Origin of the sequence: Streptomyces sp. PKU-EA00015 (assembly GCF_013387495.1) — a bacterium.
Classification (GTDB): Bacteria; Actinomycetota; Actinomycetes; order Streptomycetales; family Streptomycetaceae; genus Streptomyces.
In genome coordinates, this window is record NZ_JABZEE010000049.1 from 56,796 (window position 1) to 112,902 (window position 56,107).

Genomic DNA, 56,107 nt, shown 5'->3' on the forward strand with positions numbered 1-56,107 from the left:
GAGCTCGTTGAGGAGCCGGTAGTACTCCGCGCTGGATTCCCAGCTCATGCCGCCGATCAGTCCGATGGTTCGCATCGGGCCACTGTCGCATGTCGCTGCCCGGGCGGGTGCGTCCGCCCGTGACACTGGTCCGCACAGCCCGGCCGTACGAGAGGACACCCGTCATGCCCCCTGTCATCGCCGTCACCGGAGCGAGCGGACGCGTCGGCGGCCGGGTGGCGGCCAGGCTCTCGGCGGCGGGCGTCGCGACCCGGCTGGTGGGCCGCGATCCGGCCCGGCTGCCCGAGCTGTCCGGCGCGGTCGCCGCGCCCCCCGCCTCCTACGGCGACGGCGAGGCGATGCGGCGGGCCCTGGACGGCGCGGACACGCTGTTCCTCGTCTCGGCGCACGAGGCGCCCGGCCGGGTCCAGGAGCACCACACGGCCGTGGACGCGGCACTCGCCGCGGGCGTCGGGCGGATCGTGTACATGTCGTTCGTGGGCGCCGCGCCGGACGCGACGTTCACCTTCGCCCGCGACCACTTCCACACGGAGGAGTACATCCGGGCCCGCCGGATCCACCACACCTTCCTGCGGGACAACTTCTACCTCGCCGCGTTCCCGGCGATGACCGGCGCCGACGGGGTGCTGCGCGGCCCGGCCGGACAGGGCCGGGTGGCCGCCGTCGCACACGACGACATCGCCGACGCGGCGGCGGCCGTGCTCCTCGACGGGCCCGGTCCGCACGACCGCGCGGTGTACGACCTGACCGGTCCCACCGCGTTCTCCCTCGCGGAGGCCGCGGCCGAACTGACCCGCGCCACCGGCCGCACCGTGCGCTACGTCCCCGAGTCCGAGGACGAGGCCTACGCCTCCCGTGCCGGCTTCGGCGCCGAGGAGTGGGAGGTGACGGGCTGGGTCACGTCGTACGAGGCGATGGGCGCCGGCGAGATGGCCGCGGTCTCGGACGCGGTGCCGCGGCTGACGGGACACCCGGCGCAGTCGCTGCGCGAGTACCTGGCCGCGCACCCGCGCAGCTACGCGCACCTGCTGCCGTAGCCCTGCCCCGAGCGGATCGGCTAGACCCGCTTACCGGCTCGCCAGACCTCGCGCACCAGCGGCACGCCCGGCCGGTAGGCGAGGTGGACATGGCTCGGGGCGTCCAGCAGGGCGAGGTCCGCGCGGGACCCGGGCGTGAGGCGGCCGACGTCCGTACGGCGCAGGGCCGCGGCGCCGCCCGCCGTGGCGGACCACAGCGCCTCGTCGGGTGTCATCCCCATGTCGCGCACGGCGAGCGCGATGCAGAACGGCATCGAGGACGTGAACGACGAGCCCGGGTTGCAGTCCGTCGACAGCGCGACGGTGGCGCCCGCGTCGATCAGACGGCGCGCGTCCGGCCACTCGGCGCGGGTGGAGAACTCCGCGCCCGGCAGCAGGGTCGCGACGGTCGCGCTGCCTGCGAGGGCGTCGACGTCCGCGTCCGTGAGGTGGGTGCAGTGGTCGGCGGACGCGGCGTCCAGCTCGACGGCGAGCTGCACGCCCGGGCCGTAGCCGAGCTGGTTGGCGTGCACGCGCGGCAGGAGGCCCTTCGCCTTGCCCGCGGTCAGCACCGCACGCGCCTGGTCCCCGTCGAACGCTCCCTTCTCGCAGAACACGTCGACCCAGCGGGCGTGCGGCGCGCACGCGTCCAGCATCTCGCCGGTGACGAGGGCGACATAGGCCGCCGGGTCGTCGGCGTAGTCCGGGGAGACGACGTGCGCGCCGAGGTACGTCACCTCGTCGGTGTGCCGGGCGGCGATCCGCAGCGCCCTGGCCTCGTCCTCGACGGTCAGCCCGTACCCGGACTTGGTCTCGAACGTGGTCGTGCCCTGGCGCAGGGCCTCGTCGAGATACCGCGTGAGGTTGGCCTCGAGCTCGTCGTCGCTCGCGGCACGGGTGGCGGCGACGGTGGTGCGGATGCCGCCGGCGGAGTAGGCCCGGCCGGACATACGGGCGTTGAACTCCTGGGTGCGGTCGCCCGCGAAGACGAGGTGCGAGTGGGAGTCCACGAAGCCGGGGATGCAGGCGCGGCCCCGGGCGTCGTGCCGCAGGTCGGCGTCGGGCGCGTCCTTGGCGGCGCCGGCCCAGGCGACGCGGTCGCCGTCGATGACGAGCGCGCCGTTCTCGACGAGCCCGAGGGGCCCGTCGCCGAGGGCGGGGTCGTTGGTGACGAGGGTGGCGATGTTGGTGACGAGAGTGGTGGTCATGGGGTCCTTTCGGGGGGTTCCTTTTCCCCACCCCCTTCCCGAACCGGGCTCCGCCCGGGACCCGGTACCGCGCTTCGCGCGGTGTCCTCAAGCGCCGGACGGGCTGATTTCGCTCCGCGAAATCCAGCCCCGCTGGGGGCACCTCCCACGGCCGCCAGGCCGTAGGGGGAGGGCGGGTGGGGCAATGTCATCGGCGCAGCGCGGCCACCGCCTCCGTGAGCGCCGAGCCCACGTCCGGGACCAGAACGTGCGAGCCGTCGCGCACGACGCGGCGGCCCCCCACCACCACGTCCCGCACGTCCGCCGCGCCCGCGGCGAAGACCGCCGTCTCCGCGCCCAGCCTCGGCACCGGTCCGGCCGTGCGCACCGAGTCCAGCGTGACGGTGGTGAAGTCCGCGAGCGCGCCCTGCTCCAGGCGGCCCGCGTCGGGCCAGCCCAGTGCGGCGTGGCCGTCCGCCGTCGCCGCGCGCAGCAGCGCCGCCGCCGTCCAGTGGCCGCGCGTACGCGAACGGAGGCGTTCGTTCAGCTCCATCGCCCGCGCCTCCTCGAACAGGTCGATCACCGCGTGGCTGTCGCTGCCGAGGGACAGCGGCGAGCCGGCGGCCTGGAGCGCGGGGGCGGGTCCGATGCCGTCGGCGAGGTCGCGTTCCGTCGTGGGGCACATGCAGGTGCCCGTCGCCGTGCCGCCCAGCAGCGCGATGTCCTCGTCCGTCAAGTGCGTGTTGTGCACCCCGGTGGTGCGGGGGCCGAGGACGCCGTGGTCGGCGAGCAGCCGGGCCGGTGTCACTCCGTGCGCCGCGAGGCAGGCGTCGTTCTCCGCGGTCTGCTCGGAGAGGTGGACATGGAGGGGCGCGTTGCGTGCGGACGCCCAGGAGGCGACCGTCGACAACTGCTGTGCCGGGACCGCCCGTACGGAGTGGATCGCCGCTCCGATGCGTACGTGCTCGCCGTCCTTCAGGGCGTCCGCCCGCTCGGCCCAGGCGTCCGCCGTGCCGTCGGAGAAGCGCAGCTGGTGCCGGTTCGGCGGCTCGCCGAAGCCTGAGGACAGGTACGCCGTGTCGAGCAGTGTGATGCGGATGCCCGCCTCGGCCGCGGCCGCGATCAGGGCCTCGCCCATGGCGTTCCGATCGGCGTAGGGCGTGCCGCCGGGCGCGTGGTGGACATAGTGGAACTCGCCGACGGCCGTGATCCCGGCGAGCGCCATCTCCGCGTACACCGCGCGGGCCAGCGTGAAGTACGTCTGAGGGGTCAGCCCGGACGCGACCTGGTACATGACCTCGCGCCAGGTCCAGAACGTGCCGCTGCCGAGCTGGACCGTGCCGCGCAGGGCGCGGTGGAAGGCGTGCGAGTGGGCGTTCGCCAGGCCCGGGACGGTGAGCCCGCGCAGGACCACCGCTCCCGGCGGCGGGGCGTCCACGCCCGTGCGGACGGCCGCGATGCTGCCGTCGCGCACGTCCAGTGCCACACCCGGCTCGACGTGGGCGCCGAGCCAGGCGTGTTCCAGCCAGTAGGTCACCTGCACGCCAGGCCCTCCAGTACGTCGGCGAGTGCGATCACCCCGGCCACGCAGTCGTCCTCGGGCGCGAATTCCGCCGGGGAGTGCGAGACCCCCGTGGGGTTGCGTACGAACAGCATGGCGGTCGGAACGGACGCGGACAGGATTCCGGCGTCGTGTCCGGCGCCCGTGCCGAGGACCGGCACGGCACCGCCGAGGATCCTGTTGAGCTCGTCGCGCAGCGCGTGCTCGAACTCGATCACCGGGGTGAACGACTCCCGTACGACGGCCAGGTCCACTCCGTCGCGGTCCGCGCGCTCCTTCGCGGCGTGCTCGATCGCCGTGACGACGGCGTCGAGCGCCGCCTGGTCGGGGGCGCGCGAGTCGAGCCAGCCGCGGACGAGCGAGGGGATGGCGTTGACTCCGTTCGGCTCGACGGAGATCTTGCCGAACGTGGCGACGGCGCCCGCGAGTTCCGCCTCGCGGCGGGCGGCGAGCACGGTCTCCGCGTACGTCAGCATCGGGTCGCGCCGGTCGACGAGGCGCGTGGTGCCGGCGTGGTTCGCCTCGCCGCGGAAGTCGAAGCGCCAGCGGCCGTGCGGCCAGATCGCGGAGGCGATGCCGACCGCGTGGCCGGTCCCCGCGGCGGAGCCGCTGTCCATGGCAGCGAGGGCGCGGCCCTGCTCGACGTGCAGCTCGACGAACGCGCCGACACGGGCGAGCCGTTCGGGATCGGGCCCGATGGCGGCCGGGTCGTACCCGGCGGCCTCCATCGCCCGGGGCAGGCTGATCCCGTCGCCGTCACGCAGCTCGTACGCGGCCTCCCGCGTCAGCTGCCCGGCGGCGAGCCGGGAGCCGACACAGGCGAGCCCGAACCGGGCGCCCTCCTCGTCACCGAAATTGGTGACGGCGAGCGGCCGGGTGAACTGCGCACCCCTGCGGCGGAGTTCGTCGAGCGCGGCGAAGGAGGACACGACACCGAGCGGCCCGTCGAAGGCTCCGCCGTCGGGGACGGAGTCGAGGTGCGAGCCGGTGACGACGGCGTCACCCGCGGAGGGGTCGCCGAGCCAGGCCCACTGGTTGCCGTTGCGGTCGGTCTCGTAGGCGAGCCCGCGCGCCTCGGCCTGCTCCTGGAACCAGGCGCGGCACTCGCGGTCGGCCTCGGTCCACGCGTACCGGCGGTATCCGCCGGTGTCGGCGTTGCGCCCGATGGGCTTGAGCTCCCGCCACATCTCGTGGAACGACGTGGTCACGCCTGGTCACCTTCGCGCATGGGGATGCGGACGCCCTTGTCGGCGGCGACGGTCTCGGCGATGTCGTAGCCGGCGTCGACGTGGCGGATGACGCCCATGCCCGGGTCGTTGGTCAGCACCCGGCGGACCTTCTCGCCGGCCAGCCTCGTGCCGTCCGCGACCGTCACCTGACCCGCGTGGATCGAACGGCCCATGCCCACACCGCCGCCGTGGTGGATCGACACCCACGAGGCGCCCGAGGCCACGTTCACCATCGCGTTCAGCAACGGCCAGTCCGCGATCGCGTCCGACCCGTCCAGCATCGCCTCCGTCTCCCGGTACGGAGAGGCGACCGAACCGCAGTCCAGATGGTCACGGCCGATGGCCAGCGGCGCGGCCAGCTCGCCCGAGGCGACCATGTCGTTGAACCGCTCTCCGGCCTTTTCCCGCTCGCCGTAGCCCAGCCAGCAGATCCGCGCCGGCAGGCCCTGGAAGTGGACACGCTCGCCCGCCATCTTGATCCAGCGCGCCAGCGACTCGTTCTCCGGGAAGAGCTCGAGCATCGCCTTGTCGGTCTTGTGGATGTCCGAGGCCTCGCCCGAGAGCGCCGCCCAGCGGAACGGGCCCTTGCCCTCGCAGAACAGCGGCCGGATGTAGGCGGGGACGAAGCCGGGGAAGGCGAACGCCCGGTCGTAGCCCGCGAGCTGGGCCTCGCCGCGGATCGAGTTGCCGTAGTCGAAGACCTCGGCGCCCGCGTCCATGAAGCCGACCATGGCCTCCACGTGCCGGGCCATGGACTCACGGGCTCGGGTGGTGAACCCGGCCGGGTCCTTCGCCGCGTACGACTGCATGTCGCCGAAGTCGACACCGACGGGGAGGTACGACAGGGGGTCGTGCGCGCTGGTCTGGTCGGTGACGATGTCGATGGGCGCGCTCTCGGCGAGCATGCGCGGAAGGAGGTCCGCCGCGTTGCCCAGCAGGCCGATGGAGAGCGGGCGGCGCGCATCGCGGGCCCCGACCGCCAGCTGGAGGGCATGCTCCAGGGAGTCCGCCTTCACGTCCAGGTAGCGGTGCTCGATACGGCGCTCGATCGCGCGGGGGTCGCAGTCGATGCAGATCGCCACGCCGTCGTTCATGGTGACGGCGAGCGGCTGGGCGCCGCCCATGCCGCCCAGACCCGCCGTCAGCGTGATCGTCCCCGCCAGCGTCCCGCCGAACTTCTTCGCCGCCACCGCCGCGAACGTCTCGTACGTGCCCTGCAGAATGCCCTGCGTACCGATGTAGATCCACGACCCGGCCGTCATCTGCCCGTACATGGTCAGACCCAGCTGCTCCAGACGCCGGAACTCCTCCCAGTTCGCCCAGTCCCCCACCAGGTTCGAGTTCGCGATCAGCACCCGCGGCGCCCACTCGTGCGTCTGCATGACGCCGACCGGGCGGCCGGACTGGACGAGCATCGTCTCGTCCTGCTTGAGGGTCTTCAGCGTGCGCACCATCGCGTCGAAGGAGCGCCAGTCGCGGGCCGCCTTGCCGGTGCCGCCGTACACGACGAGCTTGTCCGGGTGCTCGGCCACCTCGGGGTCGAGGTTGTTCTGGAGCATCCGGAGTGCGGCTTCCTGCTGCCATCCCAGTGCGCTCAGCTCGCTGCCGCGCGGTGACCGTACGGGGCGGGGTCCTGACATGGCGTTGCCTCCTCGCGAGGGTGTGTCGATTTTCTATTCACATACTTACCTTCTGAATAGATGTAGTCAACCGCTGCGGCGCGACCCGCCGGATGATTGGCTGGCGGACATGACTGTCGACCGCCGGGACCTGGCCGTACGAGCGGCCGTGGAACAGGGACTTCTCACCGAGGACCAGCCCGTCACCGCCCTCCTCGACGTGGCGGGTATCCGCTCCTCGGTGGCGGCGCTGCGGGCCGCCTTCGCCGCCGTCACCGACGCGCCGGTGCTGCACGCCTTCGCCGTCAAGGCCGCCCCGCTGGTGCCGGTCCTCGCCCTCCTGCACGCCGAGGGCATCGGCGCGGAGGTCGCGAGCCCCGGCGAACTGGCGCTCGCGCGGGCCGCCGGCCTGCCCGCCGCTCTGACCGTGCTCGACTCCCCCGCCAAGACCGGCGCCGAGCTGCGCGAGGCCCTCGCCCTGGGGATCGCGGTCAACGCGGACAACTTCCAGGAACTGTGGCGTATCGACGCCCTGATGGCCGAGGGACCGAGCGCCTCGCCGCTGGGCCTGCGCGTCAATCCGCAGGTCGGCGGCGGCTCGATCGGGGCGCTGTCGACGGCCACCCCGACCTCCAAGTTCGGCTTCGCGCTCGCCGACGCGGGGGCCAGGGAAGCGGTCGTGCGCGCCTACGCGGAACGCCCCTGGCTGACCCGTCTGCACACCCACTCCGGTTCCCAGGGAATGCCGCTCGCGCGCATGGCTCAGGGCGTCCTCGCGGTCTACGAGCTCGCCGAGGAGATCAACGCGGCGGCCGGCCGGCGGCAGGTCGACACGATCGACATCGGCGGCGGCCTCCCGGTCAACTTCGCCTCCGACGAGCACACGCCGACCTTCGCCGCGTACGCCCGGCAGCTGAAGGAGCACGTGCCGGGCCTCTTCGACGGGCGCTACGGACTGGTCACCGAGTTCGGCCGCTCCCTCATCGCCAAGCACGGCCTGGTCCTCGCCCGTGTCGAGTACGCGAAGTCCGCCGGCGGCCGTCCCATCGCCGTCACCCACGCCGGCGTCCAGGTCGCCACCCGCACCGTCTACGACCCGGTGTCCTGGCCGCTGAGGATCGCCGCGTACGACGCCAAGGGCCTGCCCAAGCCGGGGCCGGACGTGGCGCAGGACGTCGCGGGACCGGCCTGCTTCGCCGGCGACCTGCTCGCCGAGAAGCGGGCCCTGCCGCTGCTGGAGCAGGGCGACGTGATCGCGGCGCTCGACACGGGCGCGTACTACTTCTCCAGCCACTACGGCTACAACAGCCTGCCGAGGACGCCCGTGCACGGCTTCACCACCGCACCGGACGGCGGGGTGCGGTTCGTCACCGTCCGGGAGGCCCAGAGCATGGAGGCGATCGTCGCGGAGTCCGGAGGAGCTCAGCGGGACGCCCTGCTCGGCTGAGCCCCGCCGCCCGGCCCTGCTCGGCCGACGCGCCCGTGGCGCGAAGGCGAGCGCCGGACACCGGTGGTTCCATGGACCCATGGCTACCAGCACTGTCGTCGTCGAGCGCCTGATCCTCGCGGCGCCCGGAGCCGTGTGGCAGGCCCTGACCGACATCCAGGGCTGGGAGCGCATCCTCGGCGGCGTGGAGCGGATCGAGGTGCTCTCGTCCGGCGGTTTCGGCGTGGGCACCCGGTGGCGCGAGACCCGGCGGATGCTCGGCAAACAGGCCACGGAGGAGATGTACGTGACGGCCTGCGAGCCGCCCGAGCGCTATGTCGTGGAGGCGGACTCGCAAGGCACCCACTACGTCTCGGAGTTCAGGCTGCTGCCGGCGGGCCAGGACGCGACGACGGTCCGCATGACCTTCGGTGCCAAGCCGCCCGGCGGCTTCACAGGCCTGCTCGCGAAGGTCCTCGGCGGGCTCGGTGCCAGAGCGGTGCGCAACGCGGTCACCAGGGACCTGGACGACGTCGCCGCCGCTGTCGAGCGCCGGGGCGACTGACCGGACACCCGCGTCCCCCGGTCCGCCGCACGGGTAGCGGCACGCATCACGCACAGCACGCAGGGGCAGAAACCTTCCCATCCGACTCCGGGAGAGGTGTTCCATGGCCACATCCGCAGCGTCCGAGGCACCAGCGGCACAGGGCGGGCTCAAACGGGTGATCGGGCCCAGGCTGCTGATCCTCTTCGTGATCGGCGACATCCTCGGCACGGGCATCTACGCCACCACCGGCGCAGTGGCGGGCAAGGTCGGCGGGGCACTGTGGCTGCCGTTCGCGATCGGCTTCGTGGTCGCCATCCTGACGGCAGCGTCGTACGTCGAACTGGTCGGCAAGTACCCGAAGGCCGCCGGGGCGGCGCTGTACACCCAGAAGGCCTTCAAGGTCCCCTTCCTGACCTTCATCATCGGGTTCATGGTGATGTGCTCCGGCCTGTCCTCGGCGAGCGCGGCCGCCCGTGCGTTCGGCGGGGACTACTTCCAGGAGTTCACCGACGCCGTCCCGTCGACGCTCATCTCGATCGTCTTCATCCTCGCCCTCGCCGGACTGGCGCTGCGGGGCGTGTCGGAGTCCGTGAAGACCAATATGGTGCTGACCGTCGTCGAACTCACCGGTCTCGTGGTGATCCTGGGCATCGGCGCCTGGGCGGTGGTGACCGGCGACGGGGAGCCGTCCCGGCTGGGTGAGTTCGAGGCGTCCGGCACCGGGTACGCGCTGATCACGAGCGTCCTCGGGGCGACGGCGCTGGGCTTCTTCGCGTTCGTCGGATTCGAGGACTCGGTCAACATGGCCGAGGAGACCCGTGATCCGGTCCGCACGTTCCCCCGCGCGATCTTCACCGGTGTCGCCGTCACCGGCACCATCTACGTGCTCGTCGCGCTGGTGTCCTCGCTGCTCGTCGACTACCGCACGCTGGAGAAGTCGAGCGGCCCGCTGCTGGAGGTGGTCAAGGCGGGAGGCGTCGCCTTCCCGCCGAAACTCTTCGCGCTGATCGCCTTGTTCGCGGTCACCAACTCGGCCCTGATCAACATCATGATGGCCTCCCGGCTCTGCTACGGGCTGGCCAACGAGAAGGTGCTGCCGCGCGGCATGGGAAAGGTCCTCCGCAGGCGCCGCACCCCCGTCACCGGCATCGTGTTCGTGGCGCTGCTGGCCATCGGGCTGGTGTCGACGGGCGAGATCGCCGGGCTCGGCGACACCACCGCGTTCCTGCTGCTGTGCGTCTTCACCGTGGTCAACGTGGCCGTCCTGGTGCTGCGCAAGGACCGCGTGGAGCACCGGCACTTCCGTACGCCGACGATCCTGCCGGTCATCGGCGCCACCACCGCGCTGATCCTCGCCAGCCCGCTGGCCGACCGGGCGGCGGACGTCTACATCAGGGCCGGTGTGCTGGTCGGCATCGGCATCGTGCTGTGGGGCGTCAACAAACTGGTGATGAAGCTGCGCCACGAGGAGGTGGCAGGCACCGGCAACGGATAGGGCTCCCGGCCGGGCGGACTCTACCGGGCGCGCGCATGTTCCGATGGAAAATGCCAGAACTCACCCGAACGGGCGCCACGTTGCGTAACCTCTCCGTCACTGCCGCGCCGGTGCGCGGCACACCGAGGCGGGGAGGGGAGTCCGCGTGCCCGGAATCGACGAGTGTCTGCTGCAAGCCATGGTGGTGCCCGGGGCCCGGGGAGCCTCCATCGTGGACTGGACCAGCGGCCTCGCCCTCGGCACCGTCGGGGAGACCCCAGGCGGCGACCACGAGGCCACCGCGGCCGAGACGGCCGAACTGGCCAGGATGGCCGCCGAGTACCCGTCCTTCGCAACCGACGAGACCCCGGCACCCGACGGCGCCAAGGGGTTACCCGTCGAGGACCTCATCGTCACCACCCGCACCGGATACCACGTGATGCGGTTCGTGGAGACCACGTTCGACAGCAGTGTGTTCCTGCATCTGTGGCTCGACCGGGACACCGGCAATCTGGCGCTCGCCCGGCTGCGCCTCGCGGACCTCGCAGAGCGGCTGGTCCTCGGATGACCGCAGCGGCCACGACCGTCTCCCCCATGCTCGTGCGGCTGGCCGAGGAGCGCGCCACCGGCGTCCTGGTCCGTGACCACGGGGCCCTCTACCTCGCCGACGGCCAGGTGGTGCACGCCGAGAGCCCGGCAGCACCCGGCCTCGACGTGCTGCTGACCGCCGGCGGCCAACTGGCACCCGAAGGCTGGCAGGAGGCGGTGGCCAGGGCCGGCGCACGCCGCGAAGTGGCACGCTTCCTCGTCGACAGCGGCCAGGTCACCGGCGGCGCACTGGAGATCTGCCATCTCGGTGCCCTCCACGACGCCGCCTTCTTCGCCCTGGCCCCCGGCAGCGGACCGACCCGCTTCCGCTACGGCGTCGCGCACTGGATCGGCACCGTGCGCCCCGTGCCCGCTGCGGCCGTCGTCCGGGAGGCGCGCCGGCGGCGCGGGCTGCTCGACTCCGTGTGGCCGCACCCCGAGGTGGACACCGCACCGCTGCGCCGCCGTCCGCCGGGCCACGGCGCCACGGCCACCCGCAGACAGCGGGCGCTGCTGGAGCTCGCCGACGGTGTGCGCACCCCGCCGGCGATCGCCCGGGCCGTCGGCCGTCCCGCATTCAACACCCTGATCGAGGTACGGCGGATGGCCGCCGCGGGGCTCGTCGAGACACCGTCGGAGCCCGCCGCGCCCGCCCCCGCCTCGCTGCCCGACTGGGTCGCCGGATTCCCCGCCGACCCGGACATCGCCCTGTTACGCCGGCTCCGCGACGCTCTGGAGGCAAGCCTGTGACCCACCGCACGACCCACCGGGCCCTGCGCACACCGTCATGAGGCGTGCTTTGAGGCTGCGCGCCGAGAGGAGACAGCTCATGACGGCCGAGACCGAGGTGCTCGGTGAACTCAGAAGACTGCGCGCCCGTGTGCCGCAGCTGACCGGTGTGCTCGCCGCGAGCGTCGACGGCCTGGTGCTGGCGACGGACACCCCGGACGCGGAGGGCGTCGCAGCGCTCACCGCCGCCGCGCTCGGGGTCGCGCTGCGGCTGACCGAGGCGACCGGACAGGGCGGCTTCAAGGAACTGCTCGTACGGGGCGAGGCGGGCTACATCGCCACCTATGCGGCCGGCTCGTCGGCCGTGCTCACCGTACTGGCCGAGCCGCGCATCAACGTGGGCCGGCTCCATCTCGAGGCCCGCCGGGCCTGTGTCCGTGTCGGGGCGCTGGTGGACGCCGCCCTCGAACGACCGCAGGAGGCCTGACACATGCCCGCCGCCCCCGCAGACCCACCCGCACGAAACCGCACCGGAACGACCCGCAACACAACCACCGCAAGAACGACAGCCAACCGACGGAAGGAACGTGCGCCTGCCATGGCCAACACCGAGACCGCGCTCAAGGAAGCCACCACCATCGAAGGTGCCATCGGCGCCGCGCTCGTCGACTACACCAGCGGCATGGCGCTGGGCACCATCGGCGGCGGCAAGGACCTCGACCTCACGGTCGCCGCCGCCGGGAACACCGACGTGGTCCGCGCCAAGGTCCGCACCATGGAGCACCTGGGCCTCAAGGACGAGATCGAGGACATCCTGATCACCCTCGGCTCGCAGTACCACCTGATCCGCCTGATGAAGGGCCGCGGCTCCAACGGCCTGTTCCTGTACCTGGCCTTGGACAAGGAGCGCGCGAACCTGGCGATGGCCCGACACCAGTTGAAGAGGATCGAGGCCGAGCTGGAGGTCTGACCCCGGCCCCGCTCAGCTCCGGCGCCGCGCCCCTCCGGGCGCGGCGTCACCGGCGGCGATCCCGGTCGTACAAAAGCCCTTGACGGGCTTGCCGACCGCTCCCCCGGCCAGCCAGTCCGTACGCATCCACAGCAGCGTCTCCTCCGTGCGCTCGCGCCGGCCCAGCCACACGGCCTTGAGCCACAGGCCCGCTCCCGCGCCGGCGAGCAACGCCCCTCCCGCAGCCGGCAGCACGAGCGAGCTCGCGACGGCGGCGAGGAAGGCGAGCAGCAGCCACCAGCGGCGCGACCGGCGCACCACCTTCATCGTCACCCGGCGGTCCTGGAGCACGTCGTGCCGTCCGGCACGGGTCGCGCAGTCCGCGAGACGCGTGTACCGACGGCGCCGCACGAGAGCGACCGCGGCAGCGGTGACAAGGAACAGTACGGCCCCCGCCGGCACCCCGATGCGACGTCCGGTGAGCCCCGGCAGCAGCAGCCCGGTCCCGGCGGCGAGGACGCCGAGCCACCACAGGGGCGCCGCGCCCGCCCGTACCGTCACCGCCACCCGCGCCAACGACTGCGCTCCGCGCCCCACTGCCCGTTCCCTTCCGCCGAGTTCCGTTGCCGCGGGAGGGTAGCGGCCGTTTCTGAGCGGTGCATGAGAATCGCGAAGGGGCGCCTGCCTAGTCCACGAACAGGCCGCGCTCCGCCGCCTGCGCGTCGAAGTCCTCGAGCCGCGCCTGGGCGTCCGGGAGGTCGTCGCACATGGCCTCCAGCAGCACACGCCCGAGCAGCATCGGGGCGCACGCCGTGTCGAAGGCGAGGCCCGTGCCCACGGCGGCGGGGATCAGCAGATCGCTGTGGGCCGCTACCGGCGCGAACGCCGAGTCCGCGACGGTCACCACCTTCAGTCCGGCCGCGCGCGCGTACTCCAGCGCCGCCACGACCTCCTTGGGGTGGCGCGGCAGCGCGAAGCACAGGAGCGCGCTCGCCCCGGCCCGCCGCGCGGAGTCGATGCGGTCGGCGAGCATCGAGCCGCCCTCGTCGAGGAGGCGGACGTCGGGGTGGACCTTGGCGGCGAAGTACGCGAAGCCGCGGGCCTGCGAGGACGCGGCGCGCAGCCCGAGCACCGGCAGCGGACGGGAGGCGGCGAGCAGCCGCCCGGCGCGCTCCACGAGGGACGGGTCGGCGAGCATCTCGGCCAGCTGCCGCAGATTCTCGATCTCGGCCTGGACCGCCTGCTGGTACTCGTTGTTCGTGTCCTCGTGCGCGACGGCCTCCGGCGGCACGACCTCGCGCAGGTGCCTGCGCAGCGCCGGGTAGCCGTCGAAGCCGAGGGCGACGGCGAAGCGGGTGACCGACGGCTGGCTGACGCCCGCGAGTTCGGCGAGCTCCACGCTGGACAGGAACGGCACGTCCCCGGCCCGGCGGACCATGCTGTGCGCGATGCGCCGCTGGGTCGGGGTGAGGCGGTGCCCCTCGAAGAGCAGCTGCAGCCGCGCCGCAGGGCTGTCGTTCATGCCATCCCCCTCGTCCGGCCCCAACTATTCAGCCACCGACAACTCTGCATGACCATATGCAGCTGCCCGGCGGAGGGGCAAGAGCGGCCCTGACGGGTGAATCCGAGTGGTCGGCCGGGTGCATTGCGTCAAGACTCCGTAACAGAAGGTCGCGGCGCGCTGCCTCTCGACACTGCGCGGCGGGCGGCTGTGGCGTGTCCCGGTCGTCGGGGGCGCCGGGGCTGCCGTCGGAGCAGGTCCCGACCCACCGCAAACGGAAGGCAGCACCATGAACGAAGCCGAGGCACTCACGGAGCAGGCCGAGGAGACCGCCGTGGAGACGACGGACGACTCCGCCTGGGAGACCCCGGGGCACACGGTCGTCGAGACCGCGCGGGAAGTCACCGGCCAGTACAGCGACTCCGTCTAGCCGGCGGGGATGGTGATCGAGTGGTGACCACGCTGCTCACCCCGGTCGGCGACGCCCCCTGGAGCACCGCGGAGTTCGAGTCACGGCTCCGCGCGGTGCCCGAGGAGCGGTACCACGACCGCCACGCCTTCAGCATCCGCATGCACAGCGGCGCTCTCAGCCGGGCCGAGTTGCGCTGCTGGATCGCCAACCGCTTCCACTACCAGCGCCACATCCCCGTCAAGGACGCCCTGATCACCGCCAAGCTTCCCACCTGCGCACTGCGCCGCATGTGGCTGCGCCGCATTCAGGACCACGACGGCCTGGACGACGGCGAGGGCGGCATCGAGCAGTGGCTGCGACTGGGCGAGGCGGCCGGCATCGACCGCGAGACGCTGCTGCGCGGCGACACCGTGCTGCCGGGCGTACGGCTCGCCGTCGACGGCTACGTGAACTTCTGCCGCCTGCGCCCGCCCCTCGAAGCCGTCGCCGCCTCGCTGACCGAACTGGCCGCCCCGGACCTGATGCGCACCCGCATCGACGCCTTCGAACGCCACTACCCGTGGATCGAACCGGACGGCCTCGCCTGCTTCCGCTCCCGCGTCTCCCAGGGCGGGCGGGACAGTGCCGAGGCGCTCGGGCTGGTCCTCTCCTGGGCGTGCACCCGCGACGACCAGGAACGTGCGGTGGCGGCGCTCCGCTTCAAGTGCGACGTCCTGTGGGCGCTCCTCGACGCCGTTGCCCACGCTCACTGCCCGGAGGGGTCGTGAAGGCGTCGCACGCGGACGGCTGGCAGCCGGCCCTGGCCCCGGTCATCGTGCGCCGCCACGACCAGGTCCGGGGCACGGACCTGCTGGTCCTCCCCGAACGTGTCGTCGTCCTCACCGGCAGAGCCGCTGTCGTCGTCGAGCTGTGCGACGGGACCCGCACCGTGCGGGCGATAGTCGAGGAGCTGACCGGACGCTTCCCGGGCGCTCCGGTCGCCACGGACGTCCCGCCGTTCCTCGACCGTCTGCGGCAGGAGGGCTGGCTGCAATGACGTCCGGCGCACCCGGCCGCCCGCTCCGGTGCCCGCGGACTCACGTGGCGGTCGCGTGAGCTGACCACCGATCAGTGGACGGACGGCGTACCAGGAAGGCGAGTTCGGCGGACACCTTCGACGCCGTCGTCGAACGGGCGTCTGCCCCCGCCCCACAGGGGTGCCGGCCCCACTGACGCGGTCGTGGCCCCGGCCTGGTCGTCGCCTGGCTCGGCATCGTCGGCGTGAACGCCGCCCACGCGGCGCACCTGTGGCCCTCCCTGGCAGCGGGCTTCACGGCGCCGCAAGTCCGACTGGGAGGAATAGGCCGGGCCGTTGAAGAATGTCGCGGGGACCGCCGCACCCCCGGCGAGCCGGGGGGCGGGACGACGGCGGTCCCCGCGAAGGACACGGACCGGGTCAGGGCCGGTCTCCGCGTCCGTGGCGTCCAGGGGTCCGGGAGCCGCTCCGGAAGTCCTTGACGCCGCTGGCTGCCGGCCGGGTTACCTGCCCGGTCCCCCTGCCGACATCCACCAATGTGCCGGACGCGTGTTAAGCGGGTGCTGCGCGAACGTGTCGCCCTCGTACCGTTTTCACGAAAGGACTTCCGCCGCCGGTTACTTGGCGTCGTTCGCGAGGAAGGCGAGCAGGTCCTGACGGCTCACCACACCCGTCGGCTTGCCCTCGACCAGCACGATCGCCGCGTCCGCGAAGTCGCCGAGCACCGTCATCAGGTCGGCCACGGGCTCGCCGGAGCCCACCTGGGGCAGCGGGGCGGACATGTGCTTCTCCAGCGGGTCGTGCAGCGAGGCGCGCTGGGTGAACAGGGCGTCGAGCAGCTCGCGCTCGACCACCGAGCCGATGACCTCGGCGGCCATCACGTCCGGGTGGCCGGCGCCGGGCTTGACGATCGGCATCTGCGAGACGCCGTACTCGCGCAGCACCTCGATGGCCTGGCCGACGGTCTCCTCCGGATGCATGTGCACCAGGCTGGGGATGGCGCCGCCCTCCTTGTGGCGCAGCACGTCCCCCACGTTCGCGGAGCCCGTCTCCTCCAGGAAGCCGTAGTCGGCCATCCACTCGTCGTTGAAGATCTTGGAGAGGTAGCCGCGGCCGCTGTCGGGAAGCAGGACGACCACGATGTCGTCCGGGCCGAGCCGCTCGGCGACGCGCAGGGCGGCGACGACCGCCATGCCGCAGGACCCGCCGACGAGCAGGCCCTCCTCCTTGGCGAGGCGGCGGGTCATCTGGAAGGAGTCCTTGTCGGACACGGCGACGATCTCGTCGGTGACGGTCCGGTCGTAGGCGCTCGGCCAGAAGTCCTCGCCGACGCCCTCGACGAGGTAGGGCCGCCCGGAGCCGCCGGAGTACACCGAGCCCTCGGGGTCGGCGCCGATGATCTTCACACGGCCGTCGCTCACCTCCTTGAGGTAACGGCCGGTGCCCGAGATCGTGCCGCCGGTGCCGACGCCCGCGACGAAGTGGGTGATCCTCCCCTCCGTCTGCTCCCACAGCTCCGGACCGGTGGTCTCGTAGTGCGAGCGCGGGTTGTTCGGGTTGGAGTACTGGTCCGGCTTCCAGGCGCCGGGGGTCTCCCGCACAAGGCGGTCGGAGACGTTGTAGTACGAGTCCGGGTGCTCGGGGTCCACCGCGGTGGGGCACACGACGACCTCGGCACCGTACGCGCGCAGCACGTTGATCTTGTCCGTGGACACCTTGTCCGGGCAGACGAAGATGCACTTGTAGCCCTTCTGCTGGGCCACGATCGCGAGTCCGACACCGGTGTTCCCGCTGGTCGGCTCGACGATGGTGCCACCGGGCTTCAGCTCGCCGCTCTGCTCGGCCGCCTCGATCATCCGCAGGGCGATGCGGTCCTTCACCGACCCGCCGGGGTTGAAGTACTCGACCTTGGCGAGGACGGTCGCCGAAATGCCTGCGGTCACGTTGTTCAGCTTCACCAGCGGGGTGTCGCCGACGAGGCTGATCATCGAGTTGTGGATACGCACAGTGTTCTCCGGGGTCTCCGTAATGGTGCGGCCAGCGTATGCCGGATGGGCGCTGGATTGGGCGACACCGGCTACGGGGCAGTTAGCTCTAGTACGGCAAGACGGCGGCCTGCGAGGGCCGCGAGGAGGTGGCTGTGTCGAGGGCGAGGGTGGCCAGGCGCATCGCGGCGGGTGCCGCGTACGGCGGAGGCGGTATCGGCGTGATCGGTGCGGCGGCGGTGGGCGTGCTGCTGGCGGAGGTCCAGCTGGCGAAGCGCTCGGTCGGCGGGGGCACGGCACCCATCCCCCCACGGGGCAACGGCCTGTACGGGATGGCGTTCGGCCGGGACGACCCGCTGTATCTCGCGGTCCTCGGCGACTCCACGGCGGCCGGCCAGGGCGTGCGCAGGGCCGGCCAGACGCCGGGGGCGCTGCTGGCCTCCGGGCTCGCGGCCGTGGCCGAGCGACCGGTCGAGGTCCGCAACATCGCGCTGCCGGGCGCCCAGTCGGACGACCTGGAGCGGCAGGTGACCCAGCTCCTCGCGGACCGCACCCGGACCCCCGACGTGTGCGTGATCATGATCGGCGCGAACGACGTCACGCACCGGATGCCGCCGACGCAGTCGGTGCGCTACCTGGCGTCGGCGGTGCGCCGGCTGCGGACGGCCGGGGCGGAGGTGGTCGTCGGCACGTGCCCGGACCTGGGCACGATCGAGCCGGTGTACCAGCCCCTGCGCTGGCTGGCCCGCCGGGTGTCGCGGCAGCTGGCGGCCGCGCAGACCATCGTGGTGGTGGAGCAGGGCGGGCGCACGGTTTCGCTGGGCGACCTGCTCGGCCCCGAGTTCGCGGCGAACCCGCGCGAGATGTTCGGCGCGGACAACTACCACCCCTCCGCCGAGGGGTACGCCACGGCGGCGATGGCGATGCTGCCGACCCTGTGCGCGGCCCTCGGCCTGTGGCCGGAGACCGACGCGCTGGACGTGGACCGCGACGAGGACATGCTGCCTGTGGCGCGTGCGGCGGCGACCGCCGCCTCGGAGGCGGGCACCGAGGTCACGGGCGCACGGGCGCCCTGGGCGCTGCTCAAGCACCGCAGGCGCCGCCGTCTCCCGGCGGCGGAGGTGCCCCCGACCCCGGAGAGGGAGCCCGCGGAGGCCCGCGTGGAGACGGACTGACGGCCGTACACTTTTCACTGAACAAGCGCTTAGAAAAGAGTCCCTCATCACACGGCCCGTACGGTGACCAGGCCGGTACGTACGGGTAACTTCCCAGTCAGTCAGCCTGACCGTCCTTCTTTTCCCATGGAGCCGTGATGCCCGAAGCCGTGATCGTCTCTGCCGCCCGTTCGCCCATCGGCCGGGCCTTCAAGGGCTCCCTGAAGGAGCTGCGGCCCGACGACCTGACCGCCACGATCATCCAGGCCGCGCTCGCCAAGGTGCCCGAGCTGGACCCCCGCGACATCGACGACCTGATGCTCGGCTGCGGCCTGCCCGGTGGCGAGCAGGGCCACAACCTGGGCCGTATCGTCGCCGTGCGGATGGGCATGGACCACCTCCCCGGCTGCACCGTCACCCGCTACTGCTCCTCGTCGCTGCAGACCTCGCGCATGGCCCTGCACGCCATCAAGGCGGGCGAGGGCGACGTCTTCATCTCGGCGGGCGTCGAGATGGTCTCCCGCTTCGTCAAGGGCAACTCCGACACCCTGCCGGACACGCACAACCCGTTCTTCGCCGAGGCCGAGGCACGCACCGCTGCCGTCGCCGAGACCGAGGGCACCACCTGGCACGACCCGCGCGAGGACGGCCTCGTCCCCGACGCGTACATCGCCATGGGGCAGACCGCCGAGAACCTGGCCCGCTGGAAGGGCGTGACCCGCCAGGAGATGGACGAGTTCGGCGTGCGCTCGCAGAACCTGGCCGAGGAAGCCATCAAGAACGGCTTCTGGGAGCGGGAGATCACCCCGGTGACGACCCCCGACGGCACGGTCGTCAGCACGGACGACGGCCCGCGCGCGGGCGTCACCCTGGAGGGCGTCCAGGGCCTCAAGCCCGTCTTCCGCCCCGACGGCATGGTCACCGCGGCCAACTGCTGCCCGCTCAACGACGGTGCCGCCGCGCTCGTCATCATGAGCGACACCAAGGCCCGCGAGCTCGGCCTGACCCCGCTCGCCCGCATAGTCTCCACCGGCGTCTCGGGCCTCTCGCCCGAGATCATGGGCCTCGGCCCGGTCGAGGCGTCGAAGCAGGCTCTGCAGCGCGCGGGCCTGACCTCCTCCGACATCGACCTGGTCGAGATCAACGAGGCGTTCGCGGCGCAGGTCATCCCGTCCTACCGCGACCTCGGCTTCGACCTGGACAAGGTCAACGTCAACGGCGGCGCGATCGCGGTCGGCCACCCCTTCGGCATGACCGGCGCGCGGATCACCGGCACGCTGATCAACAGCCTCCAGTTCCACGACAAGCAGTTCGGCCTGGAGACGATGTGCGTGGGCGGCGGCCAGGGCATGGCGATGGTCATCGAGCGGCTGAGCTGAGCCGGAGCGGAGGGTAGGGGTCGCCCCGGCGCCCCCACCCGCAGCGGTGCGAAGGACCGGGCGGATCTGCCGCCCTGACGCGGTCCCGCGGGTCTACGCGCTGTGGATCTCAGTTCGTGACGCAATCTCCCCCAGGATGTGACCTATCTCCTGGGGGAGACTCTTTTGCCAGGTCAAAGCCTTTTTCCGGCTAAACACAAGGCACAAAGTCCTGTCCAATTCGTGACGTAATGCACTGACAGGAGGCGCGGGCACATCGCAAGCTGAGGTAGGAAGTCGGGGGTATCGAGTGAAACCGGGAGTACGTCAGTGAGCGCCATGCCTCTTGCCCTGCTGCTGACCGCGGCCGCCGCCACGGCCGTGGGCGCCGCTGCCCTGCACGCCGCCCACGGACTCCGCAAGCAGGTCACCGCCCTGCGCGCCGAGCTCGCCGCGTCGTACGGGCCCGGCCGCACGGCCTCCGTACCCGCGGCCCGCACCAGCGACACCGCCGAGATACGCGCGGCCGTCGCCGAGGCGCTGGCCGAGGAGCGGGAGCGCGAGCTGGCCGAGGCGCGCGCCTTCTGGGCGGCGCAGGAGGCCCGGGACGCCGCGGACGCCTCCGCCCGCTACGCCGGCGACGGCTCCGCGCCGCAGTTCGGCGGCCTTCCCGGCGGGGACGAGATCCCGCCGTTCTTTGTGCCCCGCCAAGCCGACTTCGTGGGTCTGGAGGCCATGGACCTGGACGCCGTTGAGGGACTCGACGACATGGCGGACCTGCCGGAGATGACCGAGTTCGCCGAGGACTCCCCCGAGCTGGCAGCCGCCCGCCGCCGCCACCCCTCGCACCCCGACTTCGTCCCGGTCCAGACGCCGGTGGTCACCGACCACGAGCGCACGGTCGCACGGCTCGAGGAGCTGGCCGAGACCGGTACCGAGCTGGCCGACGTCCGGCCGGGTCCGCTGGGGACGCTCGACGTGTACGTGTTCGCCGACGGGACGACGCTGTGCATGACGCCCGGCCACCGCGAGACCGCCGAACGCCTCGCCGAGGCGCTGCGCGCGGGCCACGCGCCCGTCCTGCTCGGTGGTTCCGGCGTCTCGGGCGCGTACGCCCTGACCTTCACCTGCGGCGAGGAGAGTGTCTACATCCTCGCGGACCGCGTGATCGCCTCCCACTGAGGCTCCCCGGGCCCCCGCCGCCCGCCGAGCACCTAGAGCCCCGCCCGCGCCGCGGCCTCCTGTACGAGGACGACCGCGGCGTCAACCTGTTCGGAACCTGCCGGGCTGAACCGCAGGGCCTCGGCCATGTCACGGACCGCCACCATCAGCTGGTCCGCCACCACGAACACCCCCTCGTCGGGCATGATCATCGGCTCGCCCGACGGGTCCTCCAGACGCTGCGCCCGCACCGACAATTCCCTGGCCAGGGCCAGCCCCTCGGCCGCCGCGCCCCGTTGGAGACGGCTCTGCGGGGCCGCCCGCAACCGGTCCGCGAATCGCTCACCGACGGTGATCAGTTCACTCGTATCAAGCACGCCGCGACCCTACGCGCCCTCGCGGGACTGTTGCCAATACGCGAACCCTCAGGCACGGTTGCGTGAAGAGCACACGCGCAATGCGTCCGGAGGCGCCGATGTCCCAAGTCTTCTCCGAAGAGACCCATCGAAATCTGCTCTCCCGAATCCCCGAGTGCACCGGTCGTGAGATCTCCGACTGGCTGCGCACCGTCGAAGAAGGTCCGTCGCTCTTCCGCTTCGAGGAGAAGGTCAGCTGGCTACGCGGCGAACACAACCTCTCGTACGGCCAGGCCAAAGCGATCATCCATGAGTACGATCTGAGGCGCGCCGCGCGCAAGCTGCTGTAGCGGCTTGGCGGAATCGCGCACGAGCAACGGAAAGGGCCCGCCCGGCAAGTGCCGGGCGGGCCCTTCGTGCGTGTGCCGCACGGGTGACGACCTGGATCAGTCGTCGCCCTGGAGGATCGACAGCAGACGCAGCATCTCCAGGTAGATCCACACCAGGGTCAGGGTGAGGCCGAAGGCCGCCAGCCAGGACTCCTCGCGCGGAGCGCCGTACGCGATGCCGTCCTCGACCTGCTTGAAGTCCAGGGCGAGGAAGCAGGCGCCGAGGATGACGCCGATGACACCGAACAGGATGCCGAGGCCGCCGCTACGGAAGCCGAGGCCGTCACCGCCACCGAAGACGGAGAACAGCAGGTTCACCAGCATCAGCAGGACGAAGCCCATCGCCGCCGCCATCACGAAGCCGTAGAAACGGCGCGTGACACGGATCCAGCGCATCTTGTAGGCGATCAGCACGCCGGCGAAGACCGCCATCGTGCCGAGCACGGCCTGGGCGACCACGCCGTCCGAGATGTACGTGGAGACCGCGCTGGAGATCACGCCGAGGAAAACGCCCTCGAAGGCCGCGTACAGCAGGATCAGCGCGGGCGAGGCCTTGCGCTTGAACGCCTGGACGAGCGCCAGCACCATCGCGACCAGAGCCGCGCCGACGGCGATGCCGTACGACGTGCCGAGGTTGGCCGGGTCGACCGGCAGCAGCACCCAGGACAGGATCGCGGTGAGCACGACCGTGCCGAGGGTCATGGCGGTGCGCGTGACGACGTCGTCGATCGTCATCACGCCCGTGCGGGCGGGAGCCTGCACGGGAGCGCCGGCCTGCGTGCCTGCCGGGGCGTAGGGGTTGGTGGCGTACGGGTTGCCCGCGCCCTGTGCGTAGGGGTTCGTTCCAGCGGCGGGGCCCCCGGCCTGCGTCTGCTGCGCGTTGAAGCCCGCGTAGCCGTTGTCGCGGCTGAACCCCCGTCGCGAGAAGACCGGGTTGCTGCTCCTCATCTCACTCCTCCTTGGCCACCGTGCGCGGCCTAGAAGTCAAGAGTAATGCGGAAGCAAAGAGAACACCCTAGTGCTCGGGGAGGATCTTTCCGAGATCGTGACGTACCGAACGGCCGCCGGGCCGGTGGCCTGGCGGCTGCGGGACGGGTGCCCGAGGCGCAGGTGTGCCCGGAGCCGGACTTGAACCGGCACGCCCCGAGGGGCAGCGAGGTTTAAGCTCGCCGTGTCTGCATTCCACCATCCGGGCGTGTACGCGGCTCCGCGTTGGCACACGAGCCTATCGGTGGAGATCGAACCGGCATCGGCCCCGATGGCCCGATGTTGTCTTATTTTATTGGCACCTGAGGGTCCGTCAGTGCTGGTACATGGGTGTTCGTACCCGCAGCACAGGGGTCCTGCCCGCCCGCGCCCGGCATCGGGAATGACGGAAAACTGCCGGGCGCGTATGTCAGGTCGGCACCGGTCCGCCGTCCCCCGGCCGGGCTCAGGGGCGCTGTCATACCCAAGGATGACGAGCACGCCGCCCGGTCCGACCGGAGAGGGCCCCGGGAACGGGCATCGGGAGTGACGATTCGCCGCCGGGCGGGCGACACGATGGGGTGGTCCCCGCAGCACAAGGCCGACAGGAGCCCTTCTCGTGACCACCACGCCCATCGCTCACCGCGCCACCGCCGTGGCCGCCCGCGCCACGGACCTTTCCAAGGTGTACGGACAGGGCGAGACCCAGGTGGTCGCACTCGACCGGGTGAGCGTCGACTTCCGCCAGGCGGAGTTCACCGCGATCATGGGGCCCTCGGGCTCCGGCAAGTCGACGCTGATGCACTGCGTCGCCGGCCTCGACACCTTCAGCTCCGGCTCCGTGCGCATCGGCGACATCGAGCTCGGCTCCCTGAAGGACAAGCAGCTGACCCAGCTGCGCCGCGACAAGATCGGCTTCATCTTCCAGGCGTTCAACCTGCTGCCGACGCTGACCGCGCAGGAGAACATCACGCTCCCCATGGACATCGCGGGCCGCAGGCCCGACAAGGAGTGGGTGCAGCGCGTCATCGAGATGGTCGGTCTGCGGGACCGGCTCGGCCACCGTCCGGCCCAGCTGTCCGGCGGCCAGCAGCAGCGCGTGGCCGTGGCCCGCGCCCTGGCCTCCCGGCCCGAGATCATCTTCGGTGACGAGCCGACCGGAAACCTGGACTCGCGCTCGGGCGCCGAGGTGCTGGGCTTCCTGCGGAACTCGGTGCGCGAGCTCGGCCAGACCGTCGTCATGGTGACCCACGACCCGGTGGCCGCCTCCTACGCCGACCGCGTGATCTTCCTGGCGGACGGGCGGATCGTCGACGAGATGCTGAGCCCGAGCGCCGACGGGGTCCTCGACCGGATGAAGGCCTTCGACGCCAAGGGCCGCACGAGCTGACGCTCCCCCGCCCGGCGGGCCGTACGACCGGCCCCGCGCCCCGGGTGTGCGGCGACGCACCGCACGCCTGAGGGGCCCCTCCTCTCCTGTTGTCATCGTCCGGCCCGTGGCCGAGCCCGCCGGGCTCCTTCGTCGCGCGCCGGCCCACTCCCAGGACACACCATGTTCCGTACCGCCCTGCGCAATGTGCTCGCGCACAAGGCCAGGCTGCTGATGACCGTGCTCGCCGTGATGCTCGGCGTGGCCTTCGTCTCCGGCACCCTGGTCTTCACCGACACCCTCGGCAACGCCTACCGCAAGCAGTCCGCCAAGAGCTACGACGACGTCGCGGTCGCCGTGACCACCTACGCCGACCCGGACGACAGCCGGAAGAACCCCGGAATCGACGACAGGACCCTCGAGAAGATCCGCGCCCTCGACGGCGTGGCCGGAGCCACCGGACGGGTCTCCGGTTTCGCCGGGGTCGCCGACCAGGACGGCAAGCTCATCGGCAACGGCTGGTCCAACACCGGAGCCAACTTCGCCCCCGGCGAGGACGGCGAGGACCCGGCGTACGACTTCACCGACGGCACGGGCCCGAAGGCGGCCGGCGAGATCGCCCTCGACAAGGACTCCGCGGAGAAGGGCTCGTACAAGGTCGGCGACACCGTACGCGTCGCCACCAACGGTCCGGTGAAGGAGTACACCCTCGCCGGGGTGTTCACCACCGAGGACGGGGCGGTGAACGCGGGCGGCAGCCTGGTCCTGTTCGACACCGCCGTCGCGCAGAAGCTCTACCTCCAGCCCGGCTACTACAAGGACGTCACCGTCACCGCCGCGGCGGGCGCGTCCGACGCGAAGATCCTCGGCGCCGTCGAGCCCCTGCTGCCCGAGGACGCCGAGGCCCAGACCGGCACGCAGCTCGCCGACGACCAGGCCCGGCAGATCGAGAGCGGCCTGTCGAACCTCAACACGATGCTGCTCGCCTTCGCGGCCATCGCCCTGTTCGTCGGCGTCTTCCTGATCGCCAACACCTTCACCATGCTCGTCGCCCAGCGCACCAAGGAGCTGGCGCTGCTGCGCGCCGTCGGCGCCTCGCGCCGCCAGGTCAAGCGCTCGGTGATCCTCGAGGCCATGGTCGTCGGAGCGGTCGCCTCGGTGGTCGGCTTCGTCCTGGGCCTCGGTCTGGCCACCGGGCTGCGGTCCGCGATGAGCGCGTTCGGGGCGAAGGTGCCGGCCGGTCCGCTGGTGGTGTCCCCGACCGCGGTCGCCGCGGCGTTCGCCGTCGGTGTGCTGATCACGATGCTGGCGGCGTGGCTGCCGGCCCGCCGCGCCGCGAAGATCGCGCCGGTCGCGGCGATGGGCAGCGTGCACGCGGTCGCGACGACCAAGTCGCTCGTCCTGCGGAACAGCATCGGCGGCGCCGTCACCCTGCTCGGCGCGGCCGGCATCGTCGGTGGCGCGGCGATCGGCAAGGACGGCCGGATGCTCATCGGCGCCGGCGCCTTCTTCGCCCTGGTCGGCGTCATCGTCCTCATCCCGCTGCTGTCGCGGCCGGTCATCGCCCTGGCCCGCCCGCTCCTGCACAAGGTGTTCGGTGTGTCCGGCAAGCTGGCCGGACAGAACGCGGTCCGCAACCCGCGCCGCACCGGCGCCACCGCCTCCGCGCTGGCGATCGGCCTGACCCTGGTCACCGGCCTGTCGGTACTCGGCGCGACGATGGGCCGGGCCGTCGACAGGATGACGACGGACAACATCCGGGCCGACTACATGGTCTCGATGGCCGGCGGCGGGGCCCTGGACGAGTCGGCGCTGGAGGCGATCCGGAAGGCGAAGGGCATCAGCGCGGTCTCGCCGCAGCAGGCGACGTCGCTGGAGATCAAGGGCACCTGGCACGCTGCGTCGGCGGTCACCCCCGGTGCCGTGGAGAAGGTCTTCGACCTGAAGACGGTGTCCGGATCGCTCGCGACACTCGCCAAGGGCGAGATCGCGGTCGCCGAGGACACGGCGAAGTCCAACGGCTACAAGGTCGGTGACACGCTGCCGGCGGACTTCGGCGACGCGGACGAGCCGGAGAAGAAGAACGTGCGGATCGGCGCCGTCTACCAGGGCAACGAGTTCCTTTCGCCGGTGCTGGTGTCGACCGACCTGGTGGCCCCGTACGAGACCAAGCCGTTCATCCCCGAGATCTGGGTGGCCATGGACGGCGGTGCGAGCGAGGCGAACGAGCAGGCGCTGGTGGACGCGCTCGGCGACAACCCGGCGATGAGCGTCATGGACCAGCAGGACATCCGGAACATGTTCGGCGGCTTCATCAACACGGCGCTGAACATCATGTACGGCCTGCTCGCGATGGCCCTGATCATCGCGGTGCTCGGCGTGATCAACACACTGGCGATGTCGGTGTTCGAGCGCCAGCAGGAGATCGGCATGCTGCGCGCGATCGGTCTCGACCGGCGGAAGGTGAAGCGGATGATCCGCCTGGAGGCCGTGGTCATCTCGGTGTTCGGCGCGGTGATCGGTGTGGGCCTGGGTGCGTTCCTGGCGTGGGCGATCGGCGAGACGATCCGCTCCGAGATCCCGGGCTACGCGCTGATCCTGCCGTGGGACCGGATCGGGATCTTCCTGCTGCTGGCCGGTGTGGTGGGCGTGCTGGCGGCGATGTGGCCGGCACGGAGCGCGGCGCGGCTGAACATGCTGACGGCGATCAAGACGGAGTAGGCCGGGGGGCCTGGGGGCCGGGGGGTCCGCGCGGCGGTGTGGCCGCTGCGCGGAGCCGTTCCCCACCCCGCCCTCCCCCTACGGCCTGGCGGCCGTGGGAGATACCCCCATCCCGTAACCGGGGCAAGCCCCGGACCCCGGACCGCGCTTCGCGCGGTGTCCTCAACCTCCCCCTACGGCCTGGCGGCCGTGGGGAGTGCCCCCAGAGGGGCTGATTTCGCTCCGCCGAATCCAGCCCGCCGGCGCTTGAGGCGCGGGGGGTCCCCGCACGCCCGCAGGGCGTAGGCGGGGGGTCCCGCCCACGCCCGCCAGGCCGTAGGCGGCGGTCCCTCCCACAACCGCCAGGCCGTAGGCGGCGGTCCCTCCCACACCCGCCAGGCCGTAGGCGGCGGTCCCTCCCACACCCGCCAGGCCGTAGGCGGCGGTCCCTCCCACACCCGCCAGGCCGTAGGCGGCGGTCCCTCCCACACCCGCCAGGCCGTAGGCGGCGGTCCCTCCCACACCCGCCAGGCCGTAGGCGGCGGTCCCTCCCACACCCGCCAGGCCGTAGGCGGCGGTCCCTCCCACACCCGCCAGGCCGTAGGCGGCGGTCCCTCCCACACCCGCCAGGCCGTAGGCGGCGGTCCCTCCCACACCCGCCAGGCCGTAGGCGGCGGTCCCTCCCACACCCGCCAGGCCGTAGGCGGCGGTCCCTCCCACACCCGCCAGGCCGTAGGCGGCGGTCCCTCCCACACCCGCCAGGCCGTAGGCGGCGGTCCCTCCCACACCCGCCAGGCCGTAGGCGGCGGTCCCTCCCACACCCGCCAGGCCGTAGGCGGCGGTCCCTCCCACACCCGCCAGGCCGTAGGCGGCGGTCCCTCCCACACCCGCCAGGCCGTAGGCGGCGGTCCCTCCCACACCCGCCAGGCCGTAGGCGGCGGTCCCTCCCACACCCGCCAGGCCGTAGGCGGCGGTCCCTCCCACACCCGCCAGGCCGTAGGGAGAGGGTCCGGGGGCGGAGCCCCCGGTTCGGATGGGGGCACCTCCTCCGGCCGCCAGGCCGACGGGAGGGCGGGGTGGGGAACAGGCTCCGCGCAGCGGTCCTCGCCCCTCAGCCCCGCCACTCCCGTGCGCGCGGGCGAAGGCCGGACTCGCCCGTCGTCGGGGTCCGGACCGCCAGGATCTGGTTGACTCCGATCCGGTTCCGTTCGAACGACACCGCCGACGCCGCCATGTACAGCCGCCATACCCGCGCCCGGCCCGGGGACGTCAGGCGGGACGCGCGGGGCCAGGACGCCTCCAGGTTGGCGACCCAGGCCCGCAGCGTGCGGGCGTAGTGCTCGCGGATCGCCTCCACGTCGCGGACCTCGAAGCCCGCCTCCTCCAGCGTGGCGACCGTACGGCCGAGCGGGGCCAGTTCACCGTCGGGGAAGACGTACCGGTCGATGAACTCGTCCACCTGGTACGCCGCTTCGTTCTTCTCCGGGCGGCGCGCGATCTGGTGGTTGAGCAGCCGGCCGCTCGGCTTCAGCAGCGACAGGAGCTGGTCGGCGTACTCGCGGTAGCGGACCCGGCCGACGTGTTCGGCCATGCCGATGGAGGAAATTGCGTCGTACGGACCGTCCCTGACGTCGCGGTAGTCCTGCACGCGGATCTCGATCCGGTCCGTCAGCCCCTCGTCGGCGATCCGCTTGCGGGCGTACGCGGCCTGCTCGCGGGAGAGTGTGATGCCCGTGACCTGCGCGCCGTACTCGCGTGCCGCGTGGATCGCCATCGAGCCCCAGCCGCAGCCGACGTCGAGCAGCCGGTCGCCCTTCGCCAGCCCCAGCTTGCGGCAGACCAGGTCGAGCTTGTCGCGCTGGGCGTCCTCCAGGGTGCCCTCGCCCTCGTCCCAGTAGGCGCACGAGTAGACCATCGACGGGCCGAGCACCAGCCCGTAGAAGTCGTTGCCGACGTCGTAGTGGTGGCTGATGGCCTCCTTGTCGCGCCGTCTGGTGTGCAGCGGGCCGGTGCGGCGCCGCACCTCCTCGGCGGGGGCGGCCGGCGGGGGAAGCGCGCCGCCGAGCTTCAGCAGCCCCCGGGCGGCGGCCCGCAGCCGGGGGTCGCGCAGCGGGTGCACGGCGGGGGCGGCGGCAGCAGGGTCGGAGTTCCGCTCCCACACGAACCCGGACAGCCGGTCGAGCGCCTCGTAGAGGTTCCCGTCGACGTCGAGCTCTCCGGCGACCCACGCGCGCGCGAGGCCGAGCTCGCCCGGCCGCCACAACAGCCGCCGCAGCGCCCGCCGGTGGCGTACGACGACGACCGGCGCGTCCGGGGGACCGGACTCGCTGCCGTCCCAGGCCCGGATGCGCACCGGGAGCGGGACTCCCAGCACTTCCTCGGCAAGAGTGGTCAGCCGCAGCGCGGCGTCGGCCATGGCGCACACCTCCGTGACGGTGGTTCCGCGGAACGCTCCACTTCCGTCCAACACGATGCCCACCCTGTGTACTTCCCCGCACTACGCCATGCACAGGCAAAATGCCTGCATGGCCCACAGGGTGTACGCCGGGAACGCCGAAGGGGCCGCCCGCACCACGGATGGCGGGCGGCCCCTTCGGGGCAGTGCGGGTGTCGTTACGACGCCTTGGCCTTCTCGGCCTCCGGCTTCGCGGCGACCGGGGCCGGCTTGGCGGCCTCGTAGAACTCCTCGCGCGGGCTCTCCATCGCACCGAGGGAGACGACCTCGCGCTTGAGGAACATCGCGAGCGTCCAGTCGGCGAAGACCCGGATCTTGCGGTTCCAGGTCGGCATGGCCATGCCGTGGTAACCACGGTGCATGTACCAGGCGAGCCGGCCCTTGAGCTTGATCTTCACCTTGCCCATGACGATCATCGCGACGCCCTTGTGCAGGCCGAGACCGGCGACCGCACCCTTGTTCGCGTGCTCGTACGTCTTCTGCGGGAAGCCGCGCATCCCGGAGATCACGTTGTCGCCGAGAACCTTGGCCTGGCGCAGCGCGTGCTGGGCGTTCGGCGGGCACCAGGCGTTCTCGACGCCGGCCTTGCGGGCGGCCATGTCCGGGACCTGGGCGTTGTCGCCGGCGGCCCAGATGTAGTCGGTGCCGTTGACCTGGAGCGTCTCGTTGCAGTCGACGTGGCCGCGGGGGCCGAGCGGCAGGCCGTAGCGGGCCAGCGCCGGGTTGGGCTTCACGCCGGCCGTCCACACGATGGTGTTGGAGTCGACCTCGAGGCCGTTCTTGAGCACCACGTGGCCGTCGATGCAGGAGTCCATGGAGGTGGAGAGGTAGATCTCGACCCCGCGGGCCTCCAGGTGCTCCTTGCCGTACTTGCCCAGCTTGGGGCCGACCTCGGGAAGGATCTTGTCGGCGGCGTCGACGAGGATGAAGCGCATGTCCTCGCGCTTGACGTTGGTGTAGTACTTGGCCGCGTCGCGGGCCAGGTCCTCCACCTCGCCGATGGTCTCCGCACCGGCGAAGCCGCCGCCCACGAAGACGAAGGTCAGCGCCTTGCGGCGGACCTCCTCGTCGGTCGTCGAGTCGGCCTTGTCGAGCTGCTCGAGGACGTGGTTGCGCAGACCGATGGCCTCCTCGATGCCCTTCATGCCGATGCCCTGCTCGGCGAGGCCGGGGATCGGGAAGGTACGGGAGATCGCGCCGAGGGCGATGACCAGGTAGTCGAAGGGCAGCTCGTACGCCTCGCCGACCAGCGGGGAGACGGTGGCGACCTTGCGGTCCTGGTCGATGGTCGTGACCCGGCCGGTGAGAACCTCTGCCTTGGGCAGCACGCGTCGCAGCGGGACGACGACATGCCGAGGCGAGATGCTGCCGGCGGCAGCTTCGGGGAGGAAGGGCTGGTACGTCATGTACGAGCGCGGGTCGACGACCGTGACGGTCGCCTCGCCGTAGCGCATCTTCTTCAGGATGCGACGTGCCGCGTACAGGCCTACGTACCCACCGCCTACAACGAGGATCCTGGGACGCTCCGTGGTGCTCATGCCATCGAGTATCCACCCCCCTCGGAGGGGGTGCTCGTGAGCCCCTTCACAAGCAGTCGCGTGTGCTCTGCTACACTGCGCGGCCCACGTGACCGAGGTCATGGCGTGGTACGGGAACCACGGTGTAACGGAGGACGTTGTCCACCCCTCGTGAGCTGGCCCCTAAGCCTTCTCGGCGGGAGAACCACTCCTCCTTCCCCTCTGCGGGCAACGCATACCGAATGCCTTGGAATCCGCTGCAGAACACCCAACAGGCGGATGGAGAGAGAGTTTCGGGGCTTCGGAGCGCCCATCGGGGCCGAATTCCTTGTGAAGAACTTCACGAACTTTCTCCGCGGGCGCTTCCCGGGCCCTCCGATCCGTCCACCGGACCCGGCCCGGAGGCCGGCAGGGCGAGCACCTCGCGCTCGCGCCGGGGGGTTGAATGCCGAGCCGCCCCGTCGGTCCACAGGGCCGGCCGGGCGGCTTCCGCGTACCCGTCGGGACGGTCCCGGGCTGTTCGGCGCGCGACGGGACGCGCCTGGTGCCAGGCTGACAAAGGTGTGCCACGAGCCCTGAGACACAGCCCCGGAGAGAGAGAACCCGACCATGATCACGACCGACTTCGTCCCCGGCTCCCCGTGCTGGATCGACCTGGGCGCGCGCGACGTCCCGGCGGCGGCGGCCTTCTACAACGCCGTCTTCGGCTGGGAGGCCCATCCGTTCGGCGACGAGCCGAGCGACTACAAGGCCCTCCGCCTCGACGGCAAGGTGGTCGGCGCCATCGGGCCGCTCACCGAGGAAGGCGCCCGCTCGGCCTGGATGGTCTACTTCCACACGCGCGACATCGAGGCCACCGTCAAGGCCGTCGAACAGGCGGGCGGCTCCGTCCGCACCCCGCCGTCCGAGGCCTCGGAGGAGGGCCGGTTCGCGCAGCTCACCGACCCGCAGGACGCCCAGTTCGCCGTCTGGCAGCCCGGCAGCTACCCGGGCATCGAGGTCGCGGACAGCCCGGGCAGCCTGAGCTGGGTCGAGCTGTACACGAACGACTCGTCGGCCGCGCGGGACTTCTACGGCACGGTCTTCGGCTGGACCGGCCAGGACATGGAGCTCCCGGGCGGCGGCGGCACGTACACGATGCTGACCCCGAAGGACCATCCGCCGGAGCGGATGTTCGGCGGCCTGATGGCCGTGCCCGGCATGTTCGAGTCGGGCGACGCGAAGCCGTACTGGCACCCCGTCTTCGGCTCGGCGGACTGCGACGCCACGGTCGCCCGTGTGCGGCAGAACGGCGGGGCGGTCTCGATGGGCCCGGAGGACGCGGAGGGCGTCGGCCGGCTGGCGGTGTGCAACGACCCGGCGGGTGCGGAGTTCGTCGTGCTGACCCCCGCCCCGCCGGCCTGAGACACCTCAGAACCAGCCTTCGGCCGCCTTGTACGCGATGCCGTCGAGGATGTCGTGCTCGCTGACGACGACCTCGCGGGCGCCGATGCGCTGCATGATCGTGAGCAGGACGAGCGCCCCGGCCTGGATGACGTCGACCCGGCCGGGGTGCATCACGCCGATCGCCGCGCGCTCGTCGTGCGTCGAGTTCAGCAGCATCGTCGTGACCTCCTCGACCTGCTCGTAGGAGATCCGCGAGTGGTGGATCCTGGCCGAGTCGTACGTGTCGAGACCGAGCGCGATCCCGGCAACCGTGGTCACGGAACCGGCGAGGCCGACCAGGGTGCGGGCCTCGTCGATCGGGACGGTCTGCGCCGCGAGGTCCAGCGCGGCCTCGATGTCGGCGCGGATCGCCGCGATCTGCTCCGGCGTCGCGGGGCTGCTCGGCGCGTGCCGCTCCGTCATCCGCACGCAGCCGATGTCGACCGACCGGGCGGCGCGGGAATGCTCCTCGCCGAGCACGAACTCGGTCGAACCGCCGCCGATGTCGACGACCAGGTACGGCTTGTCCAGGTCGGTGCGCCCCGCGAGCGAGCGGGTGGCGCCGGTGAAGGAGAACTCGGCCTCCTGGTCGCCGGAGATGACCTCCGGCTCGACGCCGAGGATGTCGAGGACACCGCGGACGAAGTCGTCGCGGTTCTCGGCGTCCCGGGAGGCGGACGTGGCGACGAAGCGTACGGTCTCGGCGCCGAGTTCCTTGATGACGGCGGCGTACTCGCGGCAGGCCGCGAAGGTCCGCTCCAGCGCCTCGGGGGCGAGCCGCCCGGTGCGGTCGACGCCCTGCCCCAGCCGGACAATGATCATCCGCCGGTCGAGGTCGACCAGGCTGCCCGACTCCGGGTCGACGTCGGCGACGAGGAGCCGGATGGAGTTGGTGCCGCAGTCGACGGCGGCGACGCGGGTCACTTGTCGTCCTCCTCCGTGACGAGGCCGGTCACGCACGGGCCCTTGCGCCACCACTCGGGCAGCATCGCGATCGCCTCGTCCCCCAGCGGGTTCACGCCGGGGCCCGCCGCGAGCGAGTGGCCGACCAGGACGTGCAGGCACTTCACCCGGTCCGGCATGCCGCCCGCGCTGGGGAAGCCCTGGAGCACCTCGATCGCGTCGCGGCGCGCGATGTAGTCCTCGTGCGCGGCGCGGTAGGCGGCGGCCAGCTCGGGATCCGTGGCCAGGCGTGCCTGCATCTCCTTCATGACGCCGTTGGCCTCCAGCGTGCCGATCGCGGAAGCGGCCCGCGGGCAGGTCAAGTAGTACAGCGTGGGGAAGGGCGTCCCGTCCGGCAGACGGGGTGCGGTCTCGACGACATCCGGCTGCCCGCAGGGGCAGCGGTGCGCGATGGCGCGCAGTCCGCGCGGCGGCCGGCCGAGCTGCTGCTCGAACGCGGCGATGTCCGCGTCGGTCGGCTCGGTGTGCTCGGTGATGGGAGGAGGGGTTTCCATGCCTGCCTTGCTGCTGTGTTCGCTACTGGGGGCTACTGGCGGTCGGCGTTGTCCACGCCGTTCCAGACGTTGGAGTACCAGGGCCGGTCCGCCGCGCTCTCGTCCTCGCGGCGCTCCTCGGCGGTCTCGGGGTCGATCACCGTGTAGCCGGTCTCGCCCGGGAGCACGTAGTGCAGGTGCTCACGGGCGAGGCGCCGGATGTACATGTCGTCCTGGAGGCGGGCCTTCTCGTCCCGGAGCTCCTCGACCTGTTCGCGGGCCTCGGCCATCCGGCGTTCCTGCTCGGCGATCTCGGCGCGCTGGGAGACGTACTGACGCATCGGGTAGGCGAGGGCGACCACCAGGGAACAGACGACCAGCGCGAGGAACGCGGCCCGGCCGGTGAGCCGGGAGCGGCGGGCCTGGCGACGGCTCTGCGACCGGTAGACGCGGGCGGCGGTCTGCTCGCCGAGCAGCCGCAGTCTCGTCGCGGTGGAGAACCGGTCCGGCTCCGGCCTGCGTGCCATGCTCTCTCGCCTCCCCTTTCACACGCGTACGTCCCCGGACACGGTACGGGACCGGGGACGGGGACGTACGGAGGCGGGGGTGTCAGCCCGTGGTCAGCCCTTGAAGCGCGGGAAGGCGCTGCGGCCGGCGTACACAGCGGCGTCGTCGAGGATCTCCTCGATGCGCAGCAGCTGGTTGTACTTGGCGACGCGCTCGGAGCGGGCCGGGGCGCCGGTCTTGATCTGGCCGCAGTTGGTGGCGACGGCCAGGTCGGCGATGGTGACGTCCTCGGTCTCGCCGGAGCGGTGGGACATCATGCACTTGAAGCCGTTGCGCTGGGCGAGCTCGACGGCGTCCAGGGTCTCGGTCAGCGAACCGATCTGGTTGACCTTGACGAGCAGGGCGTTGGCGGTGCCCTCCTCGATGCCGCGGGCCAGACGCTCCGGGTTGGTGACGAACAGGTCGTCGCCGACGAGCTGGACCTTGGAGCCGAGCTTGTCGGTGATGACCTTCCAGCCGGCCCAGTCGTCCTCGAACAGCGGGTCCTCGATGGAGACCAGCGGGTAGGAGGCGACGAGCTCCTCGTAGTACTCGGTCATCTCGGCTGCCGAGCGGGCCTTGCCCTCGAACTCGTACGCGCCGTCCTTGTAGAACTCGGACGCGGCGACGTCCAGCGCGAGCGCGATGTCCTTGCCCGGGGCGTAGCCGGCCTCCTTGATGGCCTCGAGGATGAGGTCGAGGGCGGCGCGGTTGGAGTCGAGGTTCGGCGCGAAGCCGCCCTCGTCGCCGAGGCCGGTGGACAGGCCCTTGGTCTTCAGCACCTTCTTGAGGGTGTGGTAGACCTCGGTGCCCCAGCGCAGGGCCTCGGAGAAGGACTCCGCACCGATCGGCGCGATCATGAACTCCTGGATGTCCACGTTGGAGTCGGCGTGCGAGCCGCCGTTCAGGATGTTCATCATCGGAACGGGCAGCAGGTGCGCGTTCGGGCCGCCCAGGTAGCGGAAGAGCGGCAGGTCGGACGCCTCGGAGGCGGCGTGCGCGACGGCGAGGGAGACACCGAGGATGGCGTTGGCGCCGAGCGACGCCTTGTTGTCGGTGGCGTCCAGGTCGAACATCGCCTGGTCGATCAGGCGCTGCTCGGTGGCGTCGTAGCCGACGAGCTCCGGGCCGATCTGCTCGATGACGGCGAGGACGGCCTTCTCGACACCCTTGCCGTGGTAACGGTTCTGGTCACCGTCGCGGAGCTCAATGGCCTCGAACGCACCGGTGGAGGCGCCGGACGGAACAGCAGCACGACCCGTGCTGCCGTCGTCGAGGCCAACCTCGACCTCGACCGTGGGGTTGCCTCGGGAGTCCAGGATTTCCCGGGCTACGACGACGTCGATGGACGGCACGAGCATCTCCTTCTGGGATGTGACGCGAGAAATGTGCAGAGGTCTGCTTGGCCTTGCGGCAAGAGCCTAACCGTCTCGGGGGCAAAGGCCGGCCGATGCCCGCCCCGTGGGACGAAAAAGGGCATGAACGCTGGGCGTGCCGGACAAAACCCCCGCAAGCTACTCGTAAGTAAGGCTCTTCGGGGCCCTTCACGACCGAACCCCGGCCCGGCGCTTACGGGGGAAGCAGCGCCGGACCGGGGTGCTCGGAACCCGTCCGCGGGCCCGCGGACGGCGGGCGGTCAGCTCAGGTGGAGCTGCTGGCCCGGGTAGATGACGTCGGCGTTCTCGATGACGTCCTTGTTGAGGTCGAAGAGCTTCTTCCAGCCGCCCTTGACCTTCTCGGCCTCAGCGATCTTGCCCAGGGTGTCCCCGGCCTTGACCTTGTACTCGCCGTCGCCCTTCTTGAACGACGTGGCCGCGGCCTTCTTCGGCGCGGGGGCCTCGGCACGCTCGGAGCGGGTGGTCGGGACCTCGGCGCGCTTCTCGGCCGGCTCGGCGGCGGGCTGCGCCAGCTCGGCGGAGCCGCCGTTGTAGGGGGCGCTGGAGAGGCTCACGCCGCAGTTCGGCCAGGCGCCCTTGCCCTGACCGGCGAGGACCTTCTCGGCTATCGCGATCTGCTGGGACTTGGAGGCCTGGTCGGCGGACGGGGCGTACGCGGTGCCGCCGTAGGCCGCCCAGGTGGAGGCGGAGAACTGCAGGCCGCCGTAGTAGCCGTTGCCGGTGTTGATGGACCAGTTGCCACCGGACTCGCACTGGGCGACGGCGTCCCACTCGGAGGCGGTGGCGGCGGACGCCGAGGTGGCGGCGAGCATCGGGGCCGCGATGGCGGCACCGGCGACGCCCGTGAGCGTTGCGAGACGAAACGTCCGATGGAGAACGGTCGAGCGGCGGTGCTTGGCCTTGCCGGAACGCAGCATGGAGCTTCTCCTCACCGACGCCTGCGAGGTGAGCTGTCGGGTTCGGGCCGGAAGAGTTGCCCGGCCGCGCGTCGATGCGCGCGGCTCCACCCCCAGCCGTTCACGGCCGTCGTGATCGACGGCCGGGACCGGCACTTACCTTGGGTCCCCCGCTCCTGCCTTCGGCGCACTGAGCGACGACTGTTCCCCCCGACCGACGGCAGGATTCGGCGTGACGGTCGACGGTGCCCGCGGTGGCGAGCGGTTCCGACCGTAAACACACCGCTCCCCGATGTCCAAAGTCGAACATCGGGGAGAAATCGCCCGAACCGCCCTCCACTTGGGAGGCGTTTATGCAGGTCGGGCACGGCTTGGGCGAATTTGCTGGGCGATATCGGCCAGTTGCGGCAAAGAGACCCTTGTCTCACTTGCACAGAACGGACATATACCAGCGAATCGCCGCTTGAACTACTCGCCGTTCAGGCCGAGATCGAGGCTCTGACCGGGGAGGATGAGATCGGGGTCGGCGCCCACGGTCTTCTCGTTCGCCTCATAGAGGGCGCCCCACCCCCCGGGCACCTCGCGCTCGTCGGCGATGGCCCACAGGGTGTCGCCCGGCTGGACGGTGTACGTGCCGTCGGATGCGCCCTCTGTCACCCCGTCACGTGCCGTTGTGTCACCTCGCGAGGCATGACGACCGCTTTCACGTTCCTTGTCCTCGATGCCCGTTTCGGCGTCGTCGGGGGCGGGCTCGCCCCGGTGCCTGCCCGCGCCGGTCGCGGGGTCCGACGCCTCGGCGCCGTCCGTGTCGGCGGACGGGGCCGGGGACGCCTGCGCGTCGCCGTCCTCGGGCGTGGGCGTCGTGGAGGCGTCCGGCGCGGGGGTCTCCCGCGAACCGTCCGACGCGTCCGCGGCCGGGTCGCCGGCATCCGCGTCACCGGAGTCGGCCGGCGCACCCTCGTCGGACCTCGTGTCGGCGCTCGCGCCGGTGCCGGCGTCCGCGCTCGCGTCCGGCAGGGGCAGGAGGTCCCCGGGGTCGACACCGGTCGAGGCGTCGTCGTTGGTCAGGCCCGCGATGGGGGCGCATGCCTGCCAGGCGTCGGGCCCCTGCGCGTCCAGCACCTTCTCCGCGACCGCGATCTGCTGCGAACGGCTCGCAAGGTCGGCGCTCGGCGCGTACGCCGTGCCGCCGAACTCCTCCCACGTCTGCTGCGACAGCTGCAGCCCGCCGTAGAAGCCGTTGCCGAGGTCGGCGCTCCACATGCCGCTGCTCTCGCATTCGGCGACGCGGTCCCAGGTGGCCGCGTCGGCGGCGGAGGCGGAGCCCGCGCCGAGCAGGGGGAGCGCGATGGCGGATCCGGTCACCCCTGCCGCGACGACGATGGCCGGAGCCTGACGGGGGCGGCGGTGACGTCCGTTCCCGGAGCGCATGCAGTTGCCTTTCGCGTGACTACTGGGGACTGTGCGGCCTGCTGATGCCTGCCGAGTCGACGGTGAACGTAGCCGCATTCGAACGTGAGTCACAAGTCGATGCAGCGGAGATCACGTAAAAGTCACAGACTTGACGCTTCGTCAGCTCCTGATGGCGGTGAACTCAACGGGCAGACTGCGCAATCCGCGCATGATGAGTCCCCCACGCCACCGCAAATCGGCCGGATCGCCCGCAAGTCGCAAGTCCGGCATCCTCCTGAGCAGCGTCGCGATCGCCGTCTGCCCTTCGAGCCGGGCGAGCGGGGCGCCGAGGCAGTAGTGGATGCCGTGCCCGTATCCCAGGTGCTGGTTGTCGCGCCGGGACAGGTCGAGCGTGTCCGGCTCGGTGAACCGCTCCGGGTCGCGGTCGGCGGCGGCGAGCACGACGAGCACGGGGTCGCCTGCCGCGATCCGCTGCCCGCCGACGGTCAGCGGCTCGGTGGCGAACCGCCAGGTGGCGAGCTCAACGGGGCCGTCGTAGCGCAGCAGTTCCTCGACACCGGTCGCGAGCAGTCCGCTCTCGCCCGCGGCCAGCGAGAACTGCAGCCGCTCGCGCTGCTCCTGGTTGCGCAACAGCGCGTACACGCCGTTGCCGATGAGGTTGACGGTCGTCTCGAAGCCCGCGAAGAGAAGGATGAACGCCATGGCGGCGGCCTCGTTCTCGGTCAGGTGCTCACCGTGGTCGGACGCTTTGATGAGCCCCGAGATGAGGTCGTCCCCCGGGTCGTTCCGCTTGCGGTGGATCAGCTCGGCCAGGTATCCCCGCATCTTCTTCACAGAGCGGGCGACACCGCCGCGCGGACCTCCGCCGTGACGGATCATCATCCCGGCCCAGTCGCGGAAGTCGTCCTGGTCCTCACGGGGAACGCCCAGCATGTCACAAATGGCGTAAATGGGCAGCGGGAAGGCGAACTCGTGGATGAGGTCGGCGCTCCCCTTTGCAGCGAAGTTGTCGATCAACCGGTCCGTCAGTTCCTGCACGCGCGGCGCGAACTCCGCCACGCGCCGCGGCGTGAACGCCTTCGACACCAGGCGGCGCAGCCGTGTGTGGTCCGGCGGGTCGATGTTGAGCAGATGCGTCATCAGCTCGGCCTTGCGCTCACCCGGGATCCCCGTCTTGCCCTTGGCGTGCGCGGGCTCGTCGTGATGCGCCGGGTTCTTGGACAGCCGCTGGTCCGCGAGCGCCTGCCGGGCGTCCGCGTACCGCGTCACCAGCCACGCCTCGACGCCGGACGGCAGCGCAGTGCGGTGCACGGGCGCGTGCTCGCGCAGCCAGGCGTAGGCGGGGTAGGGGTCGGTGGCGAACTCCCAGGTGAAGAGTTCGGGCGGGGTGTTCGGGTCGTTCACACCTCGACGGTATCCGGGCCGCCGTGCCCCTCCGCCGCGCGGATCGCGTCGCGGTAGGCGCGGGCCGCCGCGCGCAGGGCCGCCTCCGGGTCGACGCCGTCCGCCTCGGCGCGTGCGGCGAGGTGCAGCAGCTCGTATCCGATGCCCTCGCCGGCCGGGGGCGGCGCGTCCAGTCCCGCCGTCCGCACGCGGGACGCGAGCTTGGCCGCGAGCGCGAGCCCGGGCTGGCCGAGCGGGACGCCGTCGGTCACCGACGCGCGCTGCTTCTCGATCGCCTTGGTGCGCAGCCAGTGCGCCTTGACCTCCTCCGGCGTCTCGGCGGTCTCGTCGCCGAAGACGTGCGGATGCCGGTGGATCAGCTTCTCGACGATGGTGCCCGCGACGTCGTCGATCGAGAACGGCGCCTCGGCATCCTCCTCCGCGATGCGCGCGTGGAAGACGACCTGGAGCAGTACGTCACCGAGCTCCTCCCGCAGTTCGTCGCGGTCACCGTCCTCGATGGCCTCGACGAGCTCGTACGCCTCCTCGATGCCGTACTTGGCGAGGCCCTTGTGCGTCTGCTGCGAGGACCAGGGGCAGGCGCGGCGGATGCGGTCCATGACCTCGACGAGGTCGAGCAGCCGCGCACCGGGCAGGTCGTACGAGCCGGGCAGCAGCTCCAGGTCCGGCATCCGGACCTGGCCGGAACCGCCGAGGCGGGCCAGCCCGTCGGTCAGCGCCCGGTCGCCTTCGCCGGAGGCGAGGACGACCACGGTGCGCCCTCCGGTACAGGCGTCGACGAGCTCCTGAGCACTCGGCGCGGCCTGCTCGACGGCGACGCCCGCCTCGCGCAGGTACGGCAGCTGCGGGTGGGCGGCGTCGGCGCAGAGCACCTGGTCGGCGGCGTGCAGCGTCTGCCACGCCGGCCAGGACAGCAGCCCGGGCGCCACGCGGTGGCTGGCGGTCAGCAGGACGATACGGCCGGCGTCGACAGGTTCGGTCACCCTTCGAACCTACCTCGGCTCAGGTACCGGCCTCGACGGCCTCCGCCTCCTTGGAGACCTGGGTGATCCAGGGCGCCTTGTAGGCGCCGAGCTCCAGCTTGGTGTCGTCCCAGGCGCCGTAGCGCGGGTTCACGTCGATCTTCAGCGACGTGGCGGCGGCGGTGAACACCTCGTTCATCCGCTGCTGGCCCTCGGGGCCGTTCGTCACGCCGAGCGCGGTGGCCAGCTTGTTCACGAGGACGTCCCGGCGCACGACCTCGTCGAGCTGGCCGGGGGCGACTCCGCGCTGCTGCAGATACATGGCGGCCAGCTGCTCCTGCCCGCCGGACTGCTCCGTGAGCGCGGCCCGCGCGTCCTGGATCTCCTTGCGGGTGACCTTCACCCCGGCGTCGGCGGCGGCCTTCTCCACGATCCTGTCGACGATCAGGTCGTAGAGCTTGGCCCGCCCGAGCTGCCCGGTGTCCTTGATCAGCTGGGCGGCCTGCGGTGACGCCTGCTGCGCGTCGCGCACGTCCTTGACCTCGGCCTGGACGGTGGACACCTCGATCCGCTGCCCGCCGACGACGGCGGCGGCCCCGGGGTGTGCCTCGTTGCCGCAGGCGGCGAGGAGGGGCGCGGCGATGATCGCGGAGACGACGAGCGCGGTGCGACGACGGCGGTGCAAAGGGGCCTCCCGGCGTGATTGTGCTTCGGTGCACAAGGCCTTGCGATGATCGATGGTAGGCAGTCGGAGTGGCGTGGGCCACTGATTCGCCAAACGATTCGCCAGGTGGTGGGAATGGGGGGGAGGCCGGGGGCCTACGTGCGGACCCGCTCCGGCTCCGGAGCGGGTTCACGGCGGCTGTCCGGGCGGAGCATGATCGTGCGGGAGACCACGAACGTGACGGGGATCGCCGCGGCCGCCGCGATCAGCGGGGCGTACCGGCTGCCGAAGTGGAGCACGTCCACCAGCAGGTACACCCCGCTCGTCGTCACCACGAAGTTCGTCGCGTTGGTCAGCGGGAAGAGCAGGAACTTCCGCCACGTCGGCCGCGTGCGGTACGTGAAGTACGAGGTCAGGAAGAACGAGCCGACCATGCTCAGCAGGAAGGCGACGACATGCGCCGCCACGTACGGGAGCCAGGTCAGCAGCACCAGGTACAGGCCGTAGTACGTCCCGGTGTTCACCACTCCCACCAGGGCGAACCTGACGATCTGGCCCCGTACCGTCATTTCCCTACCAGTTCCCCCGTGCGCCTGTTCCGCTCGTCGTCCCGTCCGGGAAGGCCGGCGTTGGTCGCCTTCACCAGGAAGTGCGGACGCCGCTTCACCTCGTAGTAGATGCGGCCGACGTACTCGCCGACCACCCCCAGCATCAGCATCTGCACGCCGGCGAGCGCGATGACCGCCACGAGTAGGGTGACATACCCGGGGGTGTCCACGCCGTTCACCAGGGCGACGCCGACGATCCACGCCGCGTACGCCATGGCGACCCCGAGGAGCAGCATTCCCAGATAGATCGCGGCTCGCAGCGGTTTGTTGTTGAAGGAGAGCAGTCCGTCCAGGCCGTAGTTGAGCAGTTTCCCGAAGCTCCATTTGGAGCGGCCCTGCTCGCGCACCGCATTCTCGTACTCGAAAGTCGTCGTACGGAATCCGACCCAGGCGAAAATCCCCTTGGAGAACCGGTTGTACTCGGTCAGCTCCAGAATGGCGTCGACCGTCCGCCGCGACAGCAGACGGAAATCGCCCACGCCGTCCACGAGTTCGACGTCGACCAGCCGGTTGATCAGCCAGTAGTAGGCACGGGCGGTGACGGTGCGGGTGACCCGGTCGCCCTTGCGGGTGCGCTTGGCGATGACCTGGTCGAAGCCCTCCTCGTGCAGCAGCAGCATGCGCCGGACCAGCTCCGGCGGGTGCTGCAGGTCGGCGTCCATGATGACGACCGCGTCGCCCTCGGCATGCTGGAGGCCGGCGAGCATCGCCGCCTCCTTGCCGAAGTTGCGACTGAAGGAGACATAACGCGTACGGGAGTCGGCCTCGGCGATCTCCTGGAGGAGATCGAGCGTTCTGTCCTGGCTTCCGTCGTCCACGTAGACCAGCTCGAATTCCTGCCCGAGCAGGCCCAGTTCGGCGGTCACATGGTCATGGAAGCGGCCGATGATCTCCTCTTCGTTGAAACACGGGACAACTATCGAGATCAGCACGGGAGAACAACAACCCGTCCGAATGTCGCCACCCCGTGTTCCACGTGACATACAGGCGACCATTGGGTGAACTGACCTGTGCCCAGCATGTTTTCACGACCGGCGCTGGCATATTCGATTCATCATGTGGACTCTGCCCTCCGCGCGCGGCCGTGCCGCTGCCCTCGCCGCGCTGATCACCGTCGGGACGGTGAGCGCCGGCGACGCCGTCGCCCGCACCTTCCCCTTCGGACCGCGCACCCGCAGCGTGAACGACCTCGGCAACCAGTTCGTCCCGTTCCACGCCCACCTGTGGGACCTGCTCCACGGACGCGCCGACGGCGGTGTGCTGCTCAACTGGCATTCGGGCTACGGCACCAGCGCGCTGCCCGACCTCGGCACGTATCTGACGAGCCCCTTCTCCCTGCTCGTCGGCCTCTTCCCGCGGGACGGGATCGATCTGGCCGTCTACGTCGTGACGCTCGTCAAGACGGCCGCCGCAGCCGCTGCCATGACCTGGTTGCTCACCGCCCTGCACAAGGGCCACGGGCGCCGGTGGATGGCGGGCGTGCTCGGCGCCTCGTACGCCCTGTGCGGCTGGTCGGTCGTGGAGGCGTCGTACAACCCCATGTGGCTGGACGGTCTGATCGCCTTCCCGCTGCTGTGCCTGGTCGGCGAGTGGGCGCGCAGGGGCAGGAGGCCGCTGCTCGGCCCGGTGATCGTCGCGCTCGCGTGGATCGCCAACTTCTACACCGCGTACATGGCCACGCTCGGCGCCGCGCTGGTGCTCCTCGCCCGGCTGCTGCTGGAGGACACGCAGGCGCGGGAGAGGATACGGGTCCTGCTGCGCGCCGCATGGACGGTGCTGCTGGGGATCGGCCTGTCCGCCCCGGTTCTGCTCCCCGTGTTCCTCGGCTCGAAGCACGCCTACCCGGGGTGGACGAAGGAGTTCGCGCCGGCCGGCTGGACGGACGTGTTCGCCCGGACACTGCCGGCGACGTACAGCTTCTTCACCCCCGCCGTCTTCGTCGGCGGCGGGGCACTGCTGCTGGCCGGCGGCCTCGCGTTCAACCGGTCCGTGCCGAGGCGCGAGAGACGGTTGTGGACGGCGCTCACCGTCGCGGTCGCCGTCTCGCTCCAGTGGGGCCCGACGCACCTGGTGTGGCACGCCTTCGCCACGCCGAACGGCAGCCCCTACCGGCAGACCTTCGTCCTCGCGGGCATCGTCGTCATCGCCGCCTGGACCTGTCTGTCGCGCGGCTGGCCGGGACGGCGGACCCTGCTCGGGGGCGGCGCCGTCGTGGCCGTGATCGCGCTCGGCGCAAGCACCAGCGAACTGGTCACCGGCCCGGCGTACCTGCTGTTCGCCGCGGGGCTGGCCGCCGTGCTCGGCGGTCTGCTGCTCGCCGCGCGGGGCCGGGCCGTGGCGGTGGCCGCGGTCCTGCTCACCGGTGCGCTCGCCGGCCAGGCCGCGGCGACGACCGCGTACGCCGACCGCGAGCGCCCGGCCAGACTCGACGACTACCCGCCGTGGGGCGCGTCGCACAGCGAGCGGGCGGCGGCCGTCGCCGCCGCCGACGGCTGGCCCGGCTACCGCACGGACCCCGGGCGCACGCAGCTCACCGGCAACGACCCGATCCTGCTGGGCGGCCAGGGCGCCTCGTACTACAGCAGTCACACGCCCGACGTCCTGACGCGCACGCTGGCGGCGCTCGGCGGCGGCTGGACGTCCAACGGCCGCAGTCTGCAGTCCCTGGACAATCCGGTCACGGACGCCGTCTTCTCTGTCGGGGCCCGGCTGCGGACCGCCCCCGGACACAAGCCGCAGGTGATCCGGCAGGAGACCGCCCCGCTCGTGACGGTGCGGCCGGCCGGCGCCGAACCGCACTACGGCGCCTCGCCGCTGCGCAACCAGGAACTGCTGCTGGGCGCGAAGGTCTACGAATCCCCGGTCGCGGGCGCCTGTCGCGTCGGCACCGACGTGTTCCTGTGGGCGCCCGACCACACGGGGACGGCCCGAGTCGGCGACGGCCCCGCGGTGGAGCTGCGCGGCGGACAGCCCAAGCGCCGGGCGGCGCTCACCCCGCTCGGCACGGTCACCGAGCCGGGCGCCCGCGTCGTCTTCGGCGGCGAGGCACCGCGTGACGCGAGCATCGGCTGCCTGGACCGCGACCGGCTGAAGGCCGCGGTCGCCGGTCTCACGAGGACCGGCGCCGTGCGGGTGGCCGTCACGGACAGCGGCGTCACGGCCGAGCTGCCGCCGGGCACGAAGGGCACAGCCGTGCTCGCCGCGCCGCGGATCGCGGGCTGGAGCTGCGAGGGACGCCCGGCGGACTCGTACCTGGGGCTGGTCGCCGTGCCGCTGGACGGCACGACCTCGACCGTCACCTGCTCGTTCCGGCCTCCGGGCCTGGTGGCGGGGTCCGCAGCGGGTGCGGGTGCGCTGGTCGCGCTGGCCGTCACCGTCCTGCTCGTCAGGCGGCGAGCGGGCGCGGGAGCCGGCCGCCGGGAGGCGTGAGCGCCGGGTGGCGGTGCCCCCGCGCGGGGCGTCACCTCCGCTCGACCTGGAATCGGAAGGTCCTTCACGGCCGCGACATCAAGACTTCACCTGCGCAGCATCAGCCCTTGGTGGGGCCGGGGGCCGTTCACGCGTACGTTCCCGGGCATGCCCTTTGTGCCCAACCGTTTGACGAAGCGAGTCCTGCGCCCCGCCCTCACGCTGGTCGAACCGCGCGTGAGATGGGGCGTGGAGCGTGTGACCAAAACCCTGCGGGACGACGTGGACTCCCTGCGCAGAGAGGTCGCGGAGATGCGCACCCGGCAGTACGCGCTGGGTCTGCTCCTCGACAGCACAGGCAGGGGGACGCACCGGATGCCGACGCCCGGCGCGATCGACACCCTGGTGCGCCAGATAGAGCAGGTGAGCGGCGGCAGCGAGCACGCACGCCGCAGCGTCGTCGTCGCCTACCGCACGGTGGTCGCCCAGGAGGCGCTCGGCGTGGGCAGGCTTGCGGGCTCCACGTCCAACGTGTGCGGAAAGCTCGCCACGGTCCCCCTGCTGTCCCCGCCCAACGGGAACATCCTCGAGATCGGCACGCTCTACGGGCAGTTCGCCTCCGCCCTGATGCGGATGCTGCACCGGGCCGGCACCCGGCCCGACCTGACGATCGTCGACCCGCTGGCCGGCTCCCAGCTCCAGCCGGGCACCACCCACCACGCGGACCCGACGGGTACGCCCGTCCAGGAGGACGTCGTGCGGGCCAACCTGGCGCTGGCCGGCAGCCCGGAGGCGTACGCGTCGAGGATCGAGCGGGGCTTCTCGTCCGACCCCGACGTGCGCGAGGCCGTCTCCGACCGTGAGTACGGGGTGATCATCGTGGACGGCGACCACTCCGAGGACGGGGTGCGGGCCGACCTGGAGTGGGTCGAGGAGATCGCCGCTCCCGGCGGGATCGTGGTGCTCGACGACTACGGGGACAAGAAGTGGCCCGGCGTGCAGGACGCCCTGGACAAGCACCTGGCGGCCGGCACGTCCCGGCTGCGGATGCTGGGCAGGGTCTCGACGTCGGCCTATCTGCGGGCGAGCTGACACCGCGCGCCCACGGGCGGCCCCGCTGCCGGTGACGGCGGCGGGGCCGCCTTCCGTCTCAGCCCGTGCGGAACTGCTGTTGCCGCTCCAGTGCGCGCCGCAGCTCGGCCGGGAGCTGGTGGTACGGACCGTACGCGCGCTCGGCGTCGAGCAGGAGCGCCTGGAACTGGTGCCGGGCGGCCGTGTGGTCGCCGACCGCCAGCAGCAGGTGGCCGATGCGGTGGCGGACCTGGAGCGCGCGGTCGGCGTCGGCGCTCTCGTAGTACGGCAGGACCGCGCGGTACTCGGTGAGCGCGGCGGCCGGCTCGCCGAGCTGCTCCAGGCACTGGGCCGCGTCGAAGCGGTACTGCAGGGTCTGCGGGTCCAACGGGCCCGCCTCCGCCGTGCGGTCGTCGGCGAGGCGGCGCAGCTCGGGCAGCGCGCGGCGGTACTGGCCGTCGTCCATCAGCGTCGCCGCGTACTGCTTGCGCAGGATCCGCACCACGGGCGAGTGCTCCCCGTGCTCGGCGGCGGCGGCCGGGAGGATGCCGCCGAGGATGTCCACCGCCTGGGTGATGCTGCCCTCGCCGAGCAGGCGCTTGACCTCGTCGACGGCCGCGGCCACGTCCGGCCGGGGCGCGGGCGCCACCGGCGGTGCCGCCGGGGACGGGATGCTCACCCGGTCCGGCCAGGGCGCGTGCGGGCGCAGGAAGGGGCGGGTGGGGTCCAGCGGCCCGGCCGGCGCGCCGCGCACGGGCAGCAGGGGCGCCAGCGCCTCGTACACCTCCTGGGCGCCGGACGGCCGGTGCTGCGGGTCCTTGGACAGCAGGCGCAGGACCAGTGCCTCGAGCGGCTCCGGGACCTCGGGGCGGACCTGGCGGACCGGCAGCGGCGGCTCGTACAGATGGCGGTGCAGGACGCCGAGGGCGGTCGAACCCGCGAACGGCACGTTCCCGATGAGCAGTTCGTGCAGGAGCACGCCGAGGGCGTACAGATCGGTGTACGGGCCGACCGCGCCGCCCATCGCCTGCTCGGGAGCCATGTAGGCGGGGCTGCCGATCGGCGAACCGGTGTGGGTGAGACGGGTGGTGTCCGTGTCGATGACGGAGGCGACACCGAGGTCGAGCACGGTGACCGTGCCGTCCGGCTTCACCATCACGTTGCGGGGCTTGAGGTCGCGATGGACGATCGGCACGGCGTGCACCGCGCCGAGTACCGCGCACAGCTGGGCGGCGACGGAGACGGCCCACTCCCAGGGGTAGGGGTCGTGCTCGGCGAGATGGTCCGCGAGGTCCGCGCCCTCCACGTACTGCATGACGAGGTACAGGTCGTCGCCGTCGCTTCCCGCGTCGTGGACGGTGACGAGACCGGGGTGGGAGACCTGGGCCGTGACCCGGCACTCCCGCACGAAGCGGCGGCGCATGTCGTCGGCGGCGGTGCCGGCGGCCATGTGGTCGGGCCGCAGCAGCTTGACGGCCACACGGCGGTCGAGGCGGGTGTCGTACGCCGTCCAGACCTGACCCATGCCGCCCTGCCCGATGAGCGCGGACAGCTCGTAACGGCCCGCGATCACACGGCCGTTCATCTGTCCTTCTCCTTGCGGAGCAGGTCGCTGAGCTCGTCGAGCTCGGCGCGGACCTGATCGATACGGGGGTTGCCTTCGGCAACGGAGGGACGTGAGGGCGGCGCCGGGTGCGGCGCGGGCCGGGGCGCGGCTTGGGGCTGGGGCGCGGCTTGCGGCTGCGGCGCGGGCTGGGGCTGCGCGTGGAGCGGCGGCGCTGCGTAGGGGGAGCCGTGGGTGGGGGCGGTCGAGGGGGGCGGACAGCCGTATCCGAACTGCGGCTGCGGGTGGGGGCCGTGGTACGCCTGCGGCCGGGTCGCGAAGTGCTTGGTCTCGGCGAACAGGTAGTACGTGACCACCAGGACCCCGATGGCGAGCAGCACGGCGATGGCCACGTTCGACCGGGGCAGCTCGAGGTCAGCGGTCGGGTCCGACATCACCAGGCCGAAGCAGACCGCCACCGCGAGCAAGGTCGCCGCGAACAGTGCCCAGTCCCGCGGGCGGCGCGTGACCACCGCGAGCCGCAGCATGGTGGCCCATGACAGCAGCCCACAGCTGATCATCGGCATCAGCGCGAAGAGCACGCGCAGCACGATCACCGAGGCGGAGACCTCCCGCGGGGGCTGCGGCGGCGCATAGCCGGGGCCGTGCATGAATGCTCCTGGATGGCTGGAAACACACTGGTCGGTGTCGAGCGTATACACCGACACCGACAACGGCCCCGGGGTTGTACGGAACCGTTGTCGAACCCGTCACTCCGGCCGCACGGTGCCGTCCGTCAGCCCGTCGTACAGGCCCTGCACCAGCTGTTCGCCCAGCCTGTTCGCGAGCCGCAGCGCGTCCTCGAACTCGGCCAGCGCCCGGAAGCGGGCCCCGTAGCGCTGCTGGTCCGCGAGCGGGAGGCGCGGCAGTTGGAGGCGGCGCACGTCGAGGCGGGTCGCGGTCGACGCGTAGCTGCTGGCCTGGCGCTGGTTGGCGCTGCCGCGCAGGAAGCCCGCGAGGAACCAGGGGTCGAGCGCGGCCGGGTCCGGGCGCAGCAGTTGGAGGTTGCGGCCGAGGGCCGCGCCCGCCGCGGCGTCGTCGGCCACGCGCACGACCGTGCCGCCGCCGAGCACGGGGACGACGACGTCGCCCGCCTCGACCAGCACGGGCTCCTCCTCGGGGCCGTCGGGCAGGCTCCCGGAGGGTGGCCTGCCCGCCAGGACGTCCTGCTCGGTGAGGACCGCCACGGGGGCGCCGGCCGGAGCGGCGCCCGGTCCTCCGGCACGCAGGACGAGAGCGCCCGCGCGGGCGAGCTCGCCCACGGTGGTGGACGGCCAGTGCGCGGGGGCGGCCGGGGGCTGCTCGACGGGCGGGGGCGTGAGCTCGCCGGTGCGCCGCAGGGTCTCCGTCAGCCGGTCGCGCACGGCGCCCAGTTCGGCGGTGCCGCCGCCCGCGGCCGGGGGCGGCAGGTGACGGGCGGGGGCCAGGTCCACGTCGTCGTCGAGGAGTTCGATGACGGGGACGGGCCTGCTCACGCCGGGGTTCTCCGTGGCGGAGCCGTTCCGTTCGAACGGCAGCCACGCCTCCAGCACCGTGTCCTGTACGGCGGGCCAGTCGAGCCTGTCGCGGCCCGCCGCCGTCGCCTGGTCGGTGGCCGCGGCGTCGACGAGGAGCAGGTCGGGCGAGGGCCGGTCGGTGGCGCCGGGCCTGCGCAGCACCCACAGGTGGAGCGGGATGCCGTACGGGGGTGCCGCCCCGGCGGGCAGGGCGATGACGGCGCGCAGGGCGCCGCGGCGCAGCAGCCCGGCGCGGATGCGGCGGCCGGAGCGGCGGGAAGCGGCGGCCGGGGGCATCAGAAGGACCGCGGTGCCGCCGGGGCGGAGGCGGGCGAGCGCGTGCTGGACCCAGGCCAGCTCCGATTCCGTACGCGCGGGGAAGCCGTACTCCCAGCGGGGGTCGTAGGCGAGTTCGTCGTGGCCCCAGTTGCGCTCGTTGAACGGCGGGTGGCACAGCACGGCGTCCGCGCCGAGATCTCCGAACGCGTCCGCGCGCAGGGCGTCCCCGGCCGCCGCCCGTACGTCGGCGTCGGTGTTCAGGGCGAGCCGCAGGGCCGTGAGGGCGGCCAGGTCGGGGTCCGCCTCCTGGGCGTACAGCGCGGCGGGCCGCTCGACGGCGCGCAGCAGTGCGCCGGTGCCGCAGGCCGGGTCGAGGACGCGGCGGGCGGGGCCGGCGAGAGCGGCCATGAGCGCGGCGGGGCCGGGCGGGGTGAGCGTGTACTGCCGGGGATTCGCGTCGAGGTGACGGCCGAGCAGGAACTCGAACGCCTGGCGGGCCCCGGTCTCCGCGGCGAGCTCCGCGACGCCGCGCAGCATCAGCGCGGAGGGGACGAGTTCCTCCGCGAGCGGTGTCCGCACGGCGCGCGGGGCGCCGAATCGCAGGCTCAGCACCTCCTCCAGCGCGCCGGGCAGCACCTCGGCGAGGCGAGTGTCGGAGACCGCCGAGAGCTCCAGCCAGCCGGCCGGCCTGTCGCGTACGAGAAGGAGCGCGCAGCCGGCGTGCACCAGGGCGGTGACGGCGCCGGAGGGGTGGCCCGCCAGTTGCTGCCAGACCCGTTCGCGCAGCGGGACCTCGGCCAGTTTCCCCTGGTCGCGCAGCCACTGCTCGACATCGGCGAGGGCGAAGGAGGGGCTGGTCTCGGTGCCGCCGACGGGCTTCGGGAAGTCGGCGTGCCGGCGCCGCCAGTTGCTCACGGCGGCACGGCCCACTCCCGCGAGCCGGGCGATTCCGGCGGCGGTCACCTCTGCTGCGTTGTCCGGCACCCGGCTGGCTCCCCTCGACCTGTTCCGGCGGCGCACCGGCGGCTGTCGCGCGCCCCGGCGGGCCGGTCTGCCCAGCGGGGTGGTCCGGCGACCGTCCGCGCGGGCGGTTCCGATGCTGTGGCGGTGATCCTACCCGCCTTCACGGCCGACCTCGATTCACATGACGACCCCGGCGTGAATGAGATTTCTTGTTGACCCGGTTCACAAGCTCTGCTCTTATTGACCCATCGGAACACGGATCCGACTCCACGGGTCCGGCCACAACTTTCGGGGGGTACACCCATGTCGCAGTCCGCTCAGCAGCCCGAGGCGCCGCACGGCGCCTGGACGTACGGCGCTCCCGGCGCACCCGCCCCGGTGCGCAACGGGCTCGGCACGGCCGCCCTGGTGCTCGGCATCATCGGCGCCGTCACCGGATTCGTCCCGCTGCTCTTCTGGCTCGGCGGCCTCCTCGGCCTGCTCGCCCTGGTCCTGGGCCTGCTGGGCCGGGGCCGCGCCAAGCGCGGGGAGGCCACCAACAAGGGCGCCGCGACGGCCGGAGCGATCCTGGGTCTGATCGCGATGATCGTGGGCGTGGTGATCGGGATCGCCACGGTGAAGGCCGTGGACGACGCGGTCGACGACCTGAACAAGACCGCCGGGAACACCGCTCCGAAGGACCCGTCCAAGAAGGACAGGGACGGGAAGAACGCGAAGGCCGAGGTGCTCGCCGCCGGCGAGAGCATCGTCTACGACGACGACCTGACGGTCACCGTCTCCGCGCCCGAGCCGTTCACCCCCGGCGAGTACGCCGTCGGCCACACCAAGGGCAACAAGGCCCACCAGGTCACGATCACCATCGAGAACGCCGGCAAGAAGAAGTTCGACTCGACCCTCGTCACGGTCACGGCCCGCGCGGGCAAGGACGGTGTGAGCGCCGAGCAGATCTTCGACGACAAGGCAGGACAGGGCTTCGACAGCACGATCCTGCCCGGCAAGAAGGCCACGGTGACCTACGCCTTCGACACCCCGGCAAACGCGAAGAACCTCACGGTCGAGGTCGTCCCCGACGTCTGGTACGACGCCTCGCAGTGGGACCTGGCGCTCTGAGCCGGTCCCCGGCCCCTGCTCCCGCCACCGCGCGGGACGGGGCCGCCCCGGGCGGCCGGCTTCCCTGACCGGCGCCCGCCGCGCACCCCGGCCGCCGGGCGCCCCCGACGCCCCACCGGACCCCAGCACCCCCTTCCACCCCTGCCTCGGAGAACCTCCATGCCTGCCACCGCTCCCCGCCGGTTCACGCACCTCGTCCGTGCCGCGCTCTGCGCCGGCGTCGCGCTCGCCGCGACGGCCTGCGGCCCCTTCTCGGGGGCTTCCGACGAGGCGGACGGGCCCTTCCCCGGGATGTCCGGACCGGAGATCGCCGACAAGGCCGCCAAGGCGACCACGAAGGCGACGTCCCTGACCGTCGACTTCGCCGGCGACACGACCGACGGAAACATCAAGGCCTACATGGCGATCGACTCCAAAGGCGACTGCAAGGGGACGATCACCATGGGCGGCACCGGGACCGCCGAGCTGGTGCGCGCCGGCGACACGGCCTACATGCGCTTCGACGAGGCGTTCCTGCGCAGCCAGAACGAGGGCGGCACGGCCGAGGAGAACGCGGAGGTCCTGAAGATGCTCAAGGGCCGCTGGCTGAAGGAGGAAGCGTCCTCGCCCGAGGCGAAGGAGCAGCTGCAGTTCTGCGAACTGGACACGTTCCTGGGCGAGTTCCGTGAGGGCTTCTCCCTGATGCGGCGCGGCGAGACCAGCACGCTGCAGGGGAAGCAGGTGGTCGTCCTCACCCAGAAGGACGGGGACGCGAGCTACAAGTTCTACGTCGCCGCCGAGGGCGAGCCGTACGTGCTGAAGGTGGAGCAGAAGGGCGGCGAGGAGCCGGGCACGATGACGTTCACGGACTTCAACAAGCCCCTGGGGGCGATCAAGCCGGCCGCCAAGGACGTCATCGACCTGCACAAGACCAGGCCGAAGCAGTGAGCGCCGAGGGTGAACGACCGGGGAGGCCGCGGAGGGGCGGCCTCCCCGGCCGCCGTGCATGCATGCCCCGGCAGCCGGGCCGGCTCCCAGGACGGGCGTCGTCACCGGCAACGCGGGCCCGCGGGCGCGGAGGAGCGGGGGCGAGCGGGGGCGAGCGGGGGCGGGGGCACGAGCGCCGCCGCGCGGGTGTCACACGCCGTGGCGCACCCAGACGTTCGGCTCCACGTACACGGCGTAGCCGCGCTCGGCCTCGACGTGCACCGGGACCAGCGCACCCGGGACCTCGACCTCGCCGGTGGTGTCGAAGGGCAGTCCCGTCCACTTCCGCCACTCCGCGGTCGAACCGGACACCGTCATCGACGCGTGCGCCACCTTCTCGACCACACCGCCCGCGCGGACGTGGACGCGCAGCCAGGGGTCGTGCGGAAGGCCGTCCGACGGGCGGGTACGGAAGGCGTACTCGTCGATGGACGCGGCCGGTTCGGCGCTCTTCGCGCTCGGCCGCACCGGCGCTATCAGCTCGGCGAAGCCGAGTCGGCGCACGTTGTCCCGCAGTGCGGCCAGCATCTGCCCGGATATGCCCTGCCCCTGCCGGTCCGTGGCCACCGTGATCTCGATCGCGCTGACGACGTCCGGCTTGCGGCCGTGCCGCAGATCGGAGAACGCCCAGAGCATCACCTGGTCCCAGCCCCGATCGGGCAACTCGCGCCGTCCGTCGGCGTCCAGGGCCAGCGGCACGCTGAACGCACGTGCCACGACCCGGCCCTCCGGGTCGGTCGCGACCAGCACGTAGTCCGGCAGCTCCGCGACGATCCGCCCGATGTTGGCCCAGCCCACCGGGTCATGGGTGACGAACTCGTCCCAGGTGTCGAGCATCTGCCACATGGGGCCCTGGAGTTCGGGGCGTTCGGCGAGGGTCGTGATCACGAGATTCATGCCCGCAGGCTAACGACCGCCGTGTCCTCGCCCCACCGGTTTGTTCCGGCGCGCTGCGGCCGCCCCCACGGTCGCCTCCCCGCCGTCGTGCCTGGAGTCAGCCACCGCACTGACGCAGCATCGCCCTCTTGTCGGCCGCCGTCACGGGCAGTTCGTACGCCGTCGACACCTGGGCGAAGCGCACGGCGTAGGAGCAGCGGACGCGCTTGTGGGGCGGCAGCCAGGAGGCCGGCCCCGAGTCGCCCTTGGCGCTGTTCGCGCGGCCCTCGACCGGCAGCAGATTCAGCGGGTCGTTCGCGAGGCGCCGCCGCTTGGCTTCGTCCCAGCGGGCCGCCCCCATCTGCCAGCTGTACGACAGCGGCACGACGTGGTCTATCTGCACCTCGGCCGCCCGGCGCTTGCGCCACTCGATGGTCCTGCCGGTGTACGGGTCGGCCAGCGTCATGCGCACCACCACGCATTCGGAGCCCGAGCGGTGGGCTATGTCGTGACCGTCGCGGGCGAGCAGGTCGTTGCGGGTGTCGCAGCCGTTCCGGGCGAACGGCACGCCGTCCGCCGTGTCCAGCCACGCGTAGCCGAACTCGTCCCGGTCGTAACCGGTCCTGGGCCCCCGCCCCTTGGTGGCCAGCGCTGCGATGATCTCGCGGGCGTCCGCCCGCTCGCGGTCGGTGGTGAGGGCGCCGAGACCGGGCCGGGTCCCCTCGGGGTTGTCGAGGGGACTGGTGCCGGGGGAGGCATCCCGGGCGTCGGCGCCGGGCCGGGCTCCGGTGCCGTCGCATCCGGCGAGCACGACGACGGCCAGCAGCGCGGCCCCTCCGGCGAACGTCCCGTGTCTTGTCACGCCGGTACGCTACCGGGCCCGGGGACCGCGCGGACGGCGGAGTGCGCGGATGCGGGCCCGGCTGTCAGACCTTCCCGATCCCGAGCGTGTTCTGCGCGGGCAGCAGGCCCGTGCCGAGCGCCGCGAGCCAGTAGGGTCCGAGCAGTTCGGACAGGCGCGTGGTGTCGTCGGGGCCGAGGGCCCGCCACGGCGCGGCGACCGTCTCGTCCGTACGCCGCTCGATCTCGGCGCGCAGGGCGCGTCCTTCGGTGGTGGCCGTGCCGTCGTGGTCCACCAGCCCGCGCGCGGCGAGCCGTTCGCGTCCGGCGCGCCACTCGGCCTCGCTCCAGCCCCGACCGGCGAAGGTCTCGACAGGAGCGGCGCCGACGCCGGCGAAGGAGACCAGCGACTCGACCGGGTCGAGTCCGGCGGTCAGCAGGGCGGCGATGTGCCCGTCACCGCGGTGCTCGCGCAGGATCGTGGCGGCCTGCCACAGGACGAGGTGCGGCTCGTCGGCCCAGGGCAGCGCGGCGTTGGCGGCGGCGAGGGGCCGGCCGGCGCCGTCGGCGGCCTCTGCGGCGCGGCGGGCGAGCGCGGCAGCCTCGCCGAGGGCGGGCGTGCCGATGGCGTCCGTGAGGACGTCGCGGTACATGCGGTCGACGGCGCGCAGCCGTGCCGCGAGGACGTCGCCCGGCGCGGCGGTCCGCCAGGCGGCGGGCACGTACCGGGCCACCATCCGCGGGCTGAAGCTGTGGAACGCGGAGGAGACCTGTGCGGTCCCCGCCTCGCCCAGGGGTGCGGCGCGCCAGGCGAAGTAGCTGGGCCAGCGCTCGTCGGTGTCGTAGCCGAGGGCCGCGGCCTCCTCGAAGGCCGGCGGCGCGTAGTACAGCAGGGCGTGCAGGGGCTCCAGCAGATGCCACATCTGCCGTACGCGCCCGAGTTCGTCGGTCATGACGCCTCCTCCCGTCACCTGCCTTGTCTAGCCACTGCCTAGATTGCTCCCGAGCGGGTAACTTGTCAATGACTAGATTCCGCGTAGCCTGGACTCATGCGTGAGCGCACCTACCACCACGGCGATCTGCGGCGGGCGGTCCTGGCGGCGGCCCTCGACGTCATCTCCGCCGAGGGCCCCGCCGCACTCAGCCTGCGCGACCTCGCCCGCCGGGCGGGCGTCTCCCATGCGGCGCCCGCCCACCACTTCAAGGACCGGGCCGGCCTGCTCACGGCGATCGCGGCCGAGGGCTACGCGCTGCTGGCCGACGCGCTCGCCCAGGCACCGGACTTGCGCGAACGGGGCGTGGCGTACGTCCGCTTCGCCCTCGCGCACCCCGCGCACTTCCAGGTCATGTTCCAGCCGGACCTCTACCGCACCGGCGACCCGGGCCTGCTGGCCGCCAAGGAACGCGCCTCGGCCGAGCTGCGCGCCGGCATCACCACGCTCGGCACGACCCCGGACCCCCGCACCGCCGGCATCGCGGCCTGGTCCCTGGCACACGGTTTCGCGACGCTGCTGCTCACCCACAACCTGACCGCCCCGCTCGACGACCGTGATCCGGAGGAGATGTTCCGCACTCTCACCGGCCTGCTGTTCACACCGGAGATGCGCCAAGTCCCCCGGGAATAACCGGAGTCGACCGCCACTTGAAGGTGTTCGCAACCAACGCGACGCACCTTCGCGACCGGCTGACGCACCTTCGCGATCGGCTTCGGAACGAGCAACGGGCGGGGACCGCATGAGATCCACGAACTCCATACGGTGGCGGCGCACGGGCATCGCCCTGCTGGCAGCGGCCGGCCTCACCGCACTGCCGGTCGCCGACGGGCAGGGCACAGCCGGGGGATCGGGCGCCGTCGCGGCCGAGCACCCCGCAGATGCCGGCGCGGCCGATCGCAACGCCGGTGCGTGGCGGGGCGCCTGGGCCGCCTCACCGCAGGCACCGGCGGCGCCCTTCGGCCCCAACTGGTCGACGCGGGGCTTCTCGGACCACACGGTCCGACAGGTGGTCCGCGTCTCGACCGGCGGCACCAGGGCGCGTATCGAACTCTCCAACCGCTACGGCACCACCCCGCTGCGGATCAC

General features: G+C 72.1%; 54 protein-coding genes, 1 tRNA gene and 1 riboswitch (2 of these 56 only partly in view). Of the genes, 24 read left to right on the forward strand and 31 right to left on the reverse strand.

Going from position 1 to position 56,107, the window contains the following annotated elements; all coding sequences use genetic code 11:
- Positions 1–75: the 5' end (the start) of an aspartate/glutamate racemase family protein gene (locus tag HW130_RS27025; protein WP_177152336.1), read on the reverse strand. It extends 630 nt beyond the left edge of the window; only the first 75 of its 705 coding nucleotides appear in the window; the start codon lies at positions 73–75; its stop codon lies beyond the left edge, outside the window.
- Between the two features lie 89 nt (positions 76–164).
- On the opposite strand from HW130_RS27025, the gene HW130_RS27030 reads away from it, so the two are divergent.
- Positions 165–1,037, forward strand: coding sequence for an NmrA family NAD(P)-binding protein (locus HW130_RS27030; protein WP_177152337.1), 873 nt, complete (start codon positions 165–167; stop codon positions 1,035–1,037).
- A 20-nt stretch (positions 1,038–1,057) separates the two neighbouring features.
- On the opposite strand, the gene hutI is transcribed toward HW130_RS27030, so the two are convergent.
- From hutI to hutU, 4 genes are all read right to left on the reverse strand, one after another.
- Entirely contained in the window at positions 1,058–2,224 is a 1,167-nt protein-coding gene (hutI, locus tag HW130_RS27035) for an imidazolonepropionase (RefSeq protein WP_177152338.1), read from the reverse strand.
- A gap of 187 nt (positions 2,225–2,411) precedes the next feature.
- Positions 2,412–3,746 (reverse strand): formimidoylglutamate deiminase, encoded by a 1,335-nt coding sequence (locus tag HW130_RS27040; RefSeq protein ID WP_177152339.1) that lies wholly within the window; start codon positions 3,744–3,746, stop codon positions 2,412–2,414.
- Positions 3,737–4,951, reverse strand: a complete 1,215-nt coding sequence (locus HW130_RS27045; RefSeq protein ID WP_177152401.1) for an allantoate amidohydrolase — start codon at positions 4,949–4,951, stop codon at positions 3,737–3,739. The genes HW130_RS27040 and HW130_RS27045 overlap by 10 nt, the downstream gene beginning before the upstream one ends.
- Positions 4,952–4,968: 17 nt before the next feature.
- Positions 4,969–6,633, reverse strand: a complete 1,665-nt coding sequence (gene hutU / locus HW130_RS27050) for a urocanate hydratase (RefSeq protein ID WP_177152340.1) — start codon at positions 6,631–6,633, stop codon at positions 4,969–4,971.
- A 109-nt stretch (positions 6,634–6,742) separates the two neighbouring features.
- Here hutU and HW130_RS27055 point away from each other — a divergent pair, with 109 nt between their 5' ends.
- The 7 genes from HW130_RS27055 to HW130_RS27085 all read left to right on the forward strand — a co-directional run bounded on the left by HW130_RS27055 (position 6,743) and on the right by HW130_RS27085 (position 12,346).
- Positions 6,743–8,059 (forward strand): diaminopimelate decarboxylase, encoded by a 1,317-nt coding sequence (locus tag HW130_RS27055; protein WP_177152341.1) that lies wholly within the window; start codon positions 6,743–6,745, stop codon positions 8,057–8,059.
- Between the two features lie 79 nt (positions 8,060–8,138).
- The gene (locus HW130_RS27060; protein ID WP_177152342.1) at positions 8,139–8,603 is read left to right on the forward strand and encodes an SRPBCC family protein; all 465 of its coding nucleotides are present in this window, start codon (positions 8,139–8,141) and stop codon (positions 8,601–8,603) included.
- Positions 8,604–8,706: 103 nt separating this feature from the next.
- Positions 8,707–10,080: an APC family permease gene (locus tag HW130_RS27065; RefSeq protein WP_177152343.1), complete on the forward strand. Its 1,374-nt coding sequence runs from the start codon at positions 8,707–8,709 to the stop codon at positions 10,078–10,080.
- A gap of 145 nt (positions 10,081–10,225) precedes the next feature.
- Positions 10,226–10,627 (forward strand): hypothetical protein, encoded by a 402-nt coding sequence (locus tag HW130_RS27070; RefSeq protein ID WP_177152344.1) that lies wholly within the window; start codon positions 10,226–10,228, stop codon positions 10,625–10,627.
- Positions 10,624–11,397: a transcriptional regulator gene (locus HW130_RS27075; protein WP_177152345.1), complete on the forward strand. Its 774-nt coding sequence runs from the start codon at positions 10,624–10,626 to the stop codon at positions 11,395–11,397. Before HW130_RS27070 ends, HW130_RS27075 begins: the two co-directional genes overlap by 4 nt.
- 79 nt (positions 11,398–11,476) lie before the next feature.
- Positions 11,477–11,863: a roadblock/LC7 domain-containing protein gene (locus tag HW130_RS27080; RefSeq protein ID WP_256356369.1), complete on the forward strand. Its 387-nt coding sequence runs from the start codon at positions 11,477–11,479 to the stop codon at positions 11,861–11,863.
- Between the two features lie 111 nt (positions 11,864–11,974).
- The gene (locus HW130_RS27085) at positions 11,975–12,346 is read left to right on the forward strand and encodes a hypothetical protein (protein WP_177152347.1); all 372 of its coding nucleotides are present in this window, start codon (positions 11,975–11,977) and stop codon (positions 12,344–12,346) included.
- A 12-nt stretch (positions 12,347–12,358) separates the two neighbouring features.
- On the opposite strand, the gene HW130_RS27090 is transcribed toward HW130_RS27085, so the two are convergent.
- Complete coding sequence (locus HW130_RS27090) at positions 12,359–12,922, reverse strand: hypothetical protein (RefSeq protein ID WP_177152348.1); 564 nt, start codon at positions 12,920–12,922, stop codon at positions 12,359–12,361.
- Positions 12,923–13,010: 88 nt separating this feature from the next.
- Positions 13,011–13,847: a MurR/RpiR family transcriptional regulator gene (locus HW130_RS27095; RefSeq protein WP_177152349.1), complete on the reverse strand. Its 837-nt coding sequence runs from the start codon at positions 13,845–13,847 to the stop codon at positions 13,011–13,013.
- A 268-nt stretch (positions 13,848–14,115) separates the two neighbouring features.
- On the opposite strand from HW130_RS27095, the gene HW130_RS27100 reads away from it, so the two are divergent.
- Genes HW130_RS27100 through pqqD form a run of 3 tightly spaced genes read left to right on the forward strand, consistent with a single transcriptional unit; the run spans position 14,116 to position 15,274 of the window.
- Positions 14,116–14,256, forward strand: a complete 141-nt coding sequence (locus HW130_RS27100) for a pyrroloquinoline quinone precursor peptide PqqA (protein ID WP_177152350.1) — start codon at positions 14,116–14,118, stop codon at positions 14,254–14,256.
- Between the two features lie 20 nt (positions 14,257–14,276).
- The gene (gene pqqC, locus HW130_RS27105; RefSeq protein WP_177152351.1) at positions 14,277–15,005 is read left to right on the forward strand and encodes a pyrroloquinoline-quinone synthase PqqC; all 729 of its coding nucleotides are present in this window, start codon (positions 14,277–14,279) and stop codon (positions 15,003–15,005) included.
- A complete protein-coding gene (gene pqqD, locus HW130_RS27110) occupies positions 15,002–15,274 on the forward strand; it encodes a pyrroloquinoline quinone biosynthesis peptide chaperone PqqD (protein ID WP_309140592.1) in 273 nt (90 codons plus the stop codon). Before pqqC ends, pqqD begins: the two co-directional genes overlap by 4 nt.
- Positions 15,275–15,870: 596 nt before the next feature.
- Here the strand turns inward: pqqD and HW130_RS27115 are convergent.
- Positions 15,871–17,259 (reverse strand): cystathionine beta-synthase, encoded by a 1,389-nt coding sequence (locus HW130_RS27115; protein WP_177152352.1) that lies wholly within the window; start codon positions 17,257–17,259, stop codon positions 15,871–15,873.
- A 149-nt stretch (positions 17,260–17,408) separates the two neighbouring features.
- Between HW130_RS27115 and HW130_RS27120 the strand changes: the two genes are divergently transcribed.
- The 3 genes from HW130_RS27120 (at position 17,409) to HW130_RS27130 (ending at position 20,932) form a co-directional block, all read left to right on the forward strand.
- Complete coding sequence (locus HW130_RS27120; RefSeq protein ID WP_177152403.1) at positions 17,409–18,413, forward strand: SGNH/GDSL hydrolase family protein; 1,005 nt, start codon at positions 17,409–17,411, stop codon at positions 18,411–18,413.
- A 137-nt stretch (positions 18,414–18,550) separates the two neighbouring features.
- On the forward strand, positions 18,551–19,771 hold the full coding sequence (locus tag HW130_RS27125) for an acetyl-CoA C-acetyltransferase (protein ID WP_177152353.1): 1,221 nt from the start codon (positions 18,551–18,553) through the stop codon (positions 19,769–19,771).
- Between the two features lie 309 nt (positions 19,772–20,080).
- Positions 20,081–20,932: a hypothetical protein gene (locus HW130_RS27130; RefSeq protein ID WP_177152354.1), complete on the forward strand. Its 852-nt coding sequence runs from the start codon at positions 20,081–20,083 to the stop codon at positions 20,930–20,932.
- 32 nt (positions 20,933–20,964) lie between these two features.
- Here the strand turns inward: HW130_RS27130 and HW130_RS27135 are convergent, their stop codons facing one another.
- Positions 20,965–21,288 (reverse strand): hypothetical protein, encoded by a 324-nt coding sequence (locus HW130_RS27135; protein WP_177152355.1) that lies wholly within the window; start codon positions 21,286–21,288, stop codon positions 20,965–20,967.
- A gap of 98 nt (positions 21,289–21,386) precedes the next feature.
- Between HW130_RS27135 and HW130_RS27140 the strand changes: the two genes are divergently transcribed.
- Positions 21,387–21,617 (forward strand): DUF4287 domain-containing protein, encoded by a 231-nt coding sequence (locus tag HW130_RS27140; protein WP_177152356.1) that lies wholly within the window; start codon positions 21,387–21,389, stop codon positions 21,615–21,617.
- Positions 21,618–21,713: 96 nt separating this feature from the next.
- On the opposite strand, the gene HW130_RS27145 is transcribed toward HW130_RS27140, so the two are convergent.
- Together HW130_RS27145 and HW130_RS27150 are read right to left on the reverse strand one after the other, a co-directional pair.
- Complete coding sequence (locus HW130_RS27145; RefSeq protein WP_177152357.1) at positions 21,714–22,604, reverse strand: Bax inhibitor-1/YccA family protein; 891 nt, start codon at positions 22,602–22,604, stop codon at positions 21,714–21,716.
- A gap of 165 nt (positions 22,605–22,769) precedes the next feature.
- Positions 22,770–22,851: transfer RNA gene (locus tag HW130_RS27150), tRNA-Leu, on the reverse strand.
- A 390-nt stretch (positions 22,852–23,241) separates the two neighbouring features.
- Here HW130_RS27150 and HW130_RS27155 point away from each other — a divergent pair.
- Both HW130_RS27155 and HW130_RS27160 read left to right on the forward strand, forming a co-directional pair.
- Positions 23,242–24,012, forward strand: a complete 771-nt coding sequence (locus tag HW130_RS27155; RefSeq protein ID WP_177152358.1) for an ABC transporter ATP-binding protein — start codon at positions 23,242–23,244, stop codon at positions 24,010–24,012.
- A gap of 162 nt (positions 24,013–24,174) precedes the next feature.
- Entirely contained in the window at positions 24,175–26,712 is a 2,538-nt protein-coding gene (locus HW130_RS27160) for an ABC transporter permease (RefSeq protein WP_177152359.1), read from the forward strand.
- A 162-nt stretch (positions 26,713–26,874) separates the two neighbouring features.
- Here HW130_RS27160 and HW130_RS27165 read toward each other — a convergent pair whose 3' ends face one another.
- From HW130_RS27165 to HW130_RS27175, 3 genes are all read right to left on the reverse strand, one after another.
- The gene (locus tag HW130_RS27165; RefSeq protein ID WP_177152360.1) at positions 26,875–27,675 is read right to left on the reverse strand and encodes a hypothetical protein; all 801 of its coding nucleotides are present in this window, start codon (positions 27,673–27,675) and stop codon (positions 26,875–26,877) included.
- Positions 27,676–27,802: 127 nt separating this feature from the next.
- Positions 27,803–29,107 carry a cyclopropane-fatty-acyl-phospholipid synthase family protein gene (locus HW130_RS27170; protein WP_177152361.1) on the reverse strand — a complete coding sequence of 435 codons (1,305 nt, stop codon included), beginning with the start codon at positions 29,105–29,107 and terminating at the stop codon, positions 27,803–27,805.
- A 197-nt stretch (positions 29,108–29,304) separates the two neighbouring features.
- On the reverse strand, positions 29,305–30,684 hold the full coding sequence (locus tag HW130_RS27175) for an NAD(P)/FAD-dependent oxidoreductase (protein ID WP_177152362.1): 1,380 nt from the start codon (positions 30,682–30,684) through the stop codon (positions 29,305–29,307).
- Between the two features lie 588 nt (positions 30,685–31,272).
- On the opposite strand from HW130_RS27175, the gene HW130_RS27180 reads away from it, so the two are divergent.
- On the forward strand, positions 31,273–32,067 hold the full coding sequence (locus tag HW130_RS27180; RefSeq protein WP_177152363.1) for a VOC family protein: 795 nt from the start codon (positions 31,273–31,275) through the stop codon (positions 32,065–32,067).
- 6 nt (positions 32,068–32,073) lie between these two features.
- On the opposite strand, the gene HW130_RS27185 is transcribed toward HW130_RS27180, so the two are convergent.
- The 11 genes from HW130_RS27185 to HW130_RS27235 all read right to left on the reverse strand — a co-directional run bounded on the left by HW130_RS27185 (position 32,074) and on the right by HW130_RS27235 (position 42,346).
- Positions 32,074–33,012: a Ppx/GppA phosphatase family protein gene (locus HW130_RS27185; protein WP_177152364.1), complete on the reverse strand. Its 939-nt coding sequence runs from the start codon at positions 33,010–33,012 to the stop codon at positions 32,074–32,076.
- Complete coding sequence (locus HW130_RS27190) at positions 33,009–33,545, reverse strand: DUF501 domain-containing protein (RefSeq protein ID WP_177152365.1); 537 nt, start codon at positions 33,543–33,545, stop codon at positions 33,009–33,011. The genes HW130_RS27185 and HW130_RS27190 overlap by 4 nt, the downstream gene beginning before the upstream one ends.
- 32 nt (positions 33,546–33,577) lie before the next feature.
- Entirely contained in the window at positions 33,578–34,051 is a 474-nt protein-coding gene (locus HW130_RS27195; RefSeq protein ID WP_177152366.1) for a septum formation initiator family protein, read from the reverse strand.
- Between the two features lie 93 nt (positions 34,052–34,144).
- Positions 34,145–35,431 carry a phosphopyruvate hydratase gene (gene eno, locus HW130_RS27200; protein WP_177152367.1) on the reverse strand — a complete coding sequence of 429 codons (1,287 nt, stop codon included), beginning with the start codon at positions 35,429–35,431 and terminating at the stop codon, positions 34,145–34,147.
- Positions 35,432–35,706: 275 nt separating this feature from the next.
- Positions 35,707–36,384 (reverse strand): transglycosylase family protein, encoded by a 678-nt coding sequence (locus HW130_RS27205; RefSeq protein ID WP_177152368.1) that lies wholly within the window; start codon positions 36,382–36,384, stop codon positions 35,707–35,709.
- 3 nt (positions 36,385–36,387) lie between these two features.
- Positions 36,388–36,561: riboswitch (cyclic di-AMP (ydaO/yuaA leader) on the reverse strand.
- 270 nt (positions 36,562–36,831) lie between these two features.
- On the reverse strand, positions 36,832–37,794 hold the full coding sequence (locus tag HW130_RS27210) for a transglycosylase family protein (RefSeq protein WP_177152369.1): 963 nt from the start codon (positions 37,792–37,794) through the stop codon (positions 36,832–36,834).
- 141 nt (positions 37,795–37,935) lie between these two features.
- Complete coding sequence (locus tag HW130_RS27215) at positions 37,936–39,180, reverse strand: cytochrome P450 (protein WP_177152370.1); 1,245 nt, start codon at positions 39,178–39,180, stop codon at positions 37,936–37,938.
- The gene (locus tag HW130_RS27220) at positions 39,177–40,163 is read right to left on the reverse strand and encodes a nucleoside triphosphate pyrophosphohydrolase (protein ID WP_177152371.1); all 987 of its coding nucleotides are present in this window, start codon (positions 40,161–40,163) and stop codon (positions 39,177–39,179) included. The genes HW130_RS27215 and HW130_RS27220 overlap by 4 nt, the downstream gene beginning before the upstream one ends.
- A 19-nt stretch (positions 40,164–40,182) precedes the next feature.
- Entirely contained in the window at positions 40,183–40,827 is a 645-nt protein-coding gene (locus HW130_RS27225) for a SurA N-terminal domain-containing protein (RefSeq protein WP_177152372.1), read from the reverse strand.
- A gap of 134 nt (positions 40,828–40,961) precedes the next feature.
- A complete protein-coding gene (locus HW130_RS27230) occupies positions 40,962–41,375 on the reverse strand; it encodes a GtrA family protein (protein WP_177152373.1) in 414 nt (137 codons plus the stop codon).
- Positions 41,372–42,346 (reverse strand): glycosyltransferase family 2 protein, encoded by a 975-nt coding sequence (locus tag HW130_RS27235; protein WP_177152374.1) that lies wholly within the window; start codon positions 42,344–42,346, stop codon positions 41,372–41,374. The genes HW130_RS27230 and HW130_RS27235 overlap by 4 nt, the downstream gene beginning before the upstream one ends.
- Before the next feature lie 124 nt (positions 42,347–42,470).
- Between HW130_RS27235 and HW130_RS27240 the strand changes: the two genes are divergently transcribed.
- The gene (locus HW130_RS27240; RefSeq protein WP_177152375.1) at positions 42,471–44,843 is read left to right on the forward strand and encodes a YfhO family protein; all 2,373 of its coding nucleotides are present in this window, start codon (positions 42,471–42,473) and stop codon (positions 44,841–44,843) included.
- A gap of 147 nt (positions 44,844–44,990) precedes the next feature.
- The gene (locus HW130_RS27245) at positions 44,991–45,914 is read left to right on the forward strand and encodes a class I SAM-dependent methyltransferase (RefSeq protein WP_177152376.1); all 924 of its coding nucleotides are present in this window, start codon (positions 44,991–44,993) and stop codon (positions 45,912–45,914) included.
- Positions 45,915–45,972: 58 nt separating this feature from the next.
- Here HW130_RS27245 and HW130_RS27250 read toward each other — a convergent pair whose 3' ends face one another.
- The 3 genes from HW130_RS27250 to HW130_RS27260 form a co-directional block, all read right to left on the reverse strand.
- The gene (locus HW130_RS27250; RefSeq protein WP_177152377.1) at positions 45,973–47,478 is read right to left on the reverse strand and encodes a serine/threonine-protein kinase; all 1,506 of its coding nucleotides are present in this window, start codon (positions 47,476–47,478) and stop codon (positions 45,973–45,975) included.
- Positions 47,475–48,107, reverse strand: a complete 633-nt coding sequence (locus HW130_RS27255; protein WP_177152378.1) for a hypothetical protein — start codon at positions 48,105–48,107, stop codon at positions 47,475–47,477. Before HW130_RS27255 ends, HW130_RS27250 begins: the two co-directional genes overlap by 4 nt.
- Before the next feature lie 99 nt (positions 48,108–48,206).
- Positions 48,207–50,255, reverse strand: coding sequence for an N-6 DNA methylase (locus HW130_RS27260; protein ID WP_177152379.1), 2,049 nt, complete (start codon positions 50,253–50,255; stop codon positions 48,207–48,209).
- A gap of 282 nt (positions 50,256–50,537) precedes the next feature.
- Here HW130_RS27260 and HW130_RS27265 point away from each other — a divergent pair, with 282 nt between their 5' ends.
- Positions 50,538–51,344, forward strand: coding sequence for a DUF4352 domain-containing protein (locus HW130_RS27265; RefSeq protein WP_177152380.1), 807 nt, complete (start codon positions 50,538–50,540; stop codon positions 51,342–51,344).
- 159 nt (positions 51,345–51,503) lie between these two features.
- Complete coding sequence (locus tag HW130_RS27270) at positions 51,504–52,271, forward strand: hypothetical protein (RefSeq protein ID WP_177152381.1); 768 nt, start codon at positions 51,504–51,506, stop codon at positions 52,269–52,271.
- A 189-nt stretch (positions 52,272–52,460) separates the two neighbouring features.
- Here the strand turns inward: HW130_RS27270 and HW130_RS27275 are convergent, their stop codons facing one another.
- The 3 genes from HW130_RS27275 to HW130_RS27285 form a co-directional block, all read right to left on the reverse strand.
- A complete protein-coding gene (locus tag HW130_RS27275; RefSeq protein WP_177152382.1) occupies positions 52,461–53,207 on the reverse strand; it encodes an N-acetyltransferase in 747 nt (248 codons plus the stop codon).
- A 97-nt stretch (positions 53,208–53,304) separates the two neighbouring features.
- Complete coding sequence (locus HW130_RS27280) at positions 53,305–54,048, reverse strand: HNH endonuclease family protein (RefSeq protein WP_177152383.1); 744 nt, start codon at positions 54,046–54,048, stop codon at positions 53,305–53,307.
- Positions 54,049–54,112: 64 nt separating this feature from the next.
- Positions 54,113–54,979, reverse strand: coding sequence for a hypothetical protein (locus HW130_RS27285; RefSeq protein WP_177152384.1), 867 nt, complete (start codon positions 54,977–54,979; stop codon positions 54,113–54,115).
- Between the two features lie 96 nt (positions 54,980–55,075).
- Between HW130_RS27285 and HW130_RS27290 the strand changes: the two genes are divergently transcribed.
- Positions 55,076–55,651 (forward strand): TetR/AcrR family transcriptional regulator, encoded by a 576-nt coding sequence (locus HW130_RS27290; RefSeq protein ID WP_177152385.1) that lies wholly within the window; start codon positions 55,076–55,078, stop codon positions 55,649–55,651.
- Between the two features lie 109 nt (positions 55,652–55,760).
- Positions 55,761–56,107, forward strand: partial view of an SGNH/GDSL hydrolase family protein gene (locus HW130_RS27295; RefSeq protein ID WP_177152386.1) — the 5' portion only. The gene runs 967 nt beyond the window's last position; only the first 347 of its 1,314 coding nucleotides appear in the window; its start codon is at positions 55,761–55,763; the stop codon falls past the right edge of the window.

Coding starts and splice junctions, on each gene's coding strand:
- HW130_RS27100 (WP_177152350.1), top strand. CDS start 14,116: ATGAACGAAGCCGAGGCACTCACGGAGCAGGCCGAGGAGACCGCCGTG.
- HW130_RS27065 (WP_177152343.1), top strand. CDS start 8,707: ATGGCCACATCCGCAGCGTCCGAGGCACCAGCGGCACAGGGCGGGCTC.
- HW130_RS27290 (WP_177152385.1), top strand. CDS start 55,076: ATGCGTGAGCGCACCTACCACCACGGCGATCTGCGGCGGGCGGTCCTG.
- HW130_RS27230 (WP_177152373.1), bottom strand. CDS start 41,375: ATGACGGTACGGGGCCAGATCGTCAGGTTCGCCCTGGTGGGAGTGGTG.
- HW130_RS27060 (WP_177152342.1), top strand. CDS start 8,139: ATGGCTACCAGCACTGTCGTCGTCGAGCGCCTGATCCTCGCGGCGCCC.
- HW130_RS27140 (WP_177152356.1), top strand. CDS start 21,387: ATGTCCCAAGTCTTCTCCGAAGAGACCCATCGAAATCTGCTCTCCCGA.
- HW130_RS27245 (WP_177152376.1), top strand. CDS start 44,991: ATGCCCTTTGTGCCCAACCGTTTGACGAAGCGAGTCCTGCGCCCCGCC.
- HW130_RS27080 (WP_256356369.1), top strand. CDS start 11,477: ATGACGGCCGAGACCGAGGTGCTCGGTGAACTCAGAAGACTGCGCGCC.
- HW130_RS27175 (WP_177152362.1), bottom strand. CDS start 30,684: ATGAGCACCACGGAGCGTCCCAGGATCCTCGTTGTAGGCGGTGGGTAC.
- HW130_RS27085 (WP_177152347.1), top strand. CDS start 11,975: ATGGCCAACACCGAGACCGCGCTCAAGGAAGCCACCACCATCGAAGGT.
- HW130_RS27160 (WP_177152359.1), top strand. CDS start 24,175: ATGTTCCGTACCGCCCTGCGCAATGTGCTCGCGCACAAGGCCAGGCTG.
- HW130_RS27055 (WP_177152341.1), top strand. CDS start 6,743: ATGACTGTCGACCGCCGGGACCTGGCCGTACGAGCGGCCGTGGAACAG.
- HW130_RS27285 (WP_177152384.1), bottom strand. CDS start 54,979: ATGACCGACGAACTCGGGCGCGTACGGCAGATGTGGCATCTGCTGGAG.
- HW130_RS27045 (WP_177152401.1), bottom strand. CDS start 4,951: ATGTGGCGGGAGCTCAAGCCCATCGGGCGCAACGCCGACACCGGCGGA.
- HW130_RS27075 (WP_177152345.1), top strand. CDS start 10,624: ATGACCGCAGCGGCCACGACCGTCTCCCCCATGCTCGTGCGGCTGGCC.
- HW130_RS27250 (WP_177152377.1), bottom strand. CDS start 47,478: ATGAACGGCCGTGTGATCGCGGGCCGTTACGAGCTGTCCGCGCTCATC.
- HW130_RS27190 (WP_177152365.1), bottom strand. CDS start 33,545: ATGGAAACCCCTCCTCCCATCACCGAGCACACCGAGCCGACCGACGCG.
- HW130_RS27095 (WP_177152349.1), bottom strand. CDS start 13,847: ATGAACGACAGCCCTGCGGCGCGGCTGCAGCTGCTCTTCGAGGGGCAC.
- HW130_RS27240 (WP_177152375.1), top strand. CDS start 42,471: ATGTGGACTCTGCCCTCCGCGCGCGGCCGTGCCGCTGCCCTCGCCGCG.
- HW130_RS27275 (WP_177152382.1), bottom strand. CDS start 53,207: ATGAATCTCGTGATCACGACCCTCGCCGAACGCCCCGAACTCCAGGGC.
- HW130_RS27265 (WP_177152380.1), top strand. CDS start 50,538: ATGTCGCAGTCCGCTCAGCAGCCCGAGGCGCCGCACGGCGCCTGGACG.
- eno (WP_177152367.1), bottom strand. CDS start 35,431: ATGCTCGTGCCGTCCATCGACGTCGTCGTAGCCCGGGAAATCCTGGAC.
- hutU (WP_177152340.1), bottom strand. CDS start 6,633: ATGTCAGGACCCCGCCCCGTACGGTCACCGCGCGGCAGCGAGCTGAGC.
- HW130_RS27030 (WP_177152337.1), top strand. CDS start 165: ATGCCCCCTGTCATCGCCGTCACCGGAGCGAGCGGACGCGTCGGCGGC.
- hutI (WP_177152338.1), bottom strand. CDS start 2,224: ATGACCACCACTCTCGTCACCAACATCGCCACCCTCGTCACCAACGAC.
- HW130_RS27205 (WP_177152368.1), bottom strand. CDS start 36,384: ATGCTGCGTTCCGGCAAGGCCAAGCACCGCCGCTCGACCGTTCTCCAT.
- HW130_RS27170 (WP_177152361.1), bottom strand. CDS start 29,107: ATGGCCGACGCCGCGCTGCGGCTGACCACTCTTGCCGAGGAAGTGCTG.
- HW130_RS27180 (WP_177152363.1), top strand. CDS start 31,273: ATGATCACGACCGACTTCGTCCCCGGCTCCCCGTGCTGGATCGACCTG.
- HW130_RS27270 (WP_177152381.1), top strand. CDS start 51,504: ATGCCTGCCACCGCTCCCCGCCGGTTCACGCACCTCGTCCGTGCCGCG.
- HW130_RS27210 (WP_177152369.1), bottom strand. CDS start 37,794: ATGCGCTCCGGGAACGGACGTCACCGCCGCCCCCGTCAGGCTCCGGCC.
- HW130_RS27145 (WP_177152357.1), bottom strand. CDS start 22,604: ATGAGGAGCAGCAACCCGGTCTTCTCGCGACGGGGGTTCAGCCGCGAC.
- HW130_RS27195 (WP_177152366.1), bottom strand. CDS start 34,051: ATGGCACGCAGGCCGGAGCCGGACCGGTTCTCCACCGCGACGAGACTG.
- HW130_RS27255 (WP_177152378.1), bottom strand. CDS start 48,107: ATGCACGGCCCCGGCTATGCGCCGCCGCAGCCCCCGCGGGAGGTCTCC.
- HW130_RS27125 (WP_177152353.1), top strand. CDS start 18,551: ATGCCCGAAGCCGTGATCGTCTCTGCCGCCCGTTCGCCCATCGGCCGG.